This window comes from Polaromonas sp. (assembly GCF_012927485.1).
GTDB lineage: Bacteria > Pseudomonadota > Gammaproteobacteria > Burkholderiales > Burkholderiaceae_C > Polaromonas.
Window position 1 is genome coordinate 1 of the sequence record NZ_JABBPC010000035.1, and the last position, 56,268, is coordinate 56,268.

Here is a 56,268-nt window from a genome sequence, read left to right on the forward strand (position 1 = left end):
TGTAACGAGTTTTGAGTTATCGCCGTACCGCGAGGCGGGCACTCGCTACGACTTGTTGCCGCTGTATCTTTACGAAGGCGAGCGGCTTTTTCTGCATGCCAACCGGGTTGGTGTGAAGCTGCTCAATGGCAACCAGCCGCGGCTGGATCTGTTTGTGGAGCGACGCCTGGAAGGTTTTCCGACAACCCGCCCGCCCGCCAGCCTCGCGGGTATGGTCCCGCGCAATTCGGGTATGGACCTGGGGCTGGCTTACCGTTACCGCCAGCCCTGGGGGACCTTGCAAGCCGAGCTGTTGCACGATGTAGGAAATACCTCCCAAGGCACGGAGTTGCGCTTGGGCTACACGCGTGAATGGCGATCTGGCCCCTGGATGCTGCGTCCCAGTCTGACCGTCGCGGTGCGGGATGCCAAGCTCAACAATTATTACTACGGCGTGCGAGCCGGCGAAGCCACGCCCGATCGTCCCGCGTATGCGCCCGGCGCCGGCATCAACACGACGGCCGGGCTGTACGGCTCTTACGATATGTCACAGCACTGGCGGCTGCTTGCAGGCGTATCTGCCACCGTACTGAGTAATCAGATCAAAAGCAGTCCCATCGTGCAAAGGCGCGTGCTCCCCGGCATTTATGTAGGCGCGGCCTATGACTTCGGCAGCCTTGAGCGCGAGTGGGGGAAAGAAAGCTCGCCCACCTACGTCAAGCTGCTCTACGGCAAAGCCACCGAAGACGGTTGCCACTTGGCGAAGATCATCACGGCGCGCTGCCTCTCGACGGCCACCGTTAACCCGACCAGCATTGCCGGGGTCCAGGTGGGCAGGCCCTTCATCCAGAACCTCAATGGTTGGCCCGTCGATGTGGTCGGCTATATGGGGCTGATGTACCACGACGACCGGGGCTTGCAAGCCAACGGCCTGCAATTGGATCTCTTTATGAAGGCGTTCTATTCTGGTTTCCCCTGGCGCGACCGGGTCAAGACACGGCTGGGTCTGGGCATGGGCGTTTCGCTGGCCCAGCGGGTTCCCTACATCGAGGCTTCCAGCCAAGCCGCCAATGGTGAACTGGCTTCGCGTCTGTTGCAATACCTCGACCCAACCCTCGACGTGAGTTTGGGCGACGTGCTGGGTTCGCGCGCTCTGAAGGAAACCTACGTCGGCTTTGGCGTATCCCACCGGTCCGGTATTTTCAGAGCATCGCGCCTGCTGGGCAACGTCAACGGCGGCTCCAACTACATCTATACCTACGTCGAGTCGGCGTTTTGAGGCTCTGAGACAGGCGTTCAAAGAGTCCTGCGATTAGACGTCCTCAACTGCAATTTGATCGGCAACGAGTAGCGCCCCTTCTGCTTGGTTTCAAGCCTGAGCAAGTCAAAGTTCAGGTCCTCCCAAGCCGACTTCAGGTGAAAAGAGGCGGGTTGCCAACCGGTTTCGGCGCGGCTGTCCTGCAGGGAAGCAGGCGACTGCGGCTCGGTTCTATCACATCAGCAGGGTTGCCTCAGTCATGGCGTTCGGCGCCTCGTTTGGTCGCGATCAACGATTGAACGGCAGAGGATTGGAGACGTGGCCGATCCGCCTCGACTTGCTGCCGCGGTGCCGTTTCTCGCAAAGAGCGCAGGCAGCGCTTTGTCAGGTCTTGGTAGGTCCGCGTGCCTGCCAGCTTCCAGGCAACTTCTTCGTCCTTCAACGTACGCAGGACTTTCGCCGGAATGCCCGCAGCAAGGCTGCGCGCGGGGATCTTCATGCCGGCGGGAACGAACGCGCAGGCAGTGACGATCGCCTCTTCGCCGACTTCGGCTTCGTCCATGATCACGGCATTCATGCCGACGAGCGCATCGCGCCGCACGATGCAACTGTGCAGCACCGCGCCGTGACCGATATGCCCGTTCTCTTCCACCACCGTGTCCTGGTTGGGGAAGCCGTGAATGACGCAGGTATCTTGAATGTTTGCACCGGTTTTGAGGACGATGCGACCAAAGTCGCCGCGAAGACATGCACACGGGCCGACGTAGCAATTCGGGCCGACGATCACGTCGCCAATCAGCACCGCCGTTGGATGCACATAGGCCGTCGGATCGACCACCGGCACCACGTCTTCGATGGAATAGCAAGGCATCTGCAGTCTCCTTTGGGTTGGACCAGTTGTTCCCGATGGCGCAAAACGGACCGCGGCGCGCGATTGAGTCAAGGGTTTGTACGTAGTTGTTTTGACTTGCGTCAAATGGATCAAAGATAGTACAGTCAACCGAACGGTCGGTCAATAATAGTTGCGCTAAATCAACGATGCGAGAACCGGCTTGTTTTTAGGAACTTAATGACTGAAGCCCTGATTCTGTCGTCGCAGTCTGGTGCGGTGCGACTGCTGACGTTGAACCGTCCGGACGCCCTCAACAGCTTCACCGCGGCGATGCACGAGCAACTACTGGCTGCGCTGGATCAGGCCGCGCATGACGTGGCGGTTCGCTGCGTGCTGCTGACTGGCTCTGGTCGGGGGTTTTGCGCCGGACAGGATCTGGCCGACCCGAGCGTCGCACCGGACACTGCGCCGGGCGCAAGCGCCAAGGACCTGGGGCTTGTGATCGAGCGGTTTTACGCGCCTTTGGTACTGCGCCTGCAGCGCATGCCGGTTCCCGTGGTGGCCGCCGTCAACGGCGTTGCCGCTGGTGCCGGGGCCAATCTGGCGCTCAACTGCGACGTGGTCATTGGCGCTCGCTCGGCGAGCTTTATTCAGGCCTTCAGCAAGATCGGACTGATTCCCGACACTGGTGGCACCTGGCTGTTGCCGCGCCTCGTAGGCCGCGGGCGCGCCTTGGGCTTGACCCTTTTGGGGGACAAGCTCAGTGCGGCGGACGCCGAGCGCATCGGCCTGATCTGGAAGTGCGTGGACGATGCTGCACTGGCCGACGAGGCGCAGACGCTCGCTCAGCGTCTCGCCGCGATGCCGACCCAGGCACTGGTTGCCACGCGGCAAGCCATCGATGGCGCGCAACGACTCACCTTGGACGAAGCGCTTGCCGAAGAGGCGCAGATTCAGCGCAAGCTTGGCCACGCGGACGACTACCGCGAAGGGGTGGCCGCATTTGCTGCGAAGCGTCAACCTCGATTTGTTGATCGTTGAACGGCGTTATGACCCATTACCGCCTCACCGATACCTCGATCACCTGCGCTGCGTCTGCGCGCTGGCTGGTCCCACTCGCACCCGGGGTAGTGCGCCATGAATGAGCGTTCGCCGCAAGAAGTGGCCGATGCGGTGCGCGACGGCATGTTTGCCAACGACCGTGCCTCGAAGGGCTTGGGCATGCAAGTGCTTGAAGTGTCGCCCGGCAGCGCAACGGTGGTGATGACGGTGCGCGATGACATGCTCAACGGCCACCAGACTTGCCACGGCGGCTTTATCGCGGCACTGGCGGATTCTGCCTTTGCCTTTGCTTGCAACTCGTATAACGAACTGACTGTGGCGTCGGGCTTCAGCATCGATTTGATGGCCCCGGCGCGCTGTGGCGATGTGCTGACCGCACGCTGCACCGAGGTGTCCAAAGCGGGCCGCACCGGCGTTTACGACGCGGATATTTTCAACCAGCGGGACGAACGGCTGGCCGTGTTCCGGGGACGCTCTTACACCATTAAAGGCAAGTCGGCAGTCGCCACTTGACCATCGAGGAGACTATTTGATGCCTGTTCACCGACCCGCCCCCGGCGACCTTGAGCCGATTGAAACCGCCAGCCGCGATGAAATTACCGCCCTCCAGCTGCAGCGTTTGCGGGAGACCTTGCAACGGGCCTATGAGCACGTACCGCACTATCGCCAGGCATTTGAGCGCAAGGGCGTTCACCCGAGTGATCTCCAGCAGCTGAGCGATCTGTCCAAGTTCCCCTTCACCGTCAAGAAGGATCTGCGCGACAACTATCCGTTCGGCCTGTTCGCTGTGCCGCGCACCCAGGTGTCGCGTATTCATGCCTCGTCGGGCACCACCGGCAAGCCGACGGTGGTGGGCTACACGAAGAACGACATCGACACCTGGGCGAACCTGGTGGCGCGTTCGATTCGCGCCGCCGGTGGGCGCGCCGGCGACATGGTGCAGATCGCTTACGGCTACGGCTTATTCACGGGGGGACTCGGAGCCCATTACGGTGCCGAGCGCGCTGGCTGCACGGTGATCCCAATGTCCGGCGGACAGACCGAAAAGCAGGTGCAGCTGATTCAGGACTTTAAGCCCGACATCATCATGGTCACCCCCAGCTATATGCAGGTGATCATCGAGGAGTTCGTGCGTCAGGGGCTCGATCCGACTGCCAGCTCCCTGAAAATCGGCATCTTCGGCGCAGAACCCTGGACCGAAGCCATGCGCCGCGATCTTGAGGTCAAGGCCGGTATTGATGCGGTCGATATCTACGGCCTATCCGAGGTGATGGGCCCGGGCGTGGCCAGCGAGTGCATCGAGACCAAGGATGGTCCTGTGATCTGGGAGGACCACTTTTACCCGGAGATCATCGATCCCCTGACCGGCGAGGTATTGCCCGATGGCGTCGAGGGCGAACTGGTGTTCACCTCGCTGACCAAGGAGGCGTTGCCGATCATTCGCTATCGCACCCGCGACCTGACGCGCCTGCTGCCGCCGACTGCGCGCGCATTTCGCCGCATGGGCAAGATTGTGGGGCGCAGCGACGACATGCTGATCATTCGCGGTGTGAACGTATTCCCGACGCAGATTGAGGAAATTGTCCTGGAACACGCCAAGTTGTCGGGGCAGTATCAAATCCTCGTCAGTCGGGAAGGCCCGCTCGACCAGGTCGAGGTGCTCTGCGAAACACAGCCCGCCGCTGATGCATTAAGCGAAAACGAGCTAGGCGAGATCAGCGCCTGGGTGCAGCAGCGCATCAAAACCCGCGTCGGCATCTCAACCCGGGTGCTGGTGCTTTCTCCAGAATCCATTCAACGCACGCTGACCGGAAAGGCCAGACGCGTGATTGATTCGCGCCCCCGCCACCCCTCAATGTAGAAGGAAAGGAACCGCATATGTACACGCAAGCAATGGATACTCTGGTCGCCGAGCCCGGCGACGGCAGGAAGGCCGTTCGATCGGCTGAAGAAATGGTCCTCGAGCAGCGCTTCGAGGCGCGAATCGACGACGGAGACTTCATCGAAGCCAAGGACTGGATGCCGGAGCACTATCGCAAGACGCTGGTGCGGCAGATCAGCCAGCACGCCCATTCAGAGATTGTCGGCATGTTGCCCGAGGGCAACTGGATCACGCGAGCGCCCACGCTTAAGCGCAAGGCCATTCTGCTGGCCAAGGTGCAGGACGAAGGCGGGCACGGCCTGTACCTGTACGCCGCCGCCGAAACACTGGGCACTTCGCGCGATCAACTGCTCGACGCCTTGCACACCGGCAAGGCCAAATACAGCTCCATCTTCAATTACCCCACGTTGACCTGGGCCGACATGGGAACCATCGGCTGGTTGGTGGACGGTGCGGCGATCATGAACCAGGTGCCGATCTGCCGCTGTTCGTATGCGCCCTATGCGCGCGCCATGATCCGCATTTGCCGCGAGGAAAGCTTTCACCAGCGCCAGGGTTTCGAGGCCTTGTTGACGATGATGCAGCAAGGCACGGAGGCACAGCGCGCCATGGTGCAAGAAACGGTCAACCGTTGGTGGTGGCCCTCGATCATGATGTTTGGCCCGCCCGATGACCAGTCGCCCAACACCGCGCAGTCCATGCGCTGGGGCATCAAACGCATCAGCAACGATGAGTTGCGCCAGAAGTTCATCGACGCAACGGTCGAGCAGGCCAAGGTGCTCGGCATCACGCTGCCCGACCCCGATTTGAAGTGGAACGAGCAACGTCAGCACTATGACCACGGAACGATAGATTGGTCGGAGTTCTGGCGCGTCGTCGGTGGCGACGGGCCCTGCAACAGCGAACGTCTGAATGCGCGCGTCAAGGCTTGGGAAGACGGCGCCTGGGTGCGCGAGGCGGCGCTGGCCCATGCCAGCAAGCGCACCGTTGTCCAGCAGGCCGCCTAATAGTAAAGATCAAAGGAAAGCAATATGACCAGCAAAACCGAATGGCCGCTGTGGGAAGTATTCGTGCGTACCAAGGCCGGCCTGGACCACAAACACTGCGGTAGTCTGCACGCGACGGATGGCAAGATGGCGATCCAGCTCGCGCGCGACGTGTACACGCGGCGCCAGGAAGGCAGCAGCCTGTGGGTCGTGCGCTCCGATCAAATCGTGGCCAGCGATCCGCACGATAAAGCCATGTACTTCGACCCCATGGAAGATAAGGTGTACCGCCACCCGACCTTCTACGCCCTGCCCGAATCCGTGAACCACATGTGAGCCGCCTGATGCAGACATCGATCCAACCGAGTCGCGACCCGGCAGCGCAATATGTGCTGCGCCTGGCCGACACCTGCCTGATCCTCGGTCAGCGCCTGGGCGAGTGGTGCGGTCACGCGCCGATCCTGGAAGAAGACATTGCACTGACCAACACAGCGCTTGATTTAATTGGCCAGGCCCGCGCACTGCTCACGCATGCGGGGCAGATCGGCGGCCAAGCCCATGACGAAGACCAACTCGCCTTCTTGCGCGAAGAGCGCGACTATTTAAACGTGACCATGGTCGAGCTGCCATGCGGGGACTTTGCTTTCACCGTGCTGCGCAATGCGATGGTCGCCACCTTCCTGAAACTGGCGTGGCAAAGCCTGGCCAGTTCGACCGATCCCGAACTGGCGGCGATTGCCGGCAAGGCGGTCAAGGAAGCGCGCTACCACCAGCAGCATGCCGGCGACTGGGTGGTGCGATTGGGTGACGGCACGCCCGAATCGCGGCAGCGGATTGAGGCGGCGCTGATTCAGCTCTGGCGCTACACGCCCGAACTGTTTGTGGCCGATGCGATCGACGACCATGCCGCCGCATCCGGGCTTGGGCCGCGCTGGTCCGAGCTGCGCGCGCCCTGGCTCGCCGACATGACGGCACTGCTCGACGAGGCCGGCCTCGCCTTGCCGCCGGACACGGCATTCTGCAGCACCGGCAAGCGCGGGCAACACAGTGAACACATGGGCCACATCCTGTCTGAAATGCAGTATCTGCAGCGCGCTTATCCGGGGGGAGTGTGGTGAGCGCCACAGCGTCAGTCTGCGGTGATCAGCGAATTGCTCAAGCCTGGGCCGTGCTGGGCACGGTGCTTGACCCCGAAGTGCCGGCGCTGTCGGTCTGCGATCTGGGCATCGTGCGCGAGCTGTTGCCGCAGGGTGAGGCATTCGACAGCATGCTCGAAATTGTGCTCACGCCGACTTATTCGGGCTGCCCCGCCACCGAGCTGATCGAACGCAATGTGTTGGAGGCTATTGCGGTCGCGGGGCTCGGGCCGGCCCGCGTTCGGCTTCAACGGGCTCCTGCCTGGACCACTGACTGGATCAGTGCTGAAGGCAAGCGCAAGCTGCGCGACTACGGCATTGCGCCGCCGGGTCCGGTGACCGCCGGCGAGGCCGTTCCGGTGCGATTCATCAGCCGTCGTACGGCCTCGCAGCCAAAGATAGCCTGCCCGCGCTGTGCGAGTACCGATACGACGCAGCTGTCGGCTTTCGGCTCCACGGCGTGCAAATCTTTGTACCGATGCCTGTCGTGCCTCGAGCCCTTCGAATATTTCAAGCCGATCTAACGCTACTTCACAAGATTCAACCGGGTTCGTCATGAGTATCATTTTTCATCCCTTGTCTGTTCGTTCGGTGCAGGCCGACACACCGGAGGCCGTGATCGTCTCATTCGATGTTCCGGTGGCGCTGCGGACGGTATTCGGTTTTACGCAAGGGCAGTACCTGACCCTGCGCACCGAAATAGATGGCCAGGATTTGCGCCGTTCTTACTCTATCTGCGCAGGCGTCGATGATGCGGAGCTAAGAGTCGGCGTGCGCAAGGTCCGGGGCGGCGTGTTCTCTAACTGGATCAATTCGAGCCTGCGACCCGGAGACACTATTCAAGTCATGGCTCCGCAGGGCCGCTTCTTCGTGCCGCTTGACCCTTCTTCGCACCGGCATCACATGGGTATTGCCGGGGGTAGCGGAATTACGCCTATTTTGTCGATCATGAAGACCGTGCTGGCGCGGGAACCCCACAGCCAATTTACGCTCATTTACGGAAACCGGCAGCTCAGGTCAACGATGTTCAAGGAAGAGCTTGAAGACCTGAAAAATCAATACATGTCACGCCTCGTGTTGCACCATGTATTCTCAGACGAGCAGACCGATGCGCTGCTGAACCGCGGCATGATGAACCGCGAAAAGATTGGAGAATTCCTGGGAAACGTTGTGCAGGCCGACAACATAGACCACGTCTACATCTGCGGGCCGTTCCAGATGAACGACGAGGCGGAGGCGGCATTACTCGCCGCCGGAGTTCCCGAGGAGAACATTCACATCGAGCGCTTCGGCGTTGCCCAGCAGCCCGCCGATCAGGTCGGTGCGGTGATCCACGAAGCCAAGCCAGGCGATGCAGAAGTGGCTCGCGTGGTGATCATCCGCGACGGCCTGCGGCGCGAGATAGAGTTCCGAAAAGACCAGCCCAGCATCCTGGATTGCGCCACCGCAGCGGGCCTCGAAGTGCCCTTCTCTTGCACTTCGGGGGTGTGCGGCACCTGTCGGGCCAAGCTGCTCGAAGGCGAAGTGCGCATGGAGCGTAACTTTGCACTCGATAAAAACGAGGTGGCCGCCGGATTCGTCCTGACGTGCCAGGCGCATCCTCTGACAGAGCGCGTTGTACTGTCGTTCGATGAACGATGAACGATGAACGCTGAAAGGCTAAAGTAATGGCCCGTGGACGTGCTGCTGGATACGACGATCAACGCGAGAAGATTCTGCTAGCGGCGGCGCACCTGTTCGCGCGAAGAGGTTACCCCGCCACTTCAATGAATCAGGTGGCCGAGGCGTGCGGACTTTCCAAAGCGACGCTCTACCACTACTACCGCGACAAGTACACCCTGCTTGTGAGCATCGCCGACGATCATGTGTCAAAACTCCAGGCGCTGGTGGTCGAAGTGACCAGCGAGGCCTTGACTCCTGAGCAGAAGATGCGTGAATTGATTCGTCGCATTGTTGAAGAATACGCCGACGCGCAGGACGCTCATCGCGTGCTGACTGAGGATGTAAGGTTTCTCAAGCCCGAGGATCGCGAACGGGTCCTCAGCAAGGAGCGCGAGGTCGTCGCTGGATTTTCTTTCGCGGTGGGGGGACTGCGGCCCGAGTTGACGGCGGCCTTGCTGACCAAACCACTGACCATGTTGCTGTTCGGAATGATTAACTGGATGTTCACCTGGATGAAACCCGGCGGCGAACTCGACTACGACATCATGGCGCCTATCGTTGCCGATCTATTTCTGGGTGGACTCGGCGCGGTGACGCCGTCGCAACAGCTTTCAGCCTGCATTAAATAGAGTCCGTTATTCTCCTAACTTTATTCACGTTCCCCTAACTATTACTGGAGACAACTCATGAAAATTATCACGCCGCTTGCCTTGGTTGCCGCGCTGCTGGCCAGCACGGTGACCCATGCCGATATCAATGTCGGAGTGACCGTATCCGCCACCGGTCCCGCCGCCTCGTTGGGAATTCCCGAGAAGAACACGATTGCGCTGATGCCCAAGATGATCGCGGGGCAAAAGATTAATTACATCGTGCTCGACGACGCCTCCGACACCACCGGCGCCGTGAGCAATGCGCGCAAGCTCATCACCGAAAGCAAGGTCGACATCATTCTCGGTTCAACCACCACGCCAAATTCGCTGGCTATGATCGATGTGGTGGCCGAAGCGCAGACACCGATGATCTCGATGGCCGCCTCAGCGCGCATCGTCGAGCCGCAAGACGCGAAGAAGCGCTGGGTCTTCAAGACGCCGCAAAACGACATCATGATGTCACTGGCCATCGCCGAGCACATGGCCAACCATGGCATCAAAACCGTGGCGTTCATCGGCTTTGCCGACGCGTACGGTGAAGGCTGGTTTCAGGAGTTCAGCAAGGCGGCGGCGTTGAAAAAACTGAAGATCGTCGGCAGCGAGCGCTATGCCCGCACCGATACGTCCGTCACCGGGCAGGTTCTCAAGACCATCAGCGCCAAGCCCGATGCGGTGCTGATCGCGGGTTCTGGAACGCCGGCTGCGCTGCCGCAAAAGGCGCTGAAGGAGCGCGGCTATACCGGTAAGGTGTACCAGACTCACGGTGTTGCCAACGCAGACTTCCTGCGCGTCGGCGGTAAAGATGTCGAAGGCACCTTTTTACCCGCTGGTCCCGTACTGGTGGTTGACCAGCTGCCCGCGGGAAACCCACTGAAAAAATCGGCAGCAGCCTACGTCACTGCCTACGAGGCTGTGCATGGCAAGAACTCGGTGTCCACTTTTGGTGCGCATGCCTGGGATGCCGGCCTGCTGATGGCCGCGGCCATACCGCAAGCTCTGAAGAAGGCGCGGCCAGGAACTGTCGAGTTCCGCATCGCGCTGCGCGACGCGCTTGAACAGGTCAAGGAGCTTGCCGGTGCACACGGGATCTTCACCATGTCCAGCACCGACCATTTAGGGTTGGACCAGCGCGCTCGTGTGATGGTGAAAATCGAAAACGGAGCTTGGAAATATCAGCCCTGAAGGCCACTTCCTGATGTGCGCGGACCACCCCGAATTTGAGCCGGGTGGGCCGCGTATTTTTTATCCAGGGCGCTAGCGTCCCTCAACTGGAATCGACTATGGATTTGCAGATCGCTATGCTGCTTGCGCAAGACGGTCTCGTCAATGGCGCGGTCTACGGCATGATGGCGCTGGCTTTGGTGCTCGTGTTTTCCGTGACCCGCATCATCTTTATCCCGCAAGGCGAATTGGTGGCGTACGCCGCGTTGTCGATGGCAGCGCTGCAAGCAGGAGGGGTGCCGGCGACGCTGTGGCTGGTCCTCACGCTGGCGGGTTTGGCGCTGGTGGTCGAGGCCTGGCGCTGGCGGCGCGGAGTGCTTGTAGACTGGCCCTCGACCCTTGTTTGGACGGTGCTTCTTCCGGGCGCTGCGTGCGCCCTTGTTTTGCTCCGCCCGACGTCGCTGGTGATGCAAACGATGGCGACACTCCTGCTCGTAACGCCTTTGGGGCCACTTTTGTACCGGCTGGCATATCGACCGCTTGTTGACGCGACGGTACTGATGCTGCTCATCGTGTCGGTAGCGTTGGATGGGGTGTTGGTCGGCTTGGGATTGCTGTTTTTTGGTGCTGAAGGTTCCCGTACCTCGGCGTTTTCCGAGCTGCATTTTGAGTGGGGTGGACTGACGATCACGGGGCAATCACTGGTCGTGGTGGGGGTCGCGTTCGGCCTGGTCACGGCGATGTTTCTATTTTTTGGACGCACCCTCATTGGCAAAGCCTTGCGCGCCACGGCCATGAACCGGGTCGGTGCGCGGCTGATGGGTATTCCCACCGAGTTGGCGGGCGACGTGAGCTTTGCGCTGGCGGGCTTTATTGGCGCGGTGTGTGGCTTGCTGATCGCCCCGTTAACCACGATGTACTACGACACCGGTTTTCTCATCGGGCTAAAGGGTTTTGTGGCCGCCATCGTGGGCGGGCTGGCGAGCTACCCGCTGGCGCTGGCGGGCGCCTTGCTGGTCGGTCAGCTTGAGGCGTTCGCCTCCTTTTGGGCCAGTCCTTTCAAGGAAGTGCTGGTTTTTACCTTGATCATCCCGGTGCTGTTGTGGCGCTCATTGCGCAGCCACCACGTGGAGGATGAGGAATGACGCGCCGTCGACTCACTGTCCTTTTTGTCGCAGCACTGGCGCTCGCATGGGGCTGGCTGCCGGATTACAGCATCACCTTGCTCAACTACATTGGTTTGTATGCGTTGGTAGCCGCAGGCCTGGTCATGCTCACCGGCGTGGGTGGCATGACCTCGTTCGGCCAAGCGGCCTTCGTCGGCATTGGCGCTTATGCCACGGCCTGGGTGTGCACCTCTCCGGCCGTCGCAGACACCCTGGGCGGTTTTGCAGTGCCCGTTCTGCTGCCGTGGTTCGGGTTGCTGCTCGGCCTGCTGCTGACCTTCGCCGTTGCCTGGGTGCTCGGTAGTATCACGCTGAAGTTGTCCGGCCATTATTTACCCTTGGGCACCATTGCGTGGGGGTTGAGTTTGTATTATTTATTCGGCAACATTGAGGCCCTAGGGGGCTACACCGGCATCGCCGGCGTGCCGCCCCTCGTGGTGGCCGGCGTGTCGCTTGCCTCGCCGCGAGGCTTGGGGCTGGTCATTTGGGCGGCGCTGTTGCTTTCCCTGTGGGCGCTACACAACCTGCTTGACTCGCGCGAAGGGCGGGCTCTGCGCGCCCTTAAAACCAGCCGCGTCATGGCCGAATCGATGGGAGTAGATAGCGGTCGCTACCGGGTCAAGGTTTTTGTACTTGCGGCGCTTATGGCGGCCGTCTCGGGATGGTTTTACGCGCATCTGCAGCGCTTCGTGAACCCGACGCCGTTTAATCTTCATATCGGCATCGAGTTCCTGTTCATGGTCGTGGTGGGGGGCGCTGGTCATCTGTGGGGCGCGGTGCTGGGCGCCGCACTGATTACGCTGCTCAAGGCGCAATTGCAAGACGTGTTGCCGAAATTGCTGGGCGCGACCGGTAATTTCGAGGGGATTGTGTTCGGCCTGTTGATGCTGTTCGTCCTTCAGCGCTTTGCAGACGGGCTCTGGCCCGCTTTGGCGCGATTGGCGCAGCGGTTTTTGAAACCCGACAGTCCACCGAACCCAGTCGCTGCTGCGCCGCTGGCTCAGCGTGCGCTGCCCCCGGTTGGCGAGGTGGTTCTTGAGGCCCGTGTGGTCACAAAGCGCTTTGGTGGCCTCATCGCCAACAATGCCGTCACGATGGCGGTCAAAGCAGGCGAGGTTCACGCGCTGATTGGCCCTAACGGGGCCGGCAAGAGTACTTTTTTCAACATGATTTCGGGCGTGGACGACCCCACCTCGGGCGATGTCATACTGATGGGCCAGGCCATGAACGGCAAGCCGGCACGTGACTTCGCGCTACTGGGTTTAAGCCGGACCTTCCAGCATGTCCGCCTGTTGGGCCACCGCAGCGTACTGGAGAACGTGGCGCTCGGTACCCACCGTCGTGGTCATAGCGGTTGGCTGGCATCGATGCTGCGACTCGACCGCGCGCAGGAGGCCGCCTTGCGACATGAGGCGCGGCGACAAATTGAACGTTGCGGTCTCGCGGCCCATGCGGATGCCCCAGCTGCTTCCCTGGCCCTGGGACAACAACGCGTGATAGAGATTGCGAGGGCACTTGCCAGTCAACCTGCGGTGTTGCTGCTGGACGAGCCCGCTGCCGGCCTGCGGCACCTTGAAAAACGGGCGCTTGCGACGCTGCTAAAACAGTTGCGTGCCGAGGGCGTTGGCATCTTGGTGGTGGAGCACGACATGGAGTTCGTCATGAATCTTGCCGACCGCATCACGGTTCTTGAGTTTGGTTCGGTGATTGCCACCGGCACGCCGGCAGAGGTTCAGGTCAACCCGCTTGTACTGGATGCCTATCTCGGTGGCAGCGACGATTTTGAGGAGGCCGCAGCATGAGTCAGCCGGTACTTGAGTTGCATGATTTCTGCGTTTCCTACGGGACGGTGGAGGCGGTGCATCGCGTTGAGCTGGTTGTCCAAGAAGGCGAAATCGTGACGGTTATTGGGCCCAATGGCGCAGGCAAGACAACGTTGCTGTGCGCGGCCATGGGATTGCTTCCTTCCTCCGGCAAGCTCCGGTTGGCGGGTGAACCCATTGGTCGGATTACGGTTGAGGCGATGGTCGCGCGCGGCGTGGCGCTGGTACCCGAAAAGCGCGAATTGTTTGGCGAAATGTCGGTCCAGGACAACCTGCTGTTGGGCGGCTTCTCGCGCTGGCGCAAAGGATTACGCGACCAGCATGAACGGATGCAGGAAGTCTTCGCCATCTTTCCGCGATTGCAGGAGCGCTGTGCGCAAATGGCCTCCACGTTGTCGGGTGGCGAGCGGCAAATGCTGGCCATAGGCCGCGCGCTAATGGCCAGACCGCGCTTGTTGCTGCTTGACGAGCCCTCGTTGGGGCTCGCGCCCCTGATCGTGCGAGAAGTGCTGCAGGTGGTGGCTTCGCTGCGCAAACTCGGCGTCTCGGTACTGCTGGTGGAGCAGAACGCGCGTGCAGCGTTGCAATTAGCCGACCGCGCTTATGTGCTCGAGATGGGCGCAGTGGCGCTCAGCGGCGAAGCGCAAGCCCTCCTCCGCGACGGTCGAATTATCGATACCTACCTTGGCATTGGCGCCAAGCGGGACGCGATGGCGTCCCCTGCTGCTTGAGCCCTATTAAAAGAAATACCATGAAAAATACGCTTCAGAGTTTTATCGCGGGCCGTTGGATCGGTGAACAGGCGGGGCAGGTGTTGCGCAGTGCCGTCAACGGGCGCCCGGTGGCGCAGACCCATGCCGAGGCGATTGACTTCGGTGAGGCGGTGGCTTTTGCACGTGGCAAGGGTCTGCTGGCGTTGTTGGCGATGGACTTTCAACAACGTGCAGAGCGCCTGAAAGCGCTTGCCAAGTATCTGGCTGAGCACAAGGAGACGCTGTACGCCATTTCAGCCCATACCGGCGCCACCCGCGCCGACAGTTGGATCGACATTGAAGGCGGTGTAGGCACGCTGTTAGCCTACGCCAGCATCGCCAGCAACGAGCTGCCTTCCGGCAACCTGGTGCATGAAGGGCCGGCGATGGCACTGGGCAAAAAGGGCGGCTTTGCAGGAACCCACATCCTGGTGCCACGCGGCGGACTGGCCGTGCACATCAACGCTTTCAACTTTCCCATTTGGGGACTGCTGGAAAAGTTTGCGCCCAGCTTTCTGGCCGGGATGCCGTGCATTGGCAAACCCGCCACCTCCACCAGCTATCTCACCGAAGCGGCGGTGCGACTGATGCATCGCTCGGGCCTGTTGCCCGAGGGGAGTCTTCAGCTGGTCATTGGCGGAACCGGTGACCTGCTGAATCGCCTGGACGGCCAGGATGTGGTCACGTTCACCGGGTCGGCCGATACTGCGGCCAAGCTGCGTGTGAATCCCAACTTGGTGCGCCATTCGGTTCCCTTCAATGCCGAAGCAGACTCGCTGAACTGCGCCATCCTGGCGCCTGACGTCACGCCTGACGATCCAGAGTTCGATCTCTTCATCAAGGAAGTGGCGCGAGAGATGACGGTCAAGGCGGGCCAAAAGTGTACGGCGATCCGGCGCGCCATTGTGCCGCGCCAGCATTTGGATGCGGTGGCCAGCAAACTGAAAGAGCGTTTAGCCAGGATAGTGGCGGGCGACCCGGCACGCGACGACGTGCGCATGGGCCCGTTAGCTTCGCATGACCAGCAATCCGACGTGGCGGAGCGCGTCGCGACATTGCTTCAAAGCGCGGAGCTTGTTTACGGTGCGCGCGACGGTTTCACGCCGGTCGGCGACGGCGTGGCGGAAGGCGCCTTCTTCGCGCCGACCCTGCTATTGAGCCGCAATCCGCTGAATGATGACGCAGTGCATGACATTGAAGCTTTCGGTCCCGTCAGTACGCTGATGGCTTACGAGGGCATCGACGAGGCCTTGGCGCTGGCTGCGCGTGGACGTGGCAGCTTGGTTGCAACCCTGGTTACCCGCGACCCGAAAATCGCCGCGAAGGCCATCCCGGTGGCTGCAGCCTGGCACGGCCGGCTACTCGTACTCGATGCAGAAGCGGCCGCAGAGTCTACTGGCCATGGTTCGCCGCTGCCCATGCTGAAACACGGCGGCCCAGGCCGCGCCGGTGGCGGCGAGGAGCTGGGGGGCGTGCGCGCAGTCAAGCACTATCTGCAGCGTGCCGCCGTGCAGGGTTCACCGACGATGCTGGCGGCTGTTACGGGCGAGTATGTGCGCGGTGCCCGGGTGCGCGAGTCCGAAGTTCACCCTTTCCGCCGCCACTTTGAAGACCTGCAAATTGGAGACTCGCTGCTGACTCATCGACGCACGGTAGGCGAGGCCGATATAGTGGCCTTTGGCGGTTTGTCGGGCGATTTCTTTTACATGCACTTTGACGAGATCGCGGCGAAAGAATCCAGCTTCGGTAAGCGCATTGCACACGGCTACTTCGTGCTGTCCGCGGCAGCCGGTCTATTTGTGTCGCCTGCACCCGGGCCGGTACTGGCGAACTACGGGCTCGACACGCTGCGCTTCATCAAACCCGTCGGCATCGGAGACACGATTCGTGCGCGTTTGACGTGCAAGCGGAAGACGGATCGCAACAAGAAGGACGCCAAGGGTGTCGGTCAGGGAGTGGTTGCATGGGATGTCGAGGTGACTAACCAGGACGGCGAACTCGTCGCGGCCTATGACATTCTCACGCTGGTGGCTAAACGCGGCTGACTTAAACGCGATCTTTGGAGGGCATCGGGGCAGCGGGCGAACTACCCGGGCCGTTCTGAACATTGCTTGACGCAATCACGCCCCCCCCCAGGCACACCTCACCCTGGTAAAGCACCGCGGATTGCCCCGGCGTCACGGCCCACTGGGGTTGGGAAAAAGTCAATTCGCAGTCGGTTGCCGTGGCGTTGAACAGTTCGCAGGGCGCATCCGCTTGTCGATAACGCGTCTTTGCGGCCAGGACACCCGGTAGCGACGTCGTTAAGGGGGCAGCGCCAGCGACCCAGCTGCAGGTTTGGGCGCTGAGAACGGTGGACTGGAGCCATGAGTGCTCATGTCCCTGCACGACCCACAACGTATTGCTTTCAAGGTCTTTGCGGGCGACAAACCACGGCGCGTGCTCGCCGACGCCGCGTTGGCCCCGCGCCTGCGCAGCCTTGAGTTCCGCGCCCCTTGCTTTCACGCCGCCAATGCCCAGGCCCTGGCGCTGACCGAGCGTGTAAAAGCTCAGGCCGACGTGCTCGCCCAGGACACGGCCTTTGTCGTTCTTGATCGGACCGGGGGCCATGGCGATGTAGCGGTTCAAAAACTCGCGGAAAGGTCGCTCGCCAATGAAGCAGATGCCAGTGGAATCTTTTTTCTTCGCGTTCGGCAGTCCGATTTCCATGGCGATCCGCCGCACTTCGGTCTTGCGCAATTCGCCTACCGGGAAGAGCGTCTTTGACAGTTGCGCCTGGTTCAGCCGATGCAAGAAGTAGCTCTGATCTTTGGCCGGATCAAGGCCTTTCAGCAGTTCATACAGACCGGTTTCGTCGTTCTGGCGGACTCGGGCGTAGTGGCCGGTGGCGATGCTGGAGGCGCCCAGCCGCATTGCGTGGTCCAAAAATGCCTTGAACTTGATTTCGGCATTGCACAAAATATCAGGATTGGGGGTGCGGCCGGCCTGGTATTCACGCAGGAATTCGGCGAACACCCTGTCCTTGTAGTCGGCGGCAAAGTTCACGTGCTCAATGTCGATGCCAATCACATCCGCCACGGCTGCGGCGTCCACGAAATCGATGTTCGACGAGCAAAACTCGCTGTCATCGTCGTCTTCCCAGTTTTTCATGAAGATGCCGATAACCTCGTGGCCTTGCTGTTTGAGCAGGTACGCGGTTACGGCCGAATCGACACCACCACTTAAACCGACCACTATCCGTTGTTTGTGCATGGCCCCATTTTAGGTTTTGTAGTTTTTCGCTGGGTGAGTGCTAAATTGCGCGGTCAACCCGGTAAACGCTTTCATCGGTCGTGATCAGGCTTAACGGATAGCGCTGACCGGCCAGGTAGTCTTCCATGCACTTCAAAAGTAAAGGGCTTCTGTGTAAGTGAGTGCATGCTCTTATTTCATCAGCGGTCAGCCATACGGTGCGAACAATGCCTTCGTCAAGGGGCTGGTCGGCAACGTGCTGGCCCAACTCGCCGCAAAAAGTAAAGCGCAGATAGGTGATGTCCAGTGGCGCGTCTTCCCCCGGCAAGGCACGCTCAAAGCGTGAAAGGTAAATGCCCACCATCGCCTTCGGGGTGAAGTGGAAGGCTGTTTCCTCTAGCGTTTCCCGCACGCAAGCTTGCAAGGGGCTTTCGCCGGGGTCGAGGTGACCGGCGGGATTATTGAGCCTCAGTCCGTCCTGGGTTTCTTCCTCGACCAGTAGAAATTTCTGGACGCCGTCAAAATTGCGTTCAATCACTGCAGCAACCGTTGCGCTGGGTTTCCATCGTGTAGTCATGGCGTGATTATCCGTGTCGTTTATGACACCGGTTGACTTGCTGGCGCAGTGGGGAAGCCAGTCGCGAAGGTTTCGCGCAAATGCTCGACAAAGCATTGAACGGCTTTGGGCACTTGGGCTGACCACGGACGTAGGGCGTAGATGCGGTCTGCAAAAAATCCTTGTACCTGCCAGTCAGGCAGGACTTGGACCAAGGGCTCGCCATGGACCTCCGCGCTGGCGCCGGAAGAGGCGCTGAAGTCGGGCAGAAGGCCGATGCCCAGGCCCGCAAGCAGCGCGTCCCGCAGCACCTCGCTGTTGTTGGCCTTCAGAGATCCGGTGATGTTGACACCTACTCGCTCACCGGATTTTCCGGATTTCCGCCTTGGGTTACGGACAAAGGTCCAGCTGCTGGCATGGCTGCCCCCGAGGTACAGCAGGCAGTCGTGCGCCGCCAGTTCAGCCGGGTGGGTGGGTGCGCCACGACGCGCCAGATACTGCGGACTGGCCAGCAAAATCGAGCGCGTTTCACAGAGCACCCAAGCGACATGGGTCTCGGGCGGCGCGTTGGTATGCCGGATGGCGAGATCGAACCCTTCGTTGGCCAGATTCACGAAGCGATCGGTCAGCTCCAGTTCGATGTGAATGTCGGGGAAGCGCTGCAGGAATGCCGCGACGCAGGGCGCCAGATGCTGCCGTCCCAGCGCGACGGGCGCTGTCACCCGGATCAGACCCCGCAGCGCGCCGACCAGGTCCTTGGCGGCGGTATAGCTTTCGCTGATCCGGTTAAATGCAGGTTGCATTTCATTGACAAGCTGCTGCCCGGCCTCTGTCAGGCCGACGGAGCGGGTAGTTCGGCGCACCAGCAATACGCCGGCAGCGCGTTCCAGCTCGCTGATGCGCATGCTGGCAGAGGCCTTGGAAACACCGACCCGGCGCGCGGCTTCGGTAAAACTGCGGGTAGCGGCTAAAACCGTTAACAGGTGAAGGTCGGACACTAGCGGAGAGAGCTGGTCAGAGGACATAGATGAATAACCAAAAACGTTAATTGTTCAGGAATATGAACAATGTAATCAGTAAACGGGGCATTATCAAATCAGGCCGGGGCTCATAGACTTGCGTATCGCTATTCATTCACCTCCAAAGGATCAGCCATGTCTCTTTCGCCTTCAGTAACGTCTCCACAAGCCACGATCGGTCACCATCTGAATGGCCGCGCCACCCTGCCGGCATCAGGGCGTAGCCAGCCCGTCTTTAACCCTGCGACAGGCGCCGTCTCGGGTCACGTCGCGCTGGCCAGCGCGGCGGACGTGGATGTTGCCGTCTCGGCTGCGCAAGCCGCCTTTCCGGCTTGGGCCGATACGCCGCCCATTCGTCGGGCGCGTGTGATGTTCAAATTTTTGGAGCTGCTCAACAAAAATAAGGACAAGCTGGCCCACTTGATCACCGCGGAGCACGGCAAGGTATTCACAGACGCCCAAGGGGAAGTTTCGCGGGGCATTGACATTGTCGAGTTCGCCTGCGGGATTCCGCAGCTTCTGAAAGGCGACTTCACCGACCAGGTCAGCACCGGCATCGACAACTGGACGCTGCGCCAGCCGCTGGGGGTTGTGGCGGGCATAACGCCGTTCAACTTTCCGGTCATGGTGCCGATGTGGATGTTCCCGGTAGCCATCGCTGCCGGCAACAGCTTTGTGCTCAAGCCGAGCCCGATCGACCCCAGCGCAAGTCTCTATATGGCCGATTTGCTGAAGCAAGCGGGACTGCCAGACGGTGTTTTCAATGTGGTGCAGGGCGACAAGGAAGCGGTTGACGCCTTGCTGGTGCATCCGGACGTGAAAGCGGTGTCCTTCGTCGGTTCTACGCCGATCGCCAACTATATTTACGAAACCGGCGCCCACCACGGCAAACGGGTGCAAGCGCTGGGCGGTGCCAAAAACCACATGGTGGTGATGCCCGATGCTGACCTGAACCAGGCCGTGGACGCCTTGATTGGGGCCGGCTACGGTTCGGCGGGCGAGCGCTGTATGGCGATTTCGGTGGCCGTGCTGGTGGGCAATGTGGCTGACAAACTGATCCCCATGCTAGCGGCCAGGGCCAAAACGTTAGTGATTAAAAACGGCGTGGAACTGGACGCCGAGATGGGCCCGATCGTCACCGCAGCGGCGCATCAGCGGATCACCGGCTACATCGAGCAAGGGGTGAAAGAAGGCGCCACGCTGCTGGTCGACGGCCGCGGCCACACCGTCAAAGGGTATGAACAGGGCTTCTGGATGGGCGGCACGCTGTTCGACCATGTGACGCCGGACATGCGCATCTATAAAGAAGAAATCTTTGGTCCGGTGCTGGGTTGCGTGCGCGTGAAAGATTTGGCCGAAGCGGTGAACCTGATCAACGCCCATGAGTTTGGCAATGGCGTGAGTTGCTTCACCCGCGACGGGCATGTCGCCCGCGAGTTCAGCCGACGTATACAGGTCGGCATGGTGGGCATCAACGTCCCGATACCAGTGCCAATGGCTTGGCACGGCTTCGGCGGTTGGAAGAAGAGCCTGTTTGGCGACATGCACGCTTATGGGGAAGAAGGCGTGCGCTTTTACACCAAGCAAAAGTCCATCATGCAGCGTTGGCCTGAGAGCATCGGCAAGGGTGCCGAGTTTGTGATGCCGACTGCAAAGTAGTTCTTAGTCGACGCCGAAGGGATGCCTCTGTCCTGTTTTCGGCGTCGGTCATGGGCTCGCTTTGCCGTCTTTGAATTGAGGTCAATGGTGCCGCACGCGACAGCCGCAACAAAAACTATAGTTTGTCCTGACCAAAATTCTAAAAATCTAATGTAAGCTGCAAGACAGCCAAGCATCCTGCACCTGTGTATGCGGGGCAGCCAAAAAATTAACGCATCGAGGAGAAGCACCCATGCTAATTGGGGTACCTGCCGAAATCACGGCTGGAGAAACACGCGTCGCCATCACACCAGAAACGGCCAAAAAGCTCAAAGCCCTCGGCCACACCGTCCGCGTCCAGTCTGGGGCGGGGCTTGCTGCCAGTGTTCCCGATGAGGCTTACGCAGCGGTTGGTGCTGAAATGACCGACGCAGCTAGCGCTTACGGCGCTGACATCGTGCTCAAGGTTCGTTGTCCGCTGGACAACGAAATAGCCTATGCCAGGCCTGGAAGCATCGTGGTTGGCATGCTGAATCCTTTTGATGCGACCGGTCTGCAGCGGCTGGCGGCGGCCCAACTGACCTCGTTTGCGCTCGAGGCGGCGCCCCGCACCAGCCGGGCGCAAAGCATGGACGTACTCTCTTCCCAAGCCAATATCGCCGGTTATAAAGCGGTGTTGATGGCCGCCGCGCAATACCAGCGGTTTTTCCCGATGCTGATGACGGCCGCAGGCACGGTCAAGGCGGCTCGCGTGGTGATTTTGGGCGTTGGCGTGGCCGGTCTGCAGGCGATCGCCACCGCCAAGCGCCTGGGCGCTGTCATTGAAGCGAGCGACGTGCGCCCCAGCGTGAAAGAACAAGTGGAATCGCTGGGCGGCAAATTTATTGACGTGGCCTATGAAACGGATGAAGAGCGCGAAGCGGCAATTGGCGTCGGCGGCTACGCCAAGCCGATGCCGGCGAGCTGGCTGGAGCGTCAGAAAGCGGAGGTAGCCAAGCGCGTAGCGCAGGCCGACGTGGTAATCACGACCGCATTGATCCCCGGGCGCCCCGCCCCGGTGCTGGTCACCGAAGACATGGTGAAATCCATGAAACCTGGCAGCGTGATAGTGGATCTGGCAGCGCCGCAGGGCGGTAATTGCCCGCTGACAGAGCCTGGCAAAACCGTGGTCAAGCACGGCGTGATGCTGATCGGCGAAACCAATGTGCCCGCGCTCGTTGCTGCCGATGCGAGCGCGCTCTACGCGCGCAACGTGTTCGACTTCCTCAAGCTCATCGTCACCAAGGAAGGCGCCCTCAATATTGACTTGACGGACGATATTGTGGCGGCCTGCCTGATGACGCAAAACGGCGAAGTTAAAAAGAAATAAACCATCTCGGGGCTGCACCTGCTGCAGTCCCCTACGGAGAAGAGGAGAAGACCATGGATGCAGTGTCCCCCACCATCATCAACCTGATTATTTTTGTGCTGGCCATTTACGTCGGGTACCACGTGGTGTGGACCGTCACGCCGGCCTTGCACACGCCGCTGATGGCGGTGACTAACGCGATTTCGGCCATCGTGATTGTCGGCGCGATGCTGGCTGCCGCACTCACTGAAACGCCGCTTGGTAAAACCATGGGCGTGCTGGCGGTGGCGCTGGCGGCTGTGAATGTGTTCGGTGGTTTCCTGGTCACGCGCCGAATGCTGGAGATGTTCCGGAAGAAAGAAAAGAAGACCCCCGTCGCGGCTTCCGCTGATTCAGCCGGATCGGGAGTGGCCAAATGAGCATGAACATCGTCACGCTGCTGTATCTATTGGCTTCGGTCTTCTTTATCCAGGCGCTCAAGGGCTTGTCTCATCCCACCACTTCCCTGCGCGGCAACTTGTTTGGTATGACCGGCATGACGATTGCCGTGCTCACCACGGGCGCGTTGATTGTGCAAACGTCGGGTGGCAAGGCGGAGGGCATGGTCTATGTGCTGGGCGCGCTGGTGGTGGGCGGCGCCGCTGGCACGCTGATGGCCAAGCGCGTCGAGATGACCAAAATGCCTGAGCTGGTCGCCTTCATGCACAGCATGATTGGTTTGGCCGCCGTGTTCATCGCCGTTGCTGCAGTGGCCGAGCCTTATGCCTTCGGCATCGTCGCCAAAGGCATGACCATTCCTGCGGGCAATCGGCTGGAGTTGTTTCTCGGTGCGGCCATTGGTGCCATTACCTTTAGCGGCTCGGTGATTGCGTTTGGCAAGCTCAGCGGCAAATACAAATTCCGGCTGTTTCAAGGCGCTCCGGTGTCGTTTCCCGGTCAGCACCTGATTAATCTGGTGCTGGGGCTGTTGATGCTGGCTTTGGGGCTGATTTTCATGGGGACCGGTAGCTGGGCGGCATTCTTCGCGATGCTAGCGCTGGCGTTCGTTATGGGCGTGCTGATCATCATCCCGATCGGCGGCGCTGACATGCCGGTGGTGGTGTCCATGCTCAACAGCTATTCGGGCTGGGCCGCTGCCGGCATTGGTTTTTCGTTGAATAACGCCATGCTGATCATCGCCGGGTCGCTGGTGGGCTCGTCCGGCGCCATCCTTTCGTACATCATGTGCAAGGCCATGAACCGTTCTTTTTTCAATGTAATTTTGGGCGGCTTTGGCGGCGAGGCAGGGAGTGCCGCGGCTGGCGTGAAAGAGCAGCGACCCGTTAAGTCGGGTTCGGCCGACGATGCCGCTTTCATTTTGAGCAATGCAGAAACCGTCATCATCGTGCCTGGCTATGGTCTGGCCGTCGCGCGTGCACAGCATTCGCTGAAAGAGTTGGCGCAAAAGCTTACCGATAAGGGAATCAGCGTCAAATATGCAATTCACCCGGTTGCTGGCCGCATGCCGGGCCATATGAATGTGCTGCTGGCCGAAGCCGAAGTGCCTTACGATCAGGTGTTTGAAATGGAAGACATCAACGGCGAATTCGGCCAGGTTGACGTGGCCATCATCTTGGGTGCCAACGACGTAGTGAACCCGGCGGCGCTGCAAAAGGGCAGTCCGATCTACGGCATGCCGATTTTGGAGGCCTATAAAGCCAAGACTGTCATTGTCAATAAGCGCTCCATGGCGGCCGGCTATGCTGGCCTGGACAACGAGCTGTTTTACATGGACAAGACCATGATGGTGTTTGGCGATGCAAAAAAAGTGATCGAAGACATGGGTAAAGCGATCGAATAGATCGCTGCCCTCCGCGCTAAGCAACCCAGAAATTATTGAGGTAGTTTTTTCGGACATTCCCGGTTCCTGAGGTGAACGCAGTAGCCACGAAGAGGGCGAGCCATGAGAATTCATGGCGGTAAGAAAATCGTAATGGAGAAGACAAAAATGAATACAGCGACCATTGACCGCCCCTGGCTCAAGGCTTATCCGGTGGGCGTCCCGGCGGATATAGACGCTTCGCAGTATCCGTCGCTGGTGGCCTTGATGGAGGAGAGTTTCAAGAGGTACGGCAAGCGTGTTGCCTACAGCTTTATGGGCAAGGACATTACATTCGGCCAGACGGACCGCCTGTCTCTCGCCTTTGCTGTCTACTTGCAGAGCCTGGGTCTGACCAAGGGCGACCGCGTTGCCATCATGATGCCCAACGTACCGCAATACCCGGTGGCCGTGGCCGCCATCCTGCGGGCCGGCTATGTGGTCGTCAATGTCAACCCGCTTTACACGCCGCGTGAGCTCGAGTACCAGCTCAAGGACTCCGGCGCCAAAGCGATCGTCATTGTGGAAAACTTCGCTGCGGCATTGGAGCAGTGCATCGCCCGCACCGCCGTCAAGCACGTGGTGCTGTGCGCCATGGGCGACCGGTTGGGGCTACTCAAGGGCACGCTCGTCAACTACGTCGTGCGGCATGTCAAGAAAATGGTGCCCGCCTTCAACCTGCCCGGCGCGGTGCGCTTTAACGATGCTTTGGCACAAGGCGCCAAGAGCGGAAGTGGCGCGCTCAAGCGCCCCGACATCAGGCCGGACGATGTAGCCGTGCTCCAGTACACCGGCGGGACCACTGGCGTTTCCAAAGGTGCGGTGCTGCTGCACCGCAACGTGATCGCCAATGTCCTGCAATCCGAGGCCTGGAACGGCCCGGCCATGACCAGCATGTTGGCTGGCGAGCAGACAATCTATGTCTGCGCGCTGCCGCTTTATCACATCTTCGCCTTCACAGTAAATATGATGCTGGGGATGCGCACCGGTGCCAAAAACATATTGATTCCAAATCCCCGTGATCTGTCGGCGGTGCTCAAGGAACTGTCCAAGCACAAGGTAAACAGCTTCCCGGCGGTCAACACGCTGTTTAATGGCTTGGCGAATCACCGTGACTTCAATAGCGTTGACTGGTCACACCTGAAAGTTTCGTTGGGTGGCGGCATGGCGGTGCAAAGCGCGGTGGCCAAACTGTGGCTTGAGAAAACGGGATGCCCCATCTGTGAAGGGTACGGACTTTCCGAAACGTCGCCGTCGGCCAGCTGCAATCCGACCGACAGCAAAGTGTTTACCGGCACGATTGGTCTGCCCCTTCCGAGTACCTATTTCAAGCTGCTGGACGACGCCGGAAATGAAGTGCCGCAAGGTCAATCCGGGGAAATTGCTATCAAGGGCCCGCAGGTCATGGCTGGTTACTGGCAGCGCCCGGATGAAACTGCCAAAGTCATGACGCCGGACGGTTATTTCAAATCGGGCGATATCGGCGTTATTGATGAAAACGGATTCTTCAAGATCATTGACCGCAAGAAGGACATGATTCTGGTGAGTGGTTTTAATGTCTATCCCAATGAGATTGAAGACGTGGTCGCGCGGCTTGACGGCGTCATGGAATGCGCCTGCGTGGGGGTGCCTGACGAGAAGGCAGGGGAAGCCGTGAAGCTGGTGATCGTCAAGAAAAACCCGGATCTGACGGAAGCGCAGGTGCGCGACTATTGCAGGGTGAACCTCACGGGCTACAAGCAGCCCAAACTGGTGGAGTTTCGCACCGACTTGCCCAAAACGCCGGTGGGCAAAATCCTGCGGCGCGAGCTGCGGGAAAAAAAGTAGGCCAGGCAGCTTTTTACACTCTGCGAAGGGTTTTAAGGGCGCCGCAAGTCGCCCTTTTTTTTCTCTCGGCCAGGGGTTGATACAGTCTTTGTGTGCAAAATCGATAGATGCTACCGCCCCCCCGCCTTGTCGCAACGCCTACCGCAATCCTCAGCGCTTTACCCCAGGAGCAGCACGGTTTTATAGAGTTGCTGCAGAACCCGCGCAAGGTGACCCATGCGGGCCGCGACTTCTGGCTCGGTACCTTGCACGGCCAGCCCGTCGTGCTGGCATTGTCAAAAATAGGCAAGGTGGCCGCTGCCATTACCGCCACGGCATTGATCGAGCGGTTCGGCGTCGAGCGCATCGTGTTTACGGGTGTGGCGGGTGGCTTGGGCGCGGCGGTGAATGTGGGCGATGTGGTGGTTGCAACGGATTTCGTGCAGCACGACCTGGATGCCTCTCCGCTGTATCCCCGCTACGAAGTGCCGCTTTACGGTCGAACCAGATTCGACAGCGATGCGGCCCTGACGGCGCTGCTTTTCAAGGCGGTTTGCGGGGCGCTGGCAGCGGGCTCGAAAAGTGGGATCACTCGTAGGTTCCCCGAGGCGCGCGTTCACCGAGGTCTGATTGCCAGCGGGGACCGTTTTGTATCCGGTGCCCGCGAATCCCGCGCGCTGCAGTCTGCCTTGGCGGGCGCCGGGCATGAAGTGCTGGCGGTGGAGATGGAGGGCGCCGCAGTGGCGCAAGTCTGTCTGGACTATGGCGTCTCGTTTGCCGCTGTACGCACCATTTCAGACCGTGCAGACGATAGCGCCCACATTGATTTCCCCCGCTTCGTTGAACAGGTGGCCAGCGGTTATGCGCATGCGATTGTTGAGCAGTTCTTGGCGCTGCTGTAGAAGAAATCCCGTAACGACCTGACTGCGTGCTGGGGGCTAAATACCAGGCAGTGCAAGGTCAAGAGATTTTTCACAAGGTTTCATACTTTGCAGCCTCGCACGATTGCAATTTAGGAGTTTCGGGTGCATAGTGAATTCAAGAGAGAGTTCCCGTCTGCCGCCTCGCCGTTACTGGTTAAGCGGTGTTTTGAGCCTAGTTCCACTTTGAAAAAAAGGAGTCTCTTTATGAACTTGACGATCAGCGGTCACCATCTTGAAGTTACCCCCGCTTTGCGCGGTTATGTAACAAGCAAGCTCGATCGGATTACCCGGCATTTTGATCAGGTAGTGGATGTAAAAGTGCTGCTAACAGTGGACAACATGAAGGAGAAGGAAAGGCGCCAGCGAGCTGAATGCAATTTGCGTGTCAAGGGTCGTGATCTATTCGCTGAAAGTTCACATGCCGATTTGTACGCTGCAGTCGATGAGTTGACCGACAAACTGGACCGTCAGGTAGGGCGCTACAAGACCAAAACCCAGGATCACCATCACGTCACCGCCAAACGGGAATCCTAAAGGGATGACTCCACGCTCGTGACTTTGCGTGCGGTGTTCCTCCTCGCGGGGCTGATTGCCCCTTTATTCGGGTCCCCGCGGCACTCCCGTAAGCCGTTTGCAGAGGCAAGCGGCTTTTTTATGTCTGTTTTTTCGTCAAACCTGCTGCAAAGTGCATAATTCGGCGACTAAAAGATTGTTATGAACCATCTTTCGCAAATTTTGCCCCTCTCCCAAGTGCTGGTCCGTGTTGAAGCGACCAGTAAGAAGCGTGCGTTCGAAGAAGCCGGCCTGCTGTTTGAAAACCAGCACGGCATGAACCGCGCCCTGATCACCGACAGCCTGTTCGCCCGTGAGCGACTGGGTTCCACGGGACTGGGTCACGGGGTGGCGATTCCGCATGGCCGTATCAAAGGCCTGAAAGCCCCCATGGCGGCGGTTTTTCTGTTGCAAACGCCGATTGGTTTTGATGCGCCGGATGAGCAGGCTGTCGCGTTGCTGATTTTTTTGCTGGTGCCAGAAGCAGCCACTCAGAAACACCTCGAAATTCTCTCTGAAATTGCCGAACTGCTGAGCGATAGCACCTTGCGCGAACAGCTCAAATCCAGCACGGATGCCGCGGCGCTGCACCATCTGATTGCTACTTGGCGCTCTTTGCACGAAGTCAGTACCTAGTCTTTAATGTGGAATGAATAAGAGGCCCGCATGAAGCCCACAGTTGTCAGTGCTGACGTTTTGTTTGAGGACCACCGCGCGGCCTTGAAATGGGAATGGGTAGCCGGTTTGGGGGCCTCTGAAAGACGGTTTGACGAAGTGGCTGTGCGTGCAGCGCGCTCCGGGGCCGACTTGGTCGGTTACTTAAACTACATCCACCCTTACCGGGTCCAGATTCTGGGGGAGCGGGAAGTCGCCTACCTTAGCAGCGGCGACCCGGCGGACTGCGCTCGGCGCACCGCGCGCATCATCACGCTGGAACCCCCCGTGCTGGTCGTGGCCGACGGCCAGACGGCGCCCGACACGCTACTGTCGATGTGCGAGCGTGCGCAACTGCCGATGTTTGCCACGCCGGAGTCGGCGGCCTTCGTCATTGACGTGCTGCGGGCCTATTTATCCAAGCATTTTGCCGACCGCACTTCCATGCACGGCGTGTTCATGGACATTCTGGGCATGGGGGTCATGATCACGGGCGAGTCGGGACTCGGTAAAAGTGAGCTGGGGCTGGAACTGATTTCGCGCGGGCATGGCTTGGTGGCCGATGACGCGGTGGACCTCTACCGGATCAATCAAACCACGATCGAAGGGCGCTGTCCCGAATTGCTGCAAAACTTGCTGGAAGTGCGCGGTATCGGCCTACTGGATATAAAAGCTATTTTTGGTGAGACGGCGGTCCGTCGCAAAATGCGGCTGAAGCTCATCGTGCATCTGGTACGCCGCGAAACGCTGGAACGTCACTATGAGCGCATTCCTTACGAGCCACTCACTCAGGACGTTCTCGGGGTTCCCGTGCGCAAAGTTATTATTCAAGTGGAAGCGGGCCGCAACATTGCCGTGCTGGTGGAGGCCGCAGTGCGCAATGCCATTTTGCAATTGCGCGGCATCAATACCTACCAGGAATTCGTGGAACGCCACCGCAAGGCGATGGCGCAGGACGATTAAGCGGACACGCTACGCGCCGAGGATTTGCGACTCAACCGCGTTCCTGTCTGGTAGCGGTCGTGCCACCTGATGTCTTAAAGCCCGCCCCACCACGCTGATACCGGCCTGGTCAGGCTCGCTCCGTTTGGCGAAGTAGGAATGCACTGTCCACCACTTTGGGAATTCTCCGGGCAGCGTGCACTCCCGGCGGCCACTTTTGAGTAAATACAGGACTCCGCAGAACACCTCATACAAGGCTAGCTGTGTGCGCTTTTGTCTTCTCGGGAGTACGCGCCAGCAAGGACCTGATCTTTTCGAACTGCTCACGAGTAAAGTTACTCGGGTAGGGTGTTTTCCTCAACCGGCCGCTTTCAGGGGTTAGAGGCCGCCGACAGACTTTTCAGCCGAAGTCTGTTTGTTCCCTAAAAACTCAGAGGTGTTGATGGCGGTCGGGCGTTGCCCCCCGGTTGGGGCATTCGTTTTTGGTGCAATTTGCGTAGATCGACAGTGAGTGGTCGGCAATGGCAAACCCCTTGACCTTGGCCACCGCCTGCTGGCGTTGTTCGATTTCGGCGTCATAAAACTCCTCGACCTTGCCACAGTCCAGACAAACCAGATGATCGTGGTGCTGGCCTTCATTGATCTCGTACACCGCCTTGTTCGACTCAAAATTGCTGCGGCTGACCAGTCCCGCTTGTTCAAACTGAGCCAACACGCGATAAACCGTCGCCAGACCAATGTCAGACCGGTCTTCCAGCAGCACCCGGAAAACGTCTTCTGCCGTCATGTGGCGCTGTTTGCCGGCTTGGAAAATCTCAAGAATCTTGAGGCGCGGCAAGGTTGCTTTGAGGCCTGTGTTTTTCAACTCTTCAATGGTAGTCATGGGAATCTCTCCGAGTCGGATACGGGGTGCGGCCGTTGCGGCCTGGTCCGGGCCGAGACCCCCCCAACCGCTACAATGTTTAATCATATCGCTACACCTCACACTATGTCGGCCATGTCTGCAAATCATCATCACCGCGTTCAAACAGCTTTTATCGTTTTGGCCTGCACGATACTGGCTTCATGCGGCAGCACGGGCGGCAGCTCGATCAATCCGGTCAACTGGATCACCCCCTACAAGGTAGACGTTATCCAGGGCAACTTCATTTCCAAGGAGCAGGTCGAACAACTCCGGCCCGGTCTGAGCCGCGACCAGGTCAAGGCGGTGTTGGGCACTCCCCTGATGGCAAGCCTGTTTCACGCTGATCGATGGGATTACGTTTTCTCTCTGAAACGACAGGGTGTTGCGCCTCAGTCCTTCAAGTACACGGTATTTTTCAAGGGCGACCAGTTGACGCGTTTTGAGGGCGATCCCATGCCGAGCGAAGCGGAGTTCATCTCGAAACTGGATTCCAAGCGCAAATTGGGCGCAGTGCCCGTTCTGCAAGCCACCGAAGAGCAGCTCAAGGCCGCGGAAAAGCCCTCTGTTGCCAAGCCGGCTGATGCCGCTGCGAACCTGCCAACCGGTCCACAAACCACGGTGTATCCTCCGCTCGAGAGTCCGAAGCAGTGACCGGAGCTGCCACGACCGAAGATCGCCATCACCGAATCGCGGTAGCGGGTGCCAGTGGCCGCATGGGTCAGATGTTGATTGAAGCGGTAAGCGCCAGCCAGGATTGCCGGCTGACAGGCGCGCTGGATGTGGCGACCAGCCCTTCGATAGGCCTGGACGCCGCCGCGTTTTCCGGCCGAGCCAGTGGCGTCCTGATCAATGCGGACATCCGCCAGGGACTTAAAAAATCTAGTGTGCTGATTGACTTCACAAGACCCGAAGGCACGCTCGCCCATCTGGCGGCCTGCCGCGAACTGGGCGTCAAACTTGTCATAGGCACCACCGGTTTTTCAGAAGGGCAAAAAGCGGAAATTACCGCCGCCGCAAAAGACATTGCCATCGTCATGGCACCGAACATGAGCGTCGGCGTCAATGTCACGTTCAAGCTGCTTGAGATGGCAGCCAAGGCGTTGTCCACCGGTTACGACATCGAAATCATTGAAGCGCACCACCGTTACAAGGTCGATGCCCCTTCGGGCACGGCGCTCAAGATGGGCGAAGTGATTGCCGATGCGCTGGGCCGCAATCTGAAGGACTGTGCCGTCTATGCGCGTGAAGGCGTGACCGGGGAGCGCGACCCTTCCAGCATCGGTTTCGCAAGCATACGGGGGGGGGACATTGTGGGCGACCACACGGTGCTGTTTGCTGGTATCGGCGAGCGGATTGAAATTAGTCACAAATCTTCAAGCCGCGCTTCCTATGCCCAAGGCAGCTTGAAGGCCGCCCGCTTTCTGGATCGTCAAGCCACCGGCCTTTTTGATATGTTTGATGTGCTGGGTCTGAAATGAGCGCACCGCACGCCGTCAAAAGCGTCGGGGTGAGACCGCAGTGAATTTTTTAAGCCTCATGACGCAGGGCGGCCCTGTCAGCCAGCTGGTCGCGATGCTGTTGTTGATGATGTCGGTTGCCAGTTGGGTTGTGATTTTGTGGAAGGCTTGGCTGTTGCCCCGTGCGGTCGGCGACGTGGCACGCAGCACGGCGGCTTTTTGGCAATCGGCATCGGTTGAGGAAGCCCGCGAAAAAGTCGCTTCGTTTGACCGCGAGACGTTGGTGCTTCCGCTCATAGCGGCTACCAACATCAAGGCCAATGGCACGCTGGCATCTGCGGGCGACAGGGCGCAGCAGCTGACTCGTGTGCTGCGCGACGCTCTGCACGCCACACTCCGCAAGCTTCAGTTTGGCCAGGTCTTGCTGGCGACCGTCGGTGCCACCGCGCCCTTCGTGGGTCTGCTGGGTACGGTTTGGGGCATTTACCATGCGCTGATCGGCATGGCGTCTGCGGGACAAGTCACGATTGACAAGGTTTCCGGGCCGGTCGGCGAGGCCCTCATCATGACGGCGGCCGGGCTCGCGGTTGCGATTCCTGCCGTGCTGGCCTACAACGTTTTTGGTCGCTACATTGGCCGCATCGAAGCCGACCTCGAAGGTTTTGCTCTCGATTTGCGTGAGTTACTGGTGGCCGAATGAGTTTCGGTCGACTTGAACGAACGCAGGGTCCGCAGCCCATGAGCGACATCAACATGACCCCGTTGGTGGATGTGATGCTGGTGTTGGTGGTTATTTTTATCCTCACAGCGCCCTTGCTGGCGAGTGCCATCCGCCTCGATCTGCCAAAAACAGATGCAGCCAAGCCTGCGGAGGCTCCTCGTTTTGTTACGTTGGTGGTGGATAAATCTGGCCAGGCTTTTCTGAACGAAAAGCCGCTTAAGTTGGACCAACTGGCGCAAAAGCTGACGGAGATCGCCGGCCGCAACCCCGACACCGAGGTTCAATTGCGCGCCGACGAAGCCGTCCCATACGGCAAGGTGGTCGAGGTAATGGGGCTGGCACAAAAGGCCGGCTTGAATCGCATTGGCTTCGTGGCGGATCCCCCGTCCGTGGCCCACCCGTAAAATCGGGTTAAGACAAAATTTAAAGTCGCTGGACAATGCGATCGGCCTCCTTGGCCTTTTTCGCAGGGTCCCGCTGTTATTAACCGCCCGAAAGTACCGTGCGACTGAAGCGAGCCAAATTTTCGGGCTATCTATCCATGCAAGAAAAATACAACCACCTTGACGTTGAGCGTAGCGCTCAAACCCAATGGACTGCTGCCGACGCCTACCGCGTCAGCGAAGACGCGAGCCGGCAAAAATATTACGCCTGCTCGATGCTGCCGTACCCCAGCGGCAAGCTGCACATGGGCCACGTGCGCAACTACACCATTAACGACATGCTCGCGCGTTACCTGCGCATGAAGGGCTACAACGTGCTCATGCCCATGGGATGGGATGCGTTCGGCCTGCCGGCTGAAAATGCGGCGCTGAAGAACGGCGTGCCACCTGCGCAGTGGACCTATGACAATATCGCTTACATGAAAAAGCAGATGAAGGCGATGGGGCTGGCCATTGACTGGAGTCGCGAAATCACCACTTGCTCGCCCGAATACTACAAGTGGAATCAGTGGCTGTTCCTCAAGATGCTTGAAAAAGGCATTGCTTACCGTAAAACCCAGGTGGTGAACTGGGACCCGGTGGACCAGACGGTGCTGGCTAACGAGCAGGTCATCGACGGCAAGGGCTGGCGCACTGGCGCCACAGTCGAGAAGCGCGAGATACCGGGCTACTACCTCAAAATCACAGACTACGCCGAAGAACTCCTCGAGCACGTGCAGCACCAGCTACCCGGCTGGCCAGAACGCGTCAAGCTGATGCAGGAAAACTGGATCGGCAAGAGCGAAGGCGTCCGTTTTGCTTTCCCGCATGACATTTCGGACGCGTCCGGCGCCTTGATTGGTGACGGCAAGATGTATGTCTTCACGACGCGTGCCGACACCATCATGGGCGTGACCTTCTGCGCCGTTGCCCCCGAGCATCCGCTTGCGCTGCATGCCGCCACTTCCAACCGCAAGCTCGCCACCTTCATTGAAGAATGCAAAGCCGGCGGCACCACCGAAGCCGAGCTGGCTACCCAGGAGAAAAAAGGCCAGCGCACCGGCCTGCAGGTAGCGCATCCGCTCACGGGAGAAAAGGTCGAGGTCTGGGTCGGTAACTATGTGCTCATGAGCTACGGCGATGGCGCAGTGATGGGCGTGCCGGCGCATGATGAGCGCGACTTTGAGTTTGCGAAAAAATACGGCCTGCCTGTCAAGCAGGTGACTGACGTGAAAGGTCAAACCTACAACACCGAGGTCTGGGCGGACTGGTATGGCGACAAGCAGCAGGGCGTGGCCATCAACTCCGGCACCTACGACGGGCTGGGCTTCAAAGCTTGCGTCGACGCCGTGGTGGCCGATCTGGCAGCCAAAGGTTTGGGAGAGAAGAAAACCACCTGGCGGTTGCGTGACTGGGGCGTGAGCCGCCAGCGCTACTGGGGCACGCCCATCCCCATCATCCATTGCGCGGAGCACGGAGCGGTCCCGGTGCCTGAAAAGGACCTGCCCGTGGTGTTGCCGCTGGACTGCGTGCCTGATGGGTCGGGCAACCCGCTCCACAAGCACGAAGGGTTTCATGCCGGCGTGACCTGCCCGGTGTGCGGCAAACCGGCACGCCGTGAGACCGACACGCTGGACACCTTTGTCGATTCGTCGTGGTACTACCTGCGCTACTGCGACCCCAAAAACGACCAGAAGATGGTGGCCGAAGGCGCCGACTACTGGATGCCCATGGATCAGTACATCGGCGGCATTGAGCACGCCATACTGCACCTGCTGTATGCACGTTTTTGGACCAAGGTGATGCGTGACCTTGGGTTGGTGAAGATTGATGAACCGTTCACCAAACTGCTGACGCAGGGCATGGTGCTCAACCATATTTACTCGCGCAAGGGCGAGAAAGGTAGCGTCGAATATTTTTGGCCGAACGAGGTGGAGGATGTCCAAGACGCCAGCGGCAAGGTGATCAGCGCCCGGTTAAAAGCGCCCAAGGGCAAGTTGCCAGCGGGCACGCCTATCGTCTACGAGGGCGTGGGAACCATGAGCAAGAGCAAGAACAATGGCGTGGATCCCCAGGACCTGATCGAGCAATACGGCGCAGACACCGCGCGCCTGTACACGATGTTCACGGCGCCGCCCGAAGCCACGCTGGAATGGAATTCCGCAGGGGTAGAAGGTTCCTACCGCTTTTTGCGCCGTGTCTGGAATTTCGGTTTCAAGTTGAATGCCATGAATTCAGGCGCCAGGAGCGTTCCTGTTGCTGAGGCACTGACTACTTTTGGCAAGGAAACCAAGGCGCTCAGGCTCGAAATTCACACCGTGCTCAAGCAGGTCGACTATGACTACCAGCGCATGCAATACAACACGGTAGTTTCCGGTGGCATGAAGCTGCTCAATGCACTGGAGGACTTCAAGGGCGAAATTGCGATGGCTTCGGTTGCGGCGCTCCGTGAAGGTTTTGGCATTTTGTTGCGCTGCCTGTACCCCGCTACGCCGCACCTTGCGCACGCGCTATGGTCTGAATTGGGTTACGCCGCACAGCACGGCGACCTGTTGGATGCGCCTTGGCCCGAAGTGGACCACCGCGCCTTGCAGCAGGATGAGATTGAGTTGATGCTGCAGGTCAACGGCAAGCTCCGCGGTTCGGTCACGGTACCGGCTGGTGCGGATAAAGCCGTGATTGAGGCCGCTGCGCTGGCTTCGGATGTTTTTCTCAAACAGGCTGCAGGCGCGAGCGCCAAAAAGGTCATCGTAGTGCCCGGCCGCCTGGTCAATATTGTGGTCTGAACTAATTGACTCTGGCATTTTCTCCAAACAAGACAAGGTAAACCATGCAGCGTCGCGCGTTACTGTCAATGATGGCCTCCATTGCGGCCCTGAGCGGCTGCGGTTTCGCGTTGCGGAAAGCGCCCAACTTCGCTTTTACAACGCTGTACAGCAGCCTGGCCGAGACCTCACCATTGGGCGTTGAGCTTAGGCGGTCGCTGCAGTCCACCCGCAAGGTCAGGGTAATCACAGATGGCCGGCAGATCAATGAAGCCCAAGTCATTCTCGATGTGCTGTCTGACCAGCGCGAAAAGGTGGTCATCAGTCTTAATGCATCGGGCCAGGTACGCGAGTTCCAGCTGCGCTTGCGCTTTCGTTTCAAGCTGCGGACTCCGGCGGGCAAAGAGCTGATTCCCGACACTGAAATTCTGCAGCAACGCGACATCAGTTTTAACGAAACGGCGGTGCTGGCCAAAGAAACTGAAGAAAATTTACTCTACCGCGATATGCAAAGTGACATCGTCCAGCAGATCATGCGCCGCCTGGCTGCAGTAACGGAACTTTAGGTTGATCCGACCCAAATTTCGATGATTCATTGCGCCGCATGGGAAATCGTTTACGAACATGTTGACCGTGTCACTTACTGACCGTCACAGCTGCATGCAAATCAAGTCAAGACATCAGGCGATAAAGCCGCTAAGCTTCTAAGTGATGCAAATGGCCAGTGTATTACCTGTCTCCCTGTCTGTATCCGACTTGCCCGGCGGCGGTGCGAGCGCGGTTGCCGCCGACGCAATGCCACTGGCAGTGCTGGATGATCCGCAGGAATGGTCAGCCTTTAGTCGACGTCTGACGGATCGGCCCGCGTGCTGGGAATCGAGTGTGGTGTTTGAAGGCATGCACTGTGCCGCCTGCGCGCTCACCATTGAGGATGTCTTGTGCCGAGTGCCCGGGGTGTTGTCAGCGGAAGTGAGCGCCGCCAGTCATCGCGGCCGCATTGTCTGGTCAGACCAGGACGTCAAGCCTTCCGACTGGATGCAGGCCGCCCAGCGAGCGGGCTATCGCCCCATCCCTGCCAACGATGCTTTCGCAAACGATCGCCGCCGCGCCGAGACGCGCCAGGCGCTGTGGCGCTTGGGCGTGGCTGGCCTGTGCATGATGCAGGTAATGATGTATGCGTGGCCCGCCTACATCGCTGAGCCGGGTGACTTGGCGCCCGATATGGCGCAACTGCTGCGCTGGGCTTCGTGGGTGCTGTCGCTGCCGGTCCTGCTGTTTTCCTGTGCGCCGTTTTTTGGTAACGCGCTACGCGACCTTCGTCAAGGCCGCGTCAGCATGGATCTGCCGGTCGCCTTGGGTATGGGGATCACCTTTGTGGTGAGCTCCCTTGGCACGTTTGAGCCCTTGGGCATTTTTGGCGCTGAAGTGTATTTCGATTCCTTCACCATGTTTGTGTTCTTCCTGCTGACGGGACGCTGGCTTGAGTTGCGCTTGCGCGACCGTACGGCCGGCGCGCTGGAGGCGCTGATGAATCGGCTGCCCGACAGCGTGGAGCGGCGTCGCGCCGATGGCGAGTTCGAGCGGGTGGCCGTCCGTCGGCTCGCTGTCGACGACGTGATTCGCGTGCTGCCGGGCGAGGCATTCCCGGCCGACGGGGTCATACTGGAAGGTCATACAGTGGCTGATGAGGCTCTGCTAACCGGTGAATCCCATCCGCTGATGCGCAGGGCGGGCGATGTCGTGATTGCTGGCAGTCATAACCTGTCCGCTGCCGTACTGGTTCGCGTGGAACGTATCGGCGGCGACACGCGCTTTGCGCAGATCGTGGCCTTGATGGAAACGGCCTCCACCACCAAGCCGCAGCTTGCGCAGCTGGCCGACCGCATTGCCAGACCGTTCTTGATCTTTGTGCTGATGGCGGCAGGCGGAGCGGGCGCCTACTGGTGGTCGTATGACCCGGCCCATGCGCTGATGGTGATGGTGGCGGTGCTGGTCGTGACGTGTCCCTGCGCGCTTTCTCTCGCCACACCGGCGGCCATGCTGGCCAGTGCCGGAGCCTTGGCGCGCCAAGGGGTGCTGGTGCGCCGCCTGCAGGCGCTGGGAACCCTGGCGGTGGTGGATACGGTGGTATTCGACAAGACCGGCACCCTGACGCGCGATGCATTTGCGCTAGGCGAGGTCCATACCCGCGAGGGTGTTTCCCGAAAAGAAGCTTTGGCGATGGCGGCCGCACTCGGGCAGCATTCGTTGCATCCGGTGTCGCGTGCGCTGGTCATCGCAAATCAACATAACGAGCGAGAGAAGCGTTCTGGCATCTGGATCGCCGAAGCGGTACAGGAGTCTGCAGGACAGGGCGTGTCGTGTCGTCTCGTTAACACTGAAAATCCGGTACTGCCAGTGCTTACACGACTTGGTTCGGCCCGCTTTTGCGGTGTAGATCAGCCTGCGACGGACTTTTTGCACACCTGCCTGAGCGATGATCGGGGTTGGGTGGCTACATTTGAGCTTCGTGAGGACCTGCGGCCTGATGCCCGCGCTACGGTGGCCGCGCTGGTCGCCAATGGTGTGCAGGTGCATTTGCTGTCAGGTGATGTCCCCGAGGCCGTCGCCCGCGTGGCGCGGCAAACCGGCATCAGCGAGGCCCGGGGCGGCTGCTCGCCGCAAGACAAGCTCTCCTTCCTGCGCGGGCTGCAGGCCCAGGGCCGCAAAGTGGCAATGGTGGGGGATGGGCTGAACGACGGTCCCGGGCTGGCTGGCGCGCACGTGTCATTCGCCTTTGGACAGGCCGTGCCCCTGACCCAGGCGCAATCTGATTTTGTTGTGCTGGGAGATCACCTCGGCACCGTGGCGCAGACACTGCTGCTGGCGCGTCGTACGCTTGCCGTGGTCCGGCAGAACCTGTGGTGGGCCGCGATCTACAACGCGATCTGTGTGCCTCTGGCGGTGGCCGGCTGGCTACCCGCCTGGCTCGCCGGGCTGGGTATGGCCCTTAGTTCGCTTCTGGTGGTACTGAATGCGCTTCGCTTGTCGGCTGTTATCCATCCTTTGGAGATCATTTAATGGACATACTTTTTTTGTTGATCCCGTTGTCCGTCATGCTGGTGTTCTTTATTCTTGGGGGCTTGTGGTGGGCCATATACCGTGGTCAATTTGACGACATCGATGCAGAAGGTGAACGAATTCTTCATCACGATTGACGTAGGTCAATTTACAACCGGTTACCCCGCTGTAACCTTAAGAAGTTCTTAAGAAGAGGTCGAAATGAAATTTGCCAATGCACAAGCTACTACGTACAACGACACCGTTGTGCGGCAGTTTGCCATCATGACGGTGGTCTGGGGCGTGATCGGTATGCTGGTCGGCGTGATCATCGCGACACAGCTAGCCTGGCCAGACATCATTTCAGGGATTCCCTGGCTCAGCTATGGTCGATTGCGGCCTCTACACACCAACGCGGTGATTTTTGCATTTGGTGGTTGTGGGTTGATGGGCACGTCTTTGTACGTGGTGCAGCGCACCTGTCAGGTACGTATTTTCTCGGACAAACTGGCTGCCTTCGTTTTCTGGGGCTGGCAGGCGGTGATCGTTTCTGCGGTCATTTCTCTTCCACTGGGCTTCACCCAAGCCAAGGAATATGCCGAACTCGAATGGCCTATTGACATCTTGATCACGTTGGTCTGGGTGGCCTATGCGGTCGTCTTTTTTGGTACTGTAGGAACCCGTAAGGTCAAGCACATCTATGTGGCTAACTGGTTTTATGGTGCGTTCATCATTGCCATCGCTCTGCTGCACCTGGTCAACAATGCCTCTATTCCAGTGGGATTCATGAAGTCCTACTCAGCCTACGCCGGTGTGCAGGATGCGATGGTCCAATGGTGGTACGGGCACAACGCCGTTGGTTTCTTTTTGACCGCGGGGTTTCTGGGCATGATGTACTACTTCATTCCGAAGCAGGCAGAGCGGCCGGTGTACTCGTACCGTCTGTCGATTGTCCACTTCTGGGCGTTGATTTTTACTTACATGTGGGCCGGTCCTCACCACCTGCACTACACGGCGCTGCCCGAGTGGACGCAGTCCGTTGGCATGGTGTTCTCCCTGATACTGTTGGCGCCGAGTTGGGGTGGCATGATCAACGGCATCATGACGTTGTCGGGTGCTTGGCACAAGCTGCGTGACGATCCGATTCTGCGCTTCTTGATTGTGTCGCTTTCCTTCTACGGTATGAGCACGTTTGAGGGACCAATGATGTCCATCAAGACCGTTAACGCTCTTTCTCACTATACCGACTGGACCATTGGTCACGTGCATTCCGGCGCCTTGGGGTGGGTCGGGCTGGTCACCATGGGTTCTATGTACTACCTGATTCCTCGCCTGTTCGGCCAGAAGCAGATGTACAGCATGAAGGCGGTGGAAATCCATTTCTGGACGGCCACCATCGGCATCGTGATCTATATCGCGGCAATGTGGATTGCCGGCGTGATGCAGGGGCTGATGTGGCGCGCGGTCAACCCTGATGGGACTCTGACTTATACCTTTGTAGAGGGGGTCAAGGCCACCTTCCCGTTCTATGTCTTGCGTTTAGCGGGTGGTGTCCTCTATCTTGGTGGTATGTTGATCATGCTTTGGAACACGTTCAAGACCGCCACGGCGGGCCGATCGGCCACCATCTCAATTCCCGCTGCCGTTGTTGCACACGCTTGAGGAAAAAAATATGGCTAACCAACAATCCAGCGGCCGTTTCTCCCACGACAGAATCGAAACCAATAATTTCTTGATGATCGTGCTGATCCTCATCGTGCTCGCCGTTGGCGGGCTGGTCGAGATCGTTCCACTGTTCTTCCAGAAGTCGACCACCGAGCCTATCAAGGGTCTGCAGCCTTACACGGCACTGCAGTTGATTGGCCGCGATATCTATCAGCGCGAGGGCTGCTACAACTGCCATTCGCAAATGATCCGGCCATTCCGTGCAGAGACGTTGCGCTATGGTCCGTATTCGGTGGCGGGTGAGTTCGTGTACGACCATCCCTTCCAGTGGGGCAGCAAGCGCACGGGTCCGGATTTGCACCGCGTAGGGGGCAAGTACAGTGATGAATGGCATCGTACTCACCTAAACAACCCGCGGGACGTCGTGCCGGAGTCCAACATGCCAGCTTATTCGTGGCTAGAGAAGTCTCTGGTAGATGACTCCACCATCCAGGCACACATGAGAGGGCTGCGTAAAGTGGGTACCCCATACACCGATGAGCAGATTGCTAACGCGCCCCAGGAAGTCAAGGGAAAGACCGAGATCGAAGCAGTGATTGCCTACCTGCAGGTGCTGGGTATTCACCGCAAATAACTTCACGGAGCGTTACTTATGGATATCAACACACTCAGAGCCATCGTGACGGTGGTGAGTTTCCTTGTGTTTCTTGGAATTGTGGTGTGGGCTTGGTCCAGCCGCAACGCCGCCAGCTTTGATGAGGCAGCCCAACTGCCCTTCAAACAAGACTGATGCATAGCCTTAACGAACCGCATAAGGAATAAAAAATGAGCGACTTTACCAGTAATTTCTGGTCGGTCTATGTGGCTGGCATTTCGCTGGTCAGCATCTTCGCCTGCCTGCTGCTGCTATGGGCTAGCGGCAAGAGCGTGCCAATGACCGCCAATGACAATACCACCGGGCACGTATGGGACGAAGACCTGCGTGAGATGAACAATCCCCTGCCGCGTTGGTGGGTGTGGCTCTTTATTGGGACCGTGGCTTTCGCTTTGATCTACTTGGCCCTGTACCCAGGTCTCGGTAGTTTTGCGGGCAAGCTTGGCTGGAGTCAGGTTAGTCAGTACGACGCTGAGGTGGCCAAGGGCAATAAAGAAGTGGAACCCTTGTACGCCAAGTTCAATGCCATGAAGCCCGAAGACGTGGCGGGCGATCCGCAAGCCATGGCGATGGGCGAACGACTTTTCATGAATAACTGTGCACAGTGTCACGGGTCTGACGCTCGTGGGGGCAGAGGCTTTCCGAATCTGACCGATGGAGACTGGCTGCACGGTGGCTCCCCCGACAAGATCAAAGAGTCGATTACCAAAGGCCGCATAGGTATCATGCCGCCGATGGCTGCGGCTGTCGGCACACCGGATGACGTGAGTAACGTTGCCAACTATGTGCTGAGTCTGTCCAATAGCCCGCATGATGCGCTCAAGGCGTCGCTGGGTAAAGAGAAGTTCGCCGTTTGCGCGGCCTGCCACGGGGCCGACGGAAAGGGCAATCAAGTGATTGGCTCAGCGAACCTGACGGATAACATTTGGCTCTGGGGATCAGGCGAGAAGGCCATTGTGGCGATGGTCAACGGCGGCAAAGTTAACCAGATGCCGGCACAAGAAGGCAAACTCACCGAATCGCAGATCCACGTCATGGCCTCGTATGTGTGGAGTTTGTCTAACAAGCCTAGTCCAACGGCTCTGAAGTGACCCTAACCCGCTGGAATTCCCGTCGGGGGTTCCAGTACTGAGCAGCACCTTTGAATACTACCGAGCCACCCACCAAAAAGATTATCCCCATCGTTGCGGTATCAGGTGCGCAACCTTTTGTGTCATCGGTGGATACCGATGAAAAGAGGGTCTCGCTCTATCAAGCGCAAAAGAAGATCTACATCCGTAGCGTGTCTGGGCTATTTTCTAAGTGGCGCTGGGGGATGGTGTTTCTCACCCAGCTCGTTTTTTACGGGCTGCCTTGGTTTGAGTGGGGTCAGCGCCAAGCGATTCTTTTCGACCTTGAGGCCCGACGTTTTTATATTTTTGGGCTGGTTCTCTATCCTCAGGACTTCATCTACCTGTCAGGCATTTTGGTGATCTCAGCGTTGTCGCTGTTCTTGTTTACGGCAGTGGCGGGGCGACAGTGGTGTGGCTACGCCTGTCCACAGACGGTGTACACCGAGCTTTTTGTCTGGATTGAAAAGCTGACCGAGGGTGATCGTTCGGCGCGATTGCGGCTCGATGGCCGCCCAATGTCCTTGAACAAATTCGCGCGCAAGGCGACGAAACAGTTTCTGTGGGTCACACTAGGATTATGGACCGGGTTCACATTTGTGGGGTACTTCACGCCCATTAGAGACCTTGGCATGAGTTTCGTGACATGGAACATGGGACCATGGGAAACCTTCTGGGTATTTTTCTATGGTTTTGCCACTTACGGCAACGCAGGGTATATGCGTGAGCAGGTTTGCAAGTACATGTGCCCCTATGCACGGTTTCAGAGTGCTATGTTCGACAACGATACACTCATCGTGACCTATGACGAAGCTCGCGGTGAGCCACGTGGCGCGCGCTCCAAGAAGGCTGACCTCAAAGCGCTGAATCTGGGTTCCTGCGTGGATTGCACCCTGTGTGTTCAGGTGTGCCCCACAGGCATCGATATCCGCAAAGGCCTTCAATACGAGTGCATTAGTTGCGCCGCATGTATCGATGCCTGTGATAACGTTATGGACAAGGTGGGCTACCCCAGGGGATTAATCCGCTATTCCACTCACAATGCCGTGACACAGGGGTGGACCCGTTCACAGTTATTGCGCAGAGTGTTTCGTCCAAGGGTGCTGGTTTATACCGCTATTCTTAGCGCAGTGACCATTGCCTTGTTTACCAGCCTGGCATTGCGTACGCCGTTCAAGGTGGATGTGGTTCGCGATCGTACGTCGTTGGCGCGTATCGTGAACGACGACAAGATCGAAAATGTTTATCGTCTTCAGGTAATGAACGCTACCGAAAGCACGCAGAACTATCGCATCACTGTACAAGGCCTACCGGGTCTAGCGCTTGTTTCCGAGAGTATGATTTCCGTGGAGGCTACCCAGTCACGTTGGGTGCCCGTAACCCTTCAGCTGCCCGGTGACGGGGCAAGCGCAGGTGCACATGCGATACATTTTGAAATTGAAGCTATTAACACCCCGGGGCATGTGACAGAGAAGTCTGTTTTCCTAGTACCCCGATAAGGAATGGAACCGTAATGCAAGACAAACAAACAGAACGCTGGTGGCAGTTCGGCCATGTGTGGCTGGTAATTGCCGGGCCAGCGATTGTGGTAGTGGCCTCATTTATCACCTTGTATTTGGCTATCACTATTCCGGATCCTGTAATTACTGCCGATGTACGGCGTCAGGCAGAGCTAGTCGATAAGCCGGATACGGGTTCTGCTTCGAACTTGGCACCCGCAATGCAAGCCCGGAACCATGCGGCAACCGGTGTTTCTGAGACACCAAAACCGTGAAGTTCTGAGTTAACCTATAACCTTTACAAGATACATAAAGAACATGCTAGCCCGTCGATTAATGTGGATTGTCTGGCCCGCCTTTCTCGTCGCCGGGCTGATTGAAGTGATGGTGTTTGCGGTGGTGGATCCGCGGGACCTGCAGTGGTTTGGTCATCCGCTGACAATGTCTCGTCAAAGTTTCTACACCCTTGCCTTTTTCGCTTTCTGGATTCTCACCATGGGCGCCAGTGCGTTGACGACGCTACTCGGTATATCTTCTGTCGAAGTTAATCGCTGTCCGTTGCCGGTCGATGCACGTCCAGAGGGTTGCCCCAAAGACGGTGGAAGTTGCTAGATTCAGGCGGGGTCGGCTACTTGACGCCCAAATCGTCAGGAACTGAACGGGCTTTAAGGACAAGGTTGCTGATTGTTGTTTACGATCAGCTTTAAGGCACTGGTGTCCATGATGCGGACATGTCGTTGCTTGACCTCCACGATGCCGTCTTCTACGAACTTTGAGAAGGTTCGGCTCACCGTCTCAAGTTTCAGACCGAGATAGCTGCCGATTTCCTCGCGCGTCATGCGCAAAAGGAGTTCTGACTGCGAGAATCCGCGGGCGTGTAAGCGTTGTACCAAGTTGAGCAGGAATGCGGCCAGACGCTCTTCGGCGCGCATGCTACCGAGCAAAAGCATCACGCCGTGCTCACGCACGATCTCTCGGCTCATGATTTTGTGTACATGACGCTGCAAGGCCGTGATCTCACGTGAAAGTTCCTCTATACGATCAAATGGCATGACGCATACTTCGGCGTCTTCCAGCGCCACGGCGTTACAGGTGTGATGGTCGTTCACGATACCATCCAGACCGATAATTTCACCTGCCATTTGAAAGCCCGTTACCTGATCGCGTCCATCTTCGGTGGTAATACAGGTCTTGAAGAAGCCCGTTCGAATCGCATACAGCGAAGCGAATTTCTCGCCATTGCTGTACAGCCTCACCCCCCGCTTGACCTTGCGGCGGATGGCAACGACTTCATCGATTCTCTGCAGTTCGTCGGCATTCAGGCCCATCGGCATGCACAATTCACGCAGGTTGCAGTTTGAGCAGGCGACCTTGATGGCATGTGAATTCATAGGCAAAATTTTGGCATCGCCGGTGGCGTCTGGTCGTTGCCCCATCCCCAAGGCTGACTGAGTGACATCAAACATAGCATTCTCCTGAGAGGGGTTCGTTGTCTGACGCCGGACTTTGTTTGCTGTTGATCTACGTCAAGAAGGCACTGCGCGTTTCGCGGCACATTGGATACTTCTATTCTGTGTCCATGGGTACATGTGCCTACGTGCTGTCATGAACGCTATTACAACCGATTGTATGCCCACCCTCTCTCCAGAATTGATTCAGCGTTTTGACGTGTCGGGTCCGCGATACACTTCCTACCCCACCGCAGACCGCTTTGTTGAGGCATTTACCTCCGATCACTTTACCCAGGCGCTGGAGCAGCGTCGCGACGGAGCGCGAGCCATGGTGTTGCCGTTATCGCTTTATGTGCACATCCCTTTTTGCGAATCGCTGTGCTACTTTTGCGCCTGCAACAAGATCATCACCAAGCATCATGATCGTGGCGCAGCTTACTTGTGTTACCTGAGTCGGGAGGTTGATCTTCACACCGCCCATCTAGGCGTTGGCCAGACCATCAGTCAGCTGCATCTGGGGGGGGGTACGCCTACGTTCTTGAGCGACAGCGAACTGCAGGAATTGATGACGATGCTGCGGCGCAGCTTTACGTTTGCACCGGGGGGGGAATACTCCATTGAAGTCGATCCCCGCACCGTGAATGCTGCACGGCTTGCCAAGCTGGCCGCGTTGGGTTTCAACCGGCTGAGCTTTGGTGTTCAGGATTTCGACCCTGCCGTGCAAAAGGCCGTCCATCGGGTCCAACCGGCGGAGCAGGTGTTCGCTCTGGTCGAGTCGGCGCGCACTCTTGGTTTCGAGTCGATCAATGTTGATCTGATTTACGGCCTGCCTCAGCAAACGCCGGAATCGTTTGATCGCACGCTTGAACAGATTATTCAATTGCGACCAGACCGGATCGCGTTGTACGCCTACGCACATCTGCCGGAGCGATTCAAGCCGCAGCGACATATCCAAACCAGCGAGCTTCCCACCGGGGGGACCAAAGTGTCCATGCTGTCGCGTTCGCTTTCCGCGCTGCAGAGTGCTGGCTATGTCTACGTGGGCATGGATCACTTCGCCTTGCCTACCGATTCACTGGCTGTGGCCAAGCGCCAAGGACGGTTGCACCGCAATTTCCAAGGGTACAGCACGCAGCCAGACTGTGACTTGATTGGTCTTGGCGTATCTGCCATTGGCAAAGTAGGCGCGACCTACAGCCAGAATGCAAAGACTATGGAAGAGTATTGCGACTTTCTAGATCAGGGTCGTCTGCCGGTGGTGAGGGGCTTGGCCCTTACGCGTGACGATCTGGTGCGGCGTACGGTCATCATGGCGCTGATGTGCCATGGTCAGTTGCCGTTCGAGTCGATCGAGCTTGCCCACCTCATTGATTTCAAAAGCTACTTCGCCGCTGAACTAGTGACCTTGCGTTCTATGGAAGAGCAGGGCTTAATCGAGATCAACGATACCAGCATCCTGGTCACGGCCATGGGCTGGTTCTTTGTGCGCGGCGTCGCGATGGTGTTTGATCGTTACCTTCAGGCTGACCGTACGCGTGCAAGGTTTTCGAAGATCATCTAAAACTGGATCATGCAAACATCTCTGGCTGTGACGGCATTGCTTATGGGGCTAGCTGGCGGGCCTCACTGCATTGCCATGTGCGGTGCGGCCTGCGCCGGCATCGGCAAGGCCGCGGGCAAAAACAGCACCTCAGCCATCTGGACCTTCCAGGCAGGCCGTTTGGTCAGCTATTCGGCCTTGGGCGCTGTGGCGGCCGCCTCCATGCAGGGTATGGGCTGGCTAACCACCCAAACGGCCGTCATGCGACCGGTTTGGACCATGTTTCATGTGGCCGCGATGGTGCTGGGACTTACGCTCTTGTTGTTGGCCCGTCAGCCGGTCTGGTTGGACACGACTGCCAAGCGGGTCTGGAACAAAGTGCGCGATCTCCATGCCGTCTGGGGGCGGGGCGCGCCACTTGGTGTTGGTCTGCTTTGGGCTTTTATGCCATGCGGCCTGCTTTACTCTGCTCTCTTGGTGGCGGCGCTTAGCGGTGGTCCGCTGGATGGCGCGCTGACCATGGCGCTGTTTGCGCTCGGCAGCAGCGTGTCCTTGATGATCGGCCCCTGGTTGCTACTGCGCCTGCGTGGCGGTGGGACAGGGGAGTGGGGCATCCGCTTGGCCGGGCTGGCGCTGGCGGCGACCTCCGGCTGGGCCTTGTGGATGGGACTGGTGCATAACGCTGCACCGTGGTGTGTGACCTCTTGAGAGACGGAGCACGCGGGGACTCGCACCCTGCCTGAAGTTATCAGTTCACCCGCGAGTATGCGGATGCATTTCTGCAACACCGAAAACGAATGCCAATTCGCACTTACCTCAGAGGCCGAATCGGGGGTGTACGAAGTTTTGTGTAAACGGTCTTTAGGCAGGAAGCTGCTGTCTTGCATGGAGCAACGATGATCGTAGACATGAAACCGCTTACCCGTGGACCTGATTGACGGACTACTGGCGGACTACAAGAGACCCGAAGAATGGATAGGCCAGAACGGCCTCTTGAAGCAGCTCACAAAGGCCCTGGTCGAGCGGGCACTGCAAGCCGAGGTGACTGACCACCTGGGCATGACAAGAACCAGCTGGTGGCCAACGAAGCAGGCAACACCTGCAACGGGTGTAGCCAGAAAACGCTCAAAGGCGACTTTGGCTCACTGCCCATTGATATCCCACGCGACAGAGCCGGGACGTCCGAGCCTCGACTCATCACCAAGCACCAGACCCGCAGGAAGCGGCTTTGACGACAAGATACTGTCGCTGTACGCACGGGGCATGACGGTGCGCGAGATTCAAAGCCATTTGCAGGAGCTGTACGTCGCCGAGGTCTCGCCCACGCTGATTTCCTCGGTGACCGACGCCGTTCTGGATGAAGTCAAAGCCCTGGCAGTCGCGCCCGCTCGATGCGCTGTACCCCATCGTTTACATGGACTGCATGAAAGAGGCGCTGGGACTGTTCACACCGGTGATCGACGGCGGCAATACCAGCGCTTTGTGACCCCGCCACCAGTTACTGATGTTGACAATGATGTGGCAAGTCGCGCAGGTTTTCTCGTCAAGCAGCATGCCGACAACGGCGTTGCAGCTGCGAGGGTGCGGATCATCGCGGCGGTGAGGTATGCTGGTTTTCCATGAACGAACAAATCAACGATCTGCTTCAAAAAATGGCTGCGCTGGAGGCTGAACTGCAAACCGCCGTGCATAAACAGGAAAGCCGGGTGTTTTTTGAGATCAAGGGCAAGCGTGTCGAGTTTGAGCATTCAGTCAAAGAAGCGCACCGCAAACTCAAAACCAATGTTTTCCGCTGGCTGGTGACAGATCGGCCGCAAAACCTGATTACCGGGCCGCTGATCTACGGCATGGTGGTTCCCTTGTTGATGCTGGATATTTGCGTCAGCTTCTACCAGTGGACGTGTTTTCCGATCTATGGCATCGCCAAGGTGCGGCGCTCAGACTATCTGGTGTTTGACCGGCGGCATCTGGCTTACCTCAACATCATTGAAAAGTTTCACTGCACCTACTGCGAATATGGCAACGGCCTGCTGGGCTACATGGCCGAAATTCTGGCGCGCACAGAGCAATACTTTTGCCCCATCAAACACGCCCGCAAAATTCTTGCTCCCCATTCACGCTACAAGCGCTTTCTGGCCTACGGCGAGGCTGATGCCTATGAAGCAAAGCTGGAGGAGTTTCGAGTGGCGCTGGGCAAAGAAGTCAAATAGCCGGAAGTCCTTCGGTTGGTGAAACCGGAGGCGGCGCAATAGGTGGCAGCGTTGACCCGGGCAGCGGCGACCAGGCAGGTCGCTCAGTCACCTGCGAATCAACAATCACCATGTAGCGACCAGGCCAGGGCACGATCTGACGACCAGGCTTGATCACCCACAATTTTTCCCCGTTCGCCAGCGCCGTTTCATAGTCCGCATCGAGAACGCCGTGGTTGTCGATAAAGACGTTCAGTGTGCTCGGAATGCGAATACAGCCTTCGGATTCAACCCGTCCCAGGCGGGGCTCCAGCACTTTTGGGTCGGTGGCATGCATCTGCAGCCGCATTTTGCTGCTGCCACCGTCCCCCCAGCCGCGCTCGGCAAGCTGCCAGCCAAAATCAAAAACCCGCATGTTCCGTAAGCCATAACCACGAATATGGTTTTTATTCAGCGTGCCTTCGGCGCGGAAGTCGGGGCTGTCCAGTGAGTGTGGAAAGACACCCAGCGGTGTTGTGAAATGCTCAAAAGTACCAACTTTTCCGGTGGAAACCGCCGTCGCACCCAGCCAGAACCAGCCGCCAGCGGGTATTTTCACCACCACAAACGCGGCTTGCACGTTCGGACTGCGATCAACCAACACAAAGGCCTGCGCAGTTGTGTCCGTGATGGCCGCTGCTGCCAGGGAAAGTTTCAATAGTTCAAGGTATTGCTGCTGATCGGCGACTGGAACGTCAAGCCGGTGATCGACCTCCCGTTCAAATTGCTCGCGCCATCGCTGCGGCTCCGCAGCGCCTGTCTCCGCACCATCCGTGTGACCACGTCTTGAAAAAGCCATCAGACCGCCGAGTATCAGGAGTCGGCGTCGGTTATGCAGCAATCCAGTTGGGTTACTCATACGCCAACTTTCAAGGCACCAACACCGCAGCGCCGTCAAACCGGCCCGCCCGCAGATCAGCCAAAGCCTGGTTAGCCTGATTCAACGCATAGCGCGTGGTTTTGGTGACCAGGCCCATTTCGGGAGTTTTTTGTAAGAATTCGATGCCGTCCTGCCGCGTCAGGTTGGCGACTGACAACAATTGCCGCTCTTCCCACAGCAATTTGTAGGCAAAAGCAGGAATGTCACTCATGTGTATGCCCGCGCACACCACGCGCCCGCCTTTGCGCAGCCCCTTGAGCGCTATCGGCACCAGGCTGCCAACTGTCGCAAAAATGATAGCCGCGTCCAGCAGCTCTGGCGGCATGTCATCAGAGCCGCCGGCCCAGACTGCGCCCAGACTTTTGGCAAAAGCCTGGGTTGCCACGTCACCTGGTTTTGTAAAAGCAAATACCCGCCGTCCCTGCCAGCGAGCCACCTGGGCGACGATATGGGCTGCCGCGCCAAAGCCGTAAAGTCCCAGATTTTTAGCGTTGTCTGTCATGCCCAGAGAGCGCCAGCCAATCAAACCTGCACACAGCAAGGGCGCCAGTGCCACATCTTCGCCCGATTCACCCAACGCAAATGCAAAACGCGCATCGACAACGGTTGCCGTGGCGAAGCCACCGTCGCGGGTGTAACCGGTAAACAGAGGCTGGTCACACAGGTTTTCACGCTGCATCCTGCAATAAGGGCAAACGCCGCAGGTATGACCGAGCCATGGTACGCCCACACGCTCACCCAGCCGCAGCCCCTTCACGCCAGCGCCCATTGCGTCAATACGTCCCACAATTTCGTGGCCCGGAATGATCGGCAGCATGGGATCGGGCAGTTCGCCGTCAACAACATGCAAATCAGTACGGCAAACGCCGCAAGCCGTGACTTTGACCCGGATTTCACCGGGACCGGGCAAACGATCTGCCAGCTCCGTCCATTCAAGCGGAGCGCCGATTTGTTTCAAAACCATGGCGTGCATTACTTTTGCCCCTTCATTTTGATATTAAATACTTAGCTGCTCGTGCATGCAGCGATTGCGCTGCGGCCAGTTTTTATTGAAACAATGATCTCAACACCGCAGGCAAGGCATCGGGCAAATCCTCCGCCATCAGACCAGGGCCAAACGCCGTGGCGGCAGCCCCATGCAGCCACACTGCGGCCGAGGCGGCCGGAAAGGGCGCCATGCCCTGAGCCAGCAAGCCCAGCACCATGCCGCCCAATACGTCTCCCGCGCCTGCGGTAGCCAGCGTGGCCGGTGCGTTGGTGTTGATAACCGCTCTGCCATCGGGCGCGGCAATCACGGTATCAGCGCCTTTCAATACCACCACAGCGCCGCTGCGGCGGGCGGCAGCGCGGGCGCGTGTGAGTTTGTCGCCAGTGGCATCAAACACGCGGTCGAACTCGCCCTCGTGCGGGGTGATGACACAGGGTCCGACGATGGCGCGGTCAAGCAGCGCCGGGTCGCGTTCAAAAACCGTGATGGCATCGGCGTCGAGCAAGGTGGCGCGGCCCGTTGCCAGCATGGCCAATGCCGCTTTGAGCGTATTTTCACTGGCACCCGCGCCAGGGCCAATCAGTAGCGCCGTAAAGCGTTTGTCGAGCAGCAGACGCAGCAGGTCTGGCAGTCCGGCCATCGGCTGCACCATGATGCTGGTTAGCGCGGCGGCGTAAACCGGCAAGGCCTCTTCGGGCACCACAATCGTCGTCAACCCTGCACCCATGCGCGCTGCGGCTCGCGCCGCCATCCGGGCCGCGCCGGTCATGGGATAAGCGCCATAAACCAGTGCATGGCCACGCGTGTATTTGTTGCCGCCCGGTAACGGCTCGGTCAGGTAGGTCCGCCAGAGTGCCGGGTCGTTCTCAAAAGTGTCAGGCACCACCTGCGTCCAAACCGATGTCGGCGTGCCGATGTCGGCCACCACCAGCTCGCCGCACAAAACCCGACCCGGCAGCAGCAAGTGCCCCGGCTTTTTGCGGAAAAACGTTACTGTCAACACTGCAGGTACCGCTCCCATGACCTCGCCGGTGTTGCCCATGAGGCCGCTGGGCACATCAATCGCCACGATGGGGATCTGCTTTTCAGCGGCAGCGGCCAGCGTCTCGAAGGCTGGGCCGTGCAGTGGGCGGGTCAAACCGGCGCCAAAAAGCGCGTCGACTAACAGCTCTGCACCCTGCAGCGCGGCGTGCGACACCCGCTCGACCGGCCCATGCCAATGCGCCGCGTGGTAGGCCGCCTCGCCTGCCAGATCTTTACGCTCCCCCAGCAAGGCAAGCCGAACCGGCCAACCCGCATCCAGCAGCTGCAGCGCCACCACAAAACCATCCCCGCCGTTATTGCCAGGCCCGCAAAGCACGGTAACGGCACGCGGCGACCAGCGCTGCAGGATTTCATGCGCTACCGCCCTGCCTGCGTTGTGCATCAGCTGTACGCCTGAAATGCCAGCGGCGACCGACAGGCGATCGGCTTGCGCCATCTGGCTAACGTCAAGCAAGGCGGTTTTCAGATTCATGTCCGTCGAGGCTTCAGCTTGCATCTGCTCAGCGACCTGCAAACTCAAGCACCACACGCGAAGGCACGTCGCCGGTTTTCAAGCGTTGCAACACTGAATTGATGGCCGACAGCGGTTGCAGCTCAATATCGGCCTTGACCTTGCCATTCGCTGCAAAAGCCAGCGCCTCGGCCATGTCGCGGCGGCTGCCCACAAAAGAGCCGCGAATCGTGATGCAGTTGGCCACCACGTCAAACAGCGGTGTGGGAAATTCACCCGGCGGAATACCCACCAGCACGCAGGTACCCCATTTGCGCGTCATGCCCACACCTTGCTTAAAGGCTGGCAGCGATGGCGCGGTAATCAGCACGCCATGCGCGCCGCCGCCGGTGGCCTTGATGACCTCGGCAACCGGGTCGCCCTGTTTGGCATTGACCAGCGCATCGGCGCCTAGCTTTTTGGCATGGGCCAGCTTGCCGTCGTCGATGTCAACCGCACACACCTGCAAACCCATGGCTTTGGCGTACTGAACGCCCAAATGCCCCAAGCCGCCTACACCCGAAATCACCACCCATTCGCCTGGCCTGGCCTGAGTTTCCTTGATGCCTTTGTAGGACGTGAGGCCGGCACAGATCAGCGGTGCCGCAGCGCGTGCCGCAAGACCAGCGGGAATGCGGGCAACGTAGTTGGGGTCAGCCACGATGTATTCGGCAAAACCACCGTTTTTGGTGTAGCCGCCAAACTGCGCCTCAGCGCAGACCGGTTCGCGTGCGGCCAGGCAATATTCGCAATGCCCGCAGGCTGAATACAGCCACGGTACACCGACCCGGTCACCTTCCTTCACTGCGCTAACACCCGCGCCCAACGCCGTGACGATGCCAATACCCTCATGCCCCGGCGTGAAAGGCAAACCGGGTTTAAGCGGCCAGTCGCCTTCAGCCGCATGCAGGTCGGTATGGCAGACCCCGCACGCCTCGGTTTTGACCAGTACCTGGCCCGGGCCGGGTGTGGGAATGTCAACTTCCCGAATGACTAGCGGGTGGCCGAATTGCTCTACAAAAGCGGCTTGCATTTTGGGGTTCATGGGGTCGTCCTTAAGGTTAACTTACTTGCCGAAACGAAACCTAAAAAGAAAGCTGAAAATCGCGCTTCAGGCGACTCAACCGAGGCCGTGAACCGCGTGCGTTTCTTTCAACCTGGCAACGTTCATGTGCGCATCATGGTGTTGCGGTCGTCCCATCACGCCCAGTCTCAGGCGCAAACTGCTGCAGCTAGCGCGGCGCATGCGACAACCCTCAGAAATATGATTTTGAAGAGGGGTTCATGTAAGCGCTGACCGGCAATTTCCCGCTGACCAGAACGTCTCCAGATTCAGGCGGGTGCGTCCATCACCACCGTGCGCACGAGTTTTTTGTTCACAAACTCCTGAATGCCCATATTGCCCAGCTCGCGCCCGTAGCCGGAGTCCTTGATACCGCCAAAAGGCAGTTCTGCGTCGGTCCAGTCGATGTTGTTGACAAACATCATGCCGGTGTCAACCTGGCTGGCCACCCGCTTGCCGCGCGCGGCGTTTTTGGTCCAGACCGAGCCCCCCAAACCAAAGTCAGAGTCATTGGCCAGGGCAATTGCCTCTGCTTCGTCTTTGACGCGAAAAAATGAAACCACCGGGCCAAAAAACTCGTCCCTGAAAGCCGGGTTGCCGGGTTTGATGTCAGTCAGGATGGTGATTTCCATGAACGAGCCGGGCCGCTTTATGCGCTTGCCGCCCATCAGCACCTTGGCACCATGCACCACAGCTTCATCGACCTGATGCACCAGTTGCAGCAAGGCCGCTTCGGTGGACAACGGTCCGTGGGTCGTGGCCTCCAGCATCGGGTCGCCTACCTTCAAGGCCGACAAGGCGGTTTTGAACTGCTCAATAAACTTGTCGGCAATCGACTCCAGCACGATGAAGCGTTTTGCGGCGCAGCAGGTTTGCCCGCCGTTGTACATGCGACCCCACACCGCCCACGGAATGGTTTTGGCCAGGTCGGCATCGTCCAGCACGATAAAAGCGTCGCTGCCACCCAGTTCCATAGACGACTTTTTCAGGTTTTGACCCGCCCGCGCTGCAATGCTGCGGCCGGCCACTACGCTGCCAGTCAAGGCCACGCCCTTGATGCGTACGTCGTCAATCAGCTTTTCTGACTGTTCATGCGAAATGACCAGATTGGTGTACAGGCCCGCCGGAGCGCCCGCATCCAGCAGCAGTTTTTCAAACGCCATCGCGCATTGCGGCACACAGCCGGCATGTTTGACCACCAGCGTGTTACCCGCCATCAACTGCGGGCCAGCGACGCGCGCCAGCTGGTAGTAGGGGAAATTCCAGGGTTCTACACAAAATAGTACACCAAAAGGCGTGCTTTCCATATGCGCTTCACCTGATTTAGGATGCAGTTTTTGAGGGGCCAGAAAGGCTTCGGCGTGCTGCGCGTAGTAGCTCAGAATGTCGGCGCTGAATTTGACTTCACCTCGCGCCTCATTGATGCGCTTGCCCATCTCCAGCGTCGCCAGTTTTGCAAAGTCGTCCACATGTCCACGCATCAGTGTGGCGGCTTTTTCAAGGATGACGGCCCGCTCGGCGTAGGTTTTGGTCTTCCAGCTGGTGAAACAGGTTTGCGCTGTGGCAACAGCGTGTTCAAGCTGCGAGTCTGTCAGCTCCTTAAACGTCTTGTCGACTTTGCCATTAAAGGGGTTGATGCTTTGGTACGCCATATGAAAGTGCTTTCATAAACTTCGCAGGCTGCAGAACCCGGAATTGAGCGCTGAAGGCTTTACGAGTGACAGAAATAGTGTGGCTTTAATCAGCTTGCGCGTCTGTTACCTGGCGAACACTGCCGTTCTCGGCGTTGGTAGGACCGATCTGTCGGGTCTAAAAGAAGGGCGTTGATGGGTAGGGTTACTGGCTAATGGGCTAACGGGATACTGTCAGCCGCAAGGCTTTGTAAAAGGCGTACGACCGCCTGCAGCGTGCCGTGCCCAATCACGAATTTATCGTGCACCTGTTTGCTCGCCTCGCCGTAAAAAGGTGTCGTCAGGTGGTCCATTCGGCATGACCAAATCTACGGTCAGCGCAATCTGACGCGTTCCCAGCCTAGCGACCACTGAAAAGAGCCAAGAGTTCACACACCGCGGTACTTCGTCAAAAAAATCCAGGCGTCGCCGAGGTGAAGGAAGACCAGGGTCTGATACGGCGTCATGGTCGTTCCATGCGCCGGCGCAACAGCACAACCAAGATACTTGCTGATACGACAGTCGCGCCGACCGTCCAAGCCAGCACGGCGGGGAGCCCGGTGCGATAGTGCCAGGTGGCGATACTGGCAGCGATAAAGCCAATTTCGGTGGCACCAAACACCACCGTGAGCCAGAACTGCATTTGCGTCATGCGCTGCTGATAGCGAGTGGTCAGCGCGAAGCTGACCGTTTCCAGTCGATCCATCAGGGCGTCGTAGAGCTCGACGATGCCAAGCAATCGCTCGCCGTCCTCGGCCACTGCATCGCCGAAGCGGGTCGCCGCCAGGGTCGCGCCGTAGTATTCCTCAAGCCCGTCGGTGACTTGCTGCTTGAGTTCGAGCAAACCGTCGATGCTGGCCGGCGTGGACAAGGTGAGCCGTTGGTAGAGTTGTAGCAGCACGGCGCGCTCGACCAGCAGCAGCTCCAGCGTGACCAGGAAAGGCACGGCGCTTCGTGGCGGCAAGCCCGACGCGACGGCTTCTGGGGCGGTGTCGTCTTCGCTGTCGTGAATGTCGAGTGCCGCGCGGCGTCCCAGTAGGGTGATGCCCCCCTCGCGAGCGCAATAATCTCGCGCCAATTCGGCGTCGATCACCGCAGGCTTGAGCGCGCGCATCGAACGGTCGCGCCACAGCATTCTGACGATGTCGGCGGAGTGCCTGGCGGTGAAGGCGGCCAACGGCTGTTGGGGCAAGCGTACGACGCTGCACGGCAAGTATTGTCGGTAGGCGCGGCTTCCGCCGAGCGCCCGGTTCAGCGGCAGCAGCGCCTGCCAGACGCGCGTTGCGAGGCTGCCTTCGGCATGTTCGTCAAGCCGGGAGATCAAGCGCTTTGCATCAAAATCTTGCGGCTGCCCTGGCTGCCACACCTCCCACAGCGCGGCACCGGAAATATGCGTGAACAAGTGCACGTCGATTACGGTTGGCGCGTGGGGATCGTCCGGCGATGCGGTTAGCGTGAGGCGCCCCATCGGTAGGTGGGTGAGTCGTCCCCCTTCAATGAAGGCCTGCCCCAGGACATGGCTCTCGGTTTCGTAGCGCAACGCCCGATAGGTCGCCGCCTCTTGCGCTGAAAACGGTGTCAGAGCCGCAGCGTGAGCGGCCGCCGTGACCTCCAGCAGGCCGACCCGGCGATCAAGCGACACCGTGAACAGCAACGCAAACCCCGCGGCGACTCGAAGCGTCGTCGGTGCCGGCGTGGCAGAGGTGTCGGTCATACCGCCCAGTCGCCGTGGGTCAGCGCATCAGGGAACGGTTCGTGGAACGTCATCGCCGGTTGCTCCCACGGAGGGAAAGATAAAGAGG

The 56,268-nt window shown here is 58.9% G+C and carries 55 protein-coding genes and 1 pseudogene; 43 read left to right on the forward strand and 13 right to left on the reverse strand.

Features of this window, described 5'->3' with window-relative positions; genetic code table 11:
- A partial coding sequence (locus tag HHJ16_RS13710) for a MipA/OmpV family protein (RefSeq protein WP_296901457.1) occupies positions 1–1,258 on the forward strand: 1,258 nt, incomplete at its 5' end.
- A 232-nt stretch (positions 1,259–1,490) separates the two neighbouring features.
- Here the strand turns inward: HHJ16_RS13710 and HHJ16_RS13715 are convergent.
- Complete coding sequence (locus HHJ16_RS13715; protein WP_296901458.1) at positions 1,491–2,108, reverse strand: transferase hexapeptide repeat family protein; 618 nt, start codon at positions 2,106–2,108, stop codon at positions 1,491–1,493.
- Between the two features lie 198 nt (positions 2,109–2,306).
- Here HHJ16_RS13715 and paaG point away from each other — a divergent pair, with 198 nt between their 5' ends.
- The 14 genes from paaG (at position 2,307) to paaZ (ending at position 16,394) form a co-directional block, all read left to right on the forward strand.
- Positions 2,307–3,110: a 2-(1,2-epoxy-1,2-dihydrophenyl)acetyl-CoA isomerase PaaG gene (gene paaG / locus HHJ16_RS13720; RefSeq protein ID WP_296901459.1), complete on the forward strand. Its 804-nt coding sequence runs from the start codon at positions 2,307–2,309 to the stop codon at positions 3,108–3,110.
- A gap of 96 nt (positions 3,111–3,206) precedes the next feature.
- Positions 3,207–3,644 (forward strand): hydroxyphenylacetyl-CoA thioesterase PaaI, encoded by a 438-nt coding sequence (gene paaI / locus HHJ16_RS13725; protein WP_296901461.1) that lies wholly within the window; start codon positions 3,207–3,209, stop codon positions 3,642–3,644.
- Positions 3,645–3,663: 19 nt separating this feature from the next.
- Complete coding sequence (gene paaK / locus HHJ16_RS13730) at positions 3,664–4,992, forward strand: phenylacetate--CoA ligase PaaK (protein ID WP_296901462.1); 1,329 nt, start codon at positions 3,664–3,666, stop codon at positions 4,990–4,992.
- Positions 4,993–5,009: 17 nt separating this feature from the next.
- Positions 5,010–6,020 carry a 1,2-phenylacetyl-CoA epoxidase subunit PaaA gene (gene paaA / locus HHJ16_RS13735; protein WP_296901463.1) on the forward strand — a complete coding sequence of 337 codons (1,011 nt, stop codon included), beginning with the start codon at positions 5,010–5,012 and terminating at the stop codon, positions 6,018–6,020.
- Between the two features lie 24 nt (positions 6,021–6,044).
- Complete coding sequence (gene paaB, locus HHJ16_RS13740; RefSeq protein WP_296901465.1) at positions 6,045–6,335, forward strand: 1,2-phenylacetyl-CoA epoxidase subunit PaaB; 291 nt, start codon at positions 6,045–6,047, stop codon at positions 6,333–6,335.
- An 8-nt stretch (positions 6,336–6,343) separates the two neighbouring features.
- Positions 6,344–7,117 (forward strand): 1,2-phenylacetyl-CoA epoxidase subunit PaaC, encoded by a 774-nt coding sequence (gene paaC, locus HHJ16_RS13745; protein WP_296901466.1) that lies wholly within the window; start codon positions 6,344–6,346, stop codon positions 7,115–7,117.
- Positions 7,114–7,659: a 1,2-phenylacetyl-CoA epoxidase subunit PaaD gene (gene paaD / locus HHJ16_RS13750; RefSeq protein ID WP_296901468.1), complete on the forward strand. Its 546-nt coding sequence runs from the start codon at positions 7,114–7,116 to the stop codon at positions 7,657–7,659. The genes paaC and paaD overlap by 4 nt, the downstream gene beginning before the upstream one ends.
- A gap of 31 nt (positions 7,660–7,690) precedes the next feature.
- Positions 7,691–8,776, forward strand: a complete 1,086-nt coding sequence (paaE, locus tag HHJ16_RS13755) for a 1,2-phenylacetyl-CoA epoxidase subunit PaaE (protein ID WP_296901470.1) — start codon at positions 7,691–7,693, stop codon at positions 8,774–8,776.
- 26 nt (positions 8,777–8,802) lie between these two features.
- A complete protein-coding gene (locus HHJ16_RS13760; RefSeq protein ID WP_296901471.1) occupies positions 8,803–9,426 on the forward strand; it encodes a TetR/AcrR family transcriptional regulator in 624 nt (207 codons plus the stop codon).
- A 57-nt stretch (positions 9,427–9,483) separates the two neighbouring features.
- The gene (locus HHJ16_RS13765) at positions 9,484–10,629 is read left to right on the forward strand and encodes an ABC transporter substrate-binding protein (protein WP_296901472.1); all 1,146 of its coding nucleotides are present in this window, start codon (positions 9,484–9,486) and stop codon (positions 10,627–10,629) included.
- Between the two features lie 98 nt (positions 10,630–10,727).
- Positions 10,728–11,753, forward strand: coding sequence for a branched-chain amino acid ABC transporter permease (locus tag HHJ16_RS13770; protein ID WP_296901473.1), 1,026 nt, complete (start codon positions 10,728–10,730; stop codon positions 11,751–11,753).
- Positions 11,750–13,576: a branched-chain amino acid ABC transporter ATP-binding protein/permease gene (locus tag HHJ16_RS13775; RefSeq protein WP_296901475.1), complete on the forward strand. Its 1,827-nt coding sequence runs from the start codon at positions 11,750–11,752 to the stop codon at positions 13,574–13,576. Before HHJ16_RS13770 ends, HHJ16_RS13775 begins: the two co-directional genes overlap by 4 nt.
- Positions 13,573–14,328: an ABC transporter ATP-binding protein gene (locus HHJ16_RS13780; protein ID WP_296901476.1), complete on the forward strand. Its 756-nt coding sequence runs from the start codon at positions 13,573–13,575 to the stop codon at positions 14,326–14,328. Before HHJ16_RS13775 ends, HHJ16_RS13780 begins: the two co-directional genes overlap by 4 nt.
- Before the next feature lie 20 nt (positions 14,329–14,348).
- A complete protein-coding gene (gene paaZ / locus HHJ16_RS13785) occupies positions 14,349–16,394 on the forward strand; it encodes a phenylacetic acid degradation bifunctional protein PaaZ (RefSeq protein ID WP_296901477.1) in 2,046 nt (681 codons plus the stop codon).
- A gap of 1 nt (position 16,395) precedes the next feature.
- On the opposite strand, the gene mnmA is transcribed toward paaZ, so the two are convergent.
- The 3 genes from mnmA to HHJ16_RS13800 are packed head-to-tail and all read right to left on the reverse strand — an operon-like array spanning position 16,396 to position 19,161.
- A complete protein-coding gene (gene mnmA, locus HHJ16_RS13790) occupies positions 16,396–17,601 on the reverse strand; it encodes a tRNA 2-thiouridine(34) synthase MnmA (protein WP_296901479.1) in 1,206 nt (401 codons plus the stop codon).
- Positions 17,602–17,641: 40 nt separating this feature from the next.
- Complete coding sequence (locus HHJ16_RS13795; RefSeq protein ID WP_296901480.1) at positions 17,642–18,157, reverse strand: NUDIX hydrolase; 516 nt, start codon at positions 18,155–18,157, stop codon at positions 17,642–17,644.
- 20 nt (positions 18,158–18,177) lie between these two features.
- A complete protein-coding gene (locus HHJ16_RS13800; RefSeq protein ID WP_296901481.1) occupies positions 18,178–19,161 on the reverse strand; it encodes a LysR family transcriptional regulator in 984 nt (327 codons plus the stop codon).
- Between the two features lie 129 nt (positions 19,162–19,290).
- Between HHJ16_RS13800 and HHJ16_RS13805 the strand changes: the two genes are divergently transcribed.
- From HHJ16_RS13805 to hprK, 9 genes are all read left to right on the forward strand, one after another.
- Complete coding sequence (locus HHJ16_RS13805) at positions 19,291–20,814, forward strand: CoA-acylating methylmalonate-semialdehyde dehydrogenase (RefSeq protein WP_296901483.1); 1,524 nt, start codon at positions 19,291–19,293, stop codon at positions 20,812–20,814.
- A gap of 232 nt (positions 20,815–21,046) precedes the next feature.
- Positions 21,047–22,162, forward strand: a complete 1,116-nt coding sequence (locus HHJ16_RS13810; protein ID WP_296901484.1) for a Re/Si-specific NAD(P)(+) transhydrogenase subunit alpha — start codon at positions 21,047–21,049, stop codon at positions 22,160–22,162.
- Positions 22,163–22,215: 53 nt separating this feature from the next.
- On the forward strand, positions 22,216–22,560 hold the full coding sequence (locus HHJ16_RS13815) for an NAD(P) transhydrogenase subunit alpha (RefSeq protein ID WP_296901486.1): 345 nt from the start codon (positions 22,216–22,218) through the stop codon (positions 22,558–22,560).
- Entirely contained in the window at positions 22,557–23,981 is a 1,425-nt protein-coding gene (locus HHJ16_RS13820) for an NAD(P)(+) transhydrogenase (Re/Si-specific) subunit beta (RefSeq protein WP_296901488.1), read from the forward strand. Before HHJ16_RS13815 ends, HHJ16_RS13820 begins: the two co-directional genes overlap by 4 nt.
- A gap of 147 nt (positions 23,982–24,128) precedes the next feature.
- Positions 24,129–25,826, forward strand: a complete 1,698-nt coding sequence (locus HHJ16_RS13825; RefSeq protein ID WP_296901490.1) for a long-chain-fatty-acid--CoA ligase — start codon at positions 24,129–24,131, stop codon at positions 25,824–25,826.
- Positions 25,827–25,933: 107 nt separating this feature from the next.
- Entirely contained in the window at positions 25,934–26,707 is a 774-nt protein-coding gene (locus HHJ16_RS13830; RefSeq protein ID WP_296901492.1) for a 5'-methylthioadenosine/adenosylhomocysteine nucleosidase, read from the forward strand.
- A gap of 225 nt (positions 26,708–26,932) precedes the next feature.
- Positions 26,933–27,262: a ribosome-associated translation inhibitor RaiA gene (gene raiA, locus HHJ16_RS13835; protein WP_296901494.1), complete on the forward strand. Its 330-nt coding sequence runs from the start codon at positions 26,933–26,935 to the stop codon at positions 27,260–27,262.
- 180 nt (positions 27,263–27,442) lie between these two features.
- Positions 27,443–27,916 carry a PTS sugar transporter subunit IIA gene (locus HHJ16_RS13840; protein WP_296901495.1) on the forward strand — a complete coding sequence of 158 codons (474 nt, stop codon included), beginning with the start codon at positions 27,443–27,445 and terminating at the stop codon, positions 27,914–27,916.
- Between the two features lie 30 nt (positions 27,917–27,946).
- Entirely contained in the window at positions 27,947–28,897 is a 951-nt protein-coding gene (hprK, locus tag HHJ16_RS13845) for an HPr(Ser) kinase/phosphatase (protein ID WP_296901497.1), read from the forward strand.
- A 409-nt stretch (positions 28,898–29,306) separates the two neighbouring features.
- Here hprK and fur read toward each other — a convergent pair whose 3' ends face one another.
- A complete protein-coding gene (gene fur, locus HHJ16_RS13850) occupies positions 29,307–29,759 on the reverse strand; it encodes a ferric iron uptake transcriptional regulator (RefSeq protein WP_296901499.1) in 453 nt (150 codons plus the stop codon).
- Positions 29,760–29,873: 114 nt separating this feature from the next.
- On the opposite strand from fur, the gene HHJ16_RS13855 reads away from it, so the two are divergent.
- The 15 genes from HHJ16_RS13855 (at position 29,874) to HHJ16_RS13925 (ending at position 43,724) form a co-directional block, all read left to right on the forward strand.
- The gene (locus HHJ16_RS13855; protein ID WP_296901500.1) at positions 29,874–30,431 is read left to right on the forward strand and encodes an outer membrane protein assembly factor BamE; all 558 of its coding nucleotides are present in this window, start codon (positions 29,874–29,876) and stop codon (positions 30,429–30,431) included.
- A complete protein-coding gene (dapB, locus tag HHJ16_RS13860; protein WP_296901502.1) occupies positions 30,428–31,258 on the forward strand; it encodes a 4-hydroxy-tetrahydrodipicolinate reductase in 831 nt (276 codons plus the stop codon). Before HHJ16_RS13855 ends, dapB begins: the two co-directional genes overlap by 4 nt.
- A 40-nt stretch (positions 31,259–31,298) precedes the next feature.
- Positions 31,299–31,937: a MotA/TolQ/ExbB proton channel family protein gene (locus HHJ16_RS13865; RefSeq protein WP_296901503.1), complete on the forward strand. Its 639-nt coding sequence runs from the start codon at positions 31,299–31,301 to the stop codon at positions 31,935–31,937.
- Entirely contained in the window at positions 31,934–32,362 is a 429-nt protein-coding gene (locus HHJ16_RS13870; RefSeq protein WP_296901505.1) for a biopolymer transporter ExbD, read from the forward strand. The genes HHJ16_RS13865 and HHJ16_RS13870 overlap by 4 nt, the downstream gene beginning before the upstream one ends.
- A 137-nt stretch (positions 32,363–32,499) precedes the next feature.
- Positions 32,500–35,166 (forward strand): leucine--tRNA ligase, encoded by a 2,667-nt coding sequence (gene leuS / locus HHJ16_RS13875; protein ID WP_296901855.1) that lies wholly within the window; start codon positions 32,500–32,502, stop codon positions 35,164–35,166.
- 44 nt (positions 35,167–35,210) lie between these two features.
- Positions 35,211–35,711: an LPS assembly lipoprotein LptE gene (gene lptE, locus HHJ16_RS13880; RefSeq protein WP_296901507.1), complete on the forward strand. Its 501-nt coding sequence runs from the start codon at positions 35,211–35,213 to the stop codon at positions 35,709–35,711.
- 145 nt (positions 35,712–35,856) lie between these two features.
- Positions 35,857–38,205, forward strand: a complete 2,349-nt coding sequence (locus tag HHJ16_RS13885; RefSeq protein WP_296901509.1) for a cation-translocating P-type ATPase — start codon at positions 35,857–35,859, stop codon at positions 38,203–38,205.
- The gene (ccoS, locus tag HHJ16_RS13890) at positions 38,205–38,342 is read left to right on the forward strand and encodes a cbb3-type cytochrome oxidase assembly protein CcoS (RefSeq protein ID WP_296901511.1); all 138 of its coding nucleotides are present in this window, start codon (positions 38,205–38,207) and stop codon (positions 38,340–38,342) included. Before HHJ16_RS13885 ends, ccoS begins: the two co-directional genes overlap by 1 nt.
- Positions 38,343–38,406: 64 nt before the next feature.
- Positions 38,407–39,846 carry a cytochrome-c oxidase, cbb3-type subunit I gene (gene ccoN, locus HHJ16_RS13895; RefSeq protein ID WP_296901512.1) on the forward strand — a complete coding sequence of 480 codons (1,440 nt, stop codon included), beginning with the start codon at positions 38,407–38,409 and terminating at the stop codon, positions 39,844–39,846.
- Between the two features lie 10 nt (positions 39,847–39,856).
- The gene (gene ccoO / locus HHJ16_RS13900) at positions 39,857–40,483 is read left to right on the forward strand and encodes a cytochrome-c oxidase, cbb3-type subunit II (RefSeq protein WP_296901514.1); all 627 of its coding nucleotides are present in this window, start codon (positions 39,857–39,859) and stop codon (positions 40,481–40,483) included.
- Positions 40,484–40,501: 18 nt separating this feature from the next.
- Positions 40,502–40,639, forward strand: a complete 138-nt coding sequence (locus HHJ16_RS13905; protein WP_296901516.1) for a cbb3-type cytochrome c oxidase subunit 3 — start codon at positions 40,502–40,504, stop codon at positions 40,637–40,639.
- A 35-nt stretch (positions 40,640–40,674) separates the two neighbouring features.
- Positions 40,675–41,595 (forward strand): cytochrome-c oxidase, cbb3-type subunit III, encoded by a 921-nt coding sequence (ccoP, locus tag HHJ16_RS13910; RefSeq protein WP_296901518.1) that lies wholly within the window; start codon positions 40,675–40,677, stop codon positions 41,593–41,595.
- Between the two features lie 50 nt (positions 41,596–41,645).
- Positions 41,646–43,112: a cytochrome c oxidase accessory protein CcoG gene (gene ccoG / locus HHJ16_RS13915; protein ID WP_296901519.1), complete on the forward strand. Its 1,467-nt coding sequence runs from the start codon at positions 41,646–41,648 to the stop codon at positions 43,110–43,112.
- Between the two features lie 14 nt (positions 43,113–43,126).
- Positions 43,127–43,387, forward strand: a complete 261-nt coding sequence (locus HHJ16_RS13920; protein WP_296901521.1) for a nitrogen fixation protein FixH — start codon at positions 43,127–43,129, stop codon at positions 43,385–43,387.
- A gap of 43 nt (positions 43,388–43,430) precedes the next feature.
- On the forward strand, positions 43,431–43,724 hold the full coding sequence (locus tag HHJ16_RS13925; RefSeq protein WP_296901523.1) for a hypothetical protein: 294 nt from the start codon (positions 43,431–43,433) through the stop codon (positions 43,722–43,724).
- Between the two features lie 53 nt (positions 43,725–43,777).
- Here HHJ16_RS13925 and fnr read toward each other — a convergent pair whose 3' ends face one another.
- Complete coding sequence (gene fnr / locus HHJ16_RS13930; RefSeq protein ID WP_296901856.1) at positions 43,778–44,503, reverse strand: fumarate/nitrate reduction transcriptional regulator Fnr; 726 nt, start codon at positions 44,501–44,503, stop codon at positions 43,778–43,780.
- A gap of 238 nt (positions 44,504–44,741) precedes the next feature.
- Here fnr and hemN point away from each other — a divergent pair, with 238 nt between their 5' ends.
- The 4 genes and pseudogenes from hemN (at position 44,742) to HHJ16_RS13950 (ending at position 48,313) form a co-directional block, all read left to right on the forward strand.
- A complete protein-coding gene (gene hemN / locus HHJ16_RS13935; protein WP_296901525.1) occupies positions 44,742–46,124 on the forward strand; it encodes an oxygen-independent coproporphyrinogen III oxidase in 1,383 nt (460 codons plus the stop codon).
- A gap of 9 nt (positions 46,125–46,133) precedes the next feature.
- A complete protein-coding gene (locus HHJ16_RS13940; protein WP_296901527.1) occupies positions 46,134–46,811 on the forward strand; it encodes a sulfite exporter TauE/SafE family protein in 678 nt (225 codons plus the stop codon).
- Between the two features lie 216 nt (positions 46,812–47,027).
- A pseudogene (locus tag HHJ16_RS13945) lies at positions 47,028–47,526 on the forward strand (transposase); the annotation flags it as partial.
- A 196-nt stretch (positions 47,527–47,722) separates the two neighbouring features.
- Positions 47,723–48,313 carry a hypothetical protein gene (locus tag HHJ16_RS13950; protein ID WP_296901529.1) on the forward strand — a complete coding sequence of 197 codons (591 nt, stop codon included), beginning with the start codon at positions 47,723–47,725 and terminating at the stop codon, positions 48,311–48,313.
- Here HHJ16_RS13950 and HHJ16_RS13955 read toward each other — a convergent pair.
- The 7 genes from HHJ16_RS13955 to HHJ16_RS13985 form a co-directional block, all read right to left on the reverse strand.
- Positions 48,306–49,190, reverse strand: a complete 885-nt coding sequence (locus tag HHJ16_RS13955; protein ID WP_296901530.1) for a murein L,D-transpeptidase — start codon at positions 49,188–49,190, stop codon at positions 48,306–48,308. The two genes, HHJ16_RS13950 and HHJ16_RS13955, sit on opposite strands and share 8 nt — an antisense overlap.
- Positions 49,191–49,200: 10 nt before the next feature.
- Entirely contained in the window at positions 49,201–50,184 is a 984-nt protein-coding gene (locus tag HHJ16_RS13960; RefSeq protein ID WP_296901531.1) for a zinc-dependent alcohol dehydrogenase family protein, read from the reverse strand.
- A gap of 73 nt (positions 50,185–50,257) precedes the next feature.
- A complete protein-coding gene (locus HHJ16_RS13965; protein ID WP_296901533.1) occupies positions 50,258–51,715 on the reverse strand; it encodes an NAD(P)H-hydrate dehydratase in 1,458 nt (485 codons plus the stop codon).
- Between the two features lie 28 nt (positions 51,716–51,743).
- Positions 51,744–52,778, reverse strand: a complete 1,035-nt coding sequence (locus tag HHJ16_RS13970) for a zinc-dependent alcohol dehydrogenase (protein ID WP_296901534.1) — start codon at positions 52,776–52,778, stop codon at positions 51,744–51,746.
- A gap of 287 nt (positions 52,779–53,065) precedes the next feature.
- On the reverse strand, positions 53,066–54,448 hold the full coding sequence (locus HHJ16_RS13975; protein ID WP_296901536.1) for an NAD-dependent succinate-semialdehyde dehydrogenase: 1,383 nt from the start codon (positions 54,446–54,448) through the stop codon (positions 53,066–53,068).
- Positions 54,449–54,639: 191 nt separating this feature from the next.
- Entirely contained in the window at positions 54,640–54,780 is a 141-nt protein-coding gene (locus HHJ16_RS13980) for a hypothetical protein (protein ID WP_296901537.1), read from the reverse strand.
- 149 nt (positions 54,781–54,929) lie between these two features.
- The gene (locus HHJ16_RS13985; protein ID WP_296901539.1) at positions 54,930–56,180 is read right to left on the reverse strand and encodes a hypothetical protein; all 1,251 of its coding nucleotides are present in this window, start codon (positions 56,178–56,180) and stop codon (positions 54,930–54,932) included.
- Positions 56,181–56,268: the final 88 nt, after the last annotated feature.

Coding starts and splice junctions, on each gene's coding strand:
- HHJ16_RS13715 (WP_296901458.1), bottom strand. CDS start 2,108: ATGCCTTGCTATTCCATCGAAGACGTGGTGCCGGTGGTCGATCCGACG.
- paaG (WP_296901459.1), top strand. CDS start 2,307: ATGACTGAAGCCCTGATTCTGTCGTCGCAGTCTGGTGCGGTGCGACTG.
- paaI (WP_296901461.1), top strand. CDS start 3,207: ATGAATGAGCGTTCGCCGCAAGAAGTGGCCGATGCGGTGCGCGACGGC.
- paaK (WP_296901462.1), top strand. CDS start 3,664: ATGCCTGTTCACCGACCCGCCCCCGGCGACCTTGAGCCGATTGAAACC.
- paaA (WP_296901463.1), top strand. CDS start 5,010: ATGTACACGCAAGCAATGGATACTCTGGTCGCCGAGCCCGGCGACGGC.
- paaB (WP_296901465.1), top strand. CDS start 6,045: ATGACCAGCAAAACCGAATGGCCGCTGTGGGAAGTATTCGTGCGTACC.
- paaC (WP_296901466.1), top strand. CDS start 6,344: ATGCAGACATCGATCCAACCGAGTCGCGACCCGGCAGCGCAATATGTG.
- paaE (WP_296901470.1), top strand. CDS start 7,691: ATGAGTATCATTTTTCATCCCTTGTCTGTTCGTTCGGTGCAGGCCGAC.
- HHJ16_RS13760 (WP_296901471.1), top strand. CDS start 8,803: ATGGCCCGTGGACGTGCTGCTGGATACGACGATCAACGCGAGAAGATT.
- HHJ16_RS13765 (WP_296901472.1), top strand. CDS start 9,484: ATGAAAATTATCACGCCGCTTGCCTTGGTTGCCGCGCTGCTGGCCAGC.
- HHJ16_RS13770 (WP_296901473.1), top strand. CDS start 10,728: ATGGATTTGCAGATCGCTATGCTGCTTGCGCAAGACGGTCTCGTCAAT.
- HHJ16_RS13775 (WP_296901475.1), top strand. CDS start 11,750: ATGACGCGCCGTCGACTCACTGTCCTTTTTGTCGCAGCACTGGCGCTC.
- HHJ16_RS13780 (WP_296901476.1), top strand. CDS start 13,573: ATGAGTCAGCCGGTACTTGAGTTGCATGATTTCTGCGTTTCCTACGGG.
- paaZ (WP_296901477.1), top strand. CDS start 14,349: ATGAAAAATACGCTTCAGAGTTTTATCGCGGGCCGTTGGATCGGTGAA.
- mnmA (WP_296901479.1), bottom strand. CDS start 17,601: ATGCACAAACAACGGATAGTGGTCGGTTTAAGTGGTGGTGTCGATTCG.
- HHJ16_RS13795 (WP_296901480.1), bottom strand. CDS start 18,157: ATGACTACACGATGGAAACCCAGCGCAACGGTTGCTGCAGTGATTGAA.
- HHJ16_RS13800 (WP_296901481.1), bottom strand. CDS start 19,161: ATGTCCTCTGACCAGCTCTCTCCGCTAGTGTCCGACCTTCACCTGTTA.
- HHJ16_RS13805 (WP_296901483.1), top strand. CDS start 19,291: ATGTCTCTTTCGCCTTCAGTAACGTCTCCACAAGCCACGATCGGTCAC.
- HHJ16_RS13810 (WP_296901484.1), top strand. CDS start 21,047: ATGCTAATTGGGGTACCTGCCGAAATCACGGCTGGAGAAACACGCGTC.
- HHJ16_RS13815 (WP_296901486.1), top strand. CDS start 22,216: ATGGATGCAGTGTCCCCCACCATCATCAACCTGATTATTTTTGTGCTG.
- HHJ16_RS13820 (WP_296901488.1), top strand. CDS start 22,557: ATGAGCATGAACATCGTCACGCTGCTGTATCTATTGGCTTCGGTCTTC.
- HHJ16_RS13825 (WP_296901490.1), top strand. CDS start 24,129: ATGAATACAGCGACCATTGACCGCCCCTGGCTCAAGGCTTATCCGGTG.
- HHJ16_RS13830 (WP_296901492.1), top strand. CDS start 25,934: ATGCTACCGCCCCCCCGCCTTGTCGCAACGCCTACCGCAATCCTCAGC.
- raiA (WP_296901494.1), top strand. CDS start 26,933: ATGAACTTGACGATCAGCGGTCACCATCTTGAAGTTACCCCCGCTTTG.
- HHJ16_RS13840 (WP_296901495.1), top strand. CDS start 27,443: ATGAACCATCTTTCGCAAATTTTGCCCCTCTCCCAAGTGCTGGTCCGT.
- hprK (WP_296901497.1), top strand. CDS start 27,947: ATGAAGCCCACAGTTGTCAGTGCTGACGTTTTGTTTGAGGACCACCGC.
- fur (WP_296901499.1), bottom strand. CDS start 29,759: ATGACTACCATTGAAGAGTTGAAAAACACAGGCCTCAAAGCAACCTTG.
- HHJ16_RS13855 (WP_296901500.1), top strand. CDS start 29,874: ATGTCTGCAAATCATCATCACCGCGTTCAAACAGCTTTTATCGTTTTG.
- HHJ16_RS13870 (WP_296901505.1), top strand. CDS start 31,934: ATGAGTTTCGGTCGACTTGAACGAACGCAGGGTCCGCAGCCCATGAGC.
- leuS (WP_296901855.1), top strand. CDS start 32,500: ATGCAAGAAAAATACAACCACCTTGACGTTGAGCGTAGCGCTCAAACC.
- lptE (WP_296901507.1), top strand. CDS start 35,211: ATGCAGCGTCGCGCGTTACTGTCAATGATGGCCTCCATTGCGGCCCTG.
- HHJ16_RS13885 (WP_296901509.1), top strand. CDS start 35,857: ATGCAAATGGCCAGTGTATTACCTGTCTCCCTGTCTGTATCCGACTTG.
- ccoS (WP_296901511.1), top strand. CDS start 38,205: ATGGACATACTTTTTTTGTTGATCCCGTTGTCCGTCATGCTGGTGTTC.
- ccoN (WP_296901512.1), top strand. CDS start 38,407: ATGAAATTTGCCAATGCACAAGCTACTACGTACAACGACACCGTTGTG.
- ccoO (WP_296901514.1), top strand. CDS start 39,857: ATGGCTAACCAACAATCCAGCGGCCGTTTCTCCCACGACAGAATCGAA.
- HHJ16_RS13905 (WP_296901516.1), top strand. CDS start 40,502: ATGGATATCAACACACTCAGAGCCATCGTGACGGTGGTGAGTTTCCTT.
- ccoP (WP_296901518.1), top strand. CDS start 40,675: ATGAGCGACTTTACCAGTAATTTCTGGTCGGTCTATGTGGCTGGCATT.
- HHJ16_RS13920 (WP_296901521.1), top strand. CDS start 43,127: ATGCAAGACAAACAAACAGAACGCTGGTGGCAGTTCGGCCATGTGTGG.
- HHJ16_RS13925 (WP_296901523.1), top strand. CDS start 43,431: ATGCTAGCCCGTCGATTAATGTGGATTGTCTGGCCCGCCTTTCTCGTC.
- fnr (WP_296901856.1), bottom strand. CDS start 44,503: ATGAATTCACATGCCATCAAGGTCGCCTGCTCAAACTGCAACCTGCGT.
- hemN (WP_296901525.1), top strand. CDS start 44,742: ATGCCCACCCTCTCTCCAGAATTGATTCAGCGTTTTGACGTGTCGGGT.
- HHJ16_RS13940 (WP_296901527.1), top strand. CDS start 46,134: ATGCAAACATCTCTGGCTGTGACGGCATTGCTTATGGGGCTAGCTGGC.
- HHJ16_RS13950 (WP_296901529.1), top strand. CDS start 47,723: ATGAACGAACAAATCAACGATCTGCTTCAAAAAATGGCTGCGCTGGAG.
- HHJ16_RS13955 (WP_296901530.1), bottom strand. CDS start 49,190: ATGAGTAACCCAACTGGATTGCTGCATAACCGACGCCGACTCCTGATA.
- HHJ16_RS13960 (WP_296901531.1), bottom strand. CDS start 50,184: ATGCACGCCATGGTTTTGAAACAAATCGGCGCTCCGCTTGAATGGACG.
- HHJ16_RS13965 (WP_296901533.1), bottom strand. CDS start 51,715: ATGAATCTGAAAACCGCCTTGCTTGACGTTAGCCAGATGGCGCAAGCC.
- HHJ16_RS13970 (WP_296901534.1), bottom strand. CDS start 52,778: ATGAACCCCAAAATGCAAGCCGCTTTTGTAGAGCAATTCGGCCACCCG.
- HHJ16_RS13975 (WP_296901536.1), bottom strand. CDS start 54,448: ATGGCGTACCAAAGCATCAACCCCTTTAATGGCAAAGTCGACAAGACG.
- HHJ16_RS13980 (WP_296901537.1), bottom strand. CDS start 54,780: ATGGACCACCTGACGACACCTTTTTACGGCGAGGCGAGCAAACAGGTG.
- HHJ16_RS13985 (WP_296901539.1), bottom strand. CDS start 56,180: ATGACCGACACCTCTGCCACGCCGGCACCGACGACGCTTCGAGTCGCC.